The sequence below is a fragment of the Paenarthrobacter sp. NPDC057981 genome, assembly GCF_042886835.1.
GTDB lineage: Bacteria > Actinomycetota > Actinomycetes > Actinomycetales > Micrococcaceae > Arthrobacter.
Map to the genome: position 1 here is coordinate 1 of NZ_JBHVQI010000027.1, position 56,389 is coordinate 56,389.

The window sequence follows — 56,389 nt, forward strand, 5'->3', positions numbered from 1 at the left end:
TCGGCACCCGGCCTGGGTGCCGACGTCGGGCTTGGGGCCTGTCGATTAGCAAATATCGTCCACCGCAAGCGATTTGGCAGGGGGCGTCGGAATGACGGGGATTCGGGGTTGGCCTGACACGCCGCGTTTAGCCTGGCGGGGAGGACTGATCATGAGCGAGCGTGCGCCCCAAACACGCGGAACGTGAGCGAGCGTGCGCCCCAAACACGCGGGACGTGAGCGAGCGTGCGCCCCAAACACGCGGTGATGTGAGAGAGGGTCAGAGGACCTTGCGGATGGTCTCTTCGAAGCTCACTACGTGGTGCATGGCCAGCTTGGCGGCCAGTTCTTCGTCTCCGTCGGCGATGGCTGTCAGGAGTTCTGCATGCTCGGAGATGTGCCCCGAAACAGAGGGCATCTTCTCAAGCATGTGGCACCAGATACGGGTCGCGAGGTTGTCGTAGCGGATGAGGACGTCCTCGAGGTGGGCATTGGCCGAGGCTTTGTAAATGAGCCGGTGCACCTGGATGTCGTAGCGCATGAGTTCGGCCGAGGACGCATCCTGCCCCTCAAGATCTCGAATGGCGGCAGCGACGTCACGCAACTCGGACCGCATGGTTGGGCTGGCCATCCGGGCAGCCTTGCGTGATGCGAGGGGCTCCAGGAGCTCGCGGATCTCGGACACTTCAGCGAGCTGGGTGATGTCCACGCCGGTGGCGAAGGTGCCACGGCGGGGGTAGGAGACGACCAGGTGGTCGCTCTCAAGTCGCTTGATGGCCTCACGGACAGGCGTTCGACCAATGCCGAGTTCGGCAGCGACCTGACCGTCGTTGATGGGGTCGCCGGGCTTGATGTCCAGCATGATGAGCCTGTCGCGGAGGAGCAGGTAGGCGTTATCCGCCAGGGACGTACCCTGCGGGACTGTTTCCAAAGCTTCCAGTGCTGTGCTCATCGCCTTCTCCCAACGCCGTATCCCCCCAGTCTGCACGAGGACTTTCAGCAGATCTGTTGACGACTATGTGATCTCCAACATACCATGGCAACAGTTCTAATATATTAGTTGACTAACAGTCAGCCACTACCCGTACTTCTAAGGAGAACACCATGGTTGCACCGTTGATCCGCCCGCTCGCCCAGGCGGACCCGGAGGTTGATCAGGCGATCGCCCAGGAACTGATCCGCCAGCAGTCCACGCTGGAAATGATCGCCTCAGAGAACTTCGCCCCTACCGCTGTCATGGAGGCCCAGGGCTCGGTGCTGACCAACAAGTACGCCGAGGGCTACCCGGGCAAGCGCTACTACGGCGGCTGCGAACACGTTGATGTGATCGAACAGCTCGCCATTGACCGCCTGAAGTCCCTCTTCGGCGCCGAATACGCCAACGTCCAGCCGCACTCCGGCGCACAGGCCAACGCTGCCGCAATGCACGCCCTGATCACGCCGGGCGACACCATCATGGGCCTCAACCTCGCCCATGGCGGCCACCTGACCCACGGCATGCGGATCAACTTCTCCGGCAAGCTCTACAACGTCGTCCCCTACGGCGTCCGCGAGGACACCCACACGGTGGACATGGCCGAGGTGGAGCGCCTGGCCGTTGAGAACAAGCCGCAGCTGATCGTCGCCGGCTGGTCCGCCTACTCCCGCCAGCTGGACTTCGCCGAGTTCCGCCGCATCGCGGACCTGGTGGGCGCCTACCTCATGGTGGACATGGCCCACTTCGCCGGCCTGGTAGCGACGGGACTGCACCCGAGCCCCGTCCCCCACGCCCACATTGTCACCAGCACCACTCACAAGACCTTGGGCGGCCCACGCGGCGGCGTGATCCTGACCAACGACGCCGACATCGCCAAGAAGGTCAACTCCGCCGTCTTCCCCGGCCAGCAGGGCGGACCGCTGGAACACGTCATCGCGGCCAAGGCCGTAGCCTTCAAGTTTGCCGCGGAGCCCGAGTTCAAAGAGCGCCAGGAGCGCGTCCTTGAAGGTTCCAAGATCATTGCTGACCGCCTCCTCAAGGAAGACGTCGCAGCAGCCGGCATCTCCGTCGTCAGCGGCGGTACCGACGTGCACCTGGTCCTCGTCGACCTCCGCAACTCCGAACTCAACGGTCAGCAAGGTGAAGACGCCCTGCACCACATCGGCATCACCGTGAACCGCAACGCCGTTCCGTTCGACCCCCGCCCGCCGATGGTCTCCTCCGGCCTCCGGGTCGGCACCCCGGCACTGGCCGCCCGCGGTTTCGGCGCCGAAGAGTTCACCGAAGTTGCAGACATCATTGCGACGGCGTTGATCGCCTCGGCGGCCAGCGGCACCCTGGGTGACCAGACCGCCGTCGAACTCCGCAGCCGCGTAACGGCGCTGGCAGAGAAGTTCCCGCTCTACCCCCACCTTTCCACCAGCGGATCCGCATCCGCACTTGAAGCAGAAATGATTGGAGCAGCCCAGTGAGTGTCGACCACCTCCCCGAACACCCTGACTTCCTCTGGCGCAACCCGGAACCGAAAAAGTCGTACGACGCAGTGATCGTCGGCGGTGGCGGGCACGGCCTCGCCACCGCGTACTTCCTGGCGAAGAACCACGGCATGACCAACATCGCCATCCTGGAAAAGGGCTGGCTGGCCGGTGGCAACATGGCCCGCAACACCACCATCATCCGTTCCAACTACCTCTGGGACGAGAGCGCCGCCATCTACGAGCACGCCCTCAAGCTCTGGGAAATCCTTCCCGAGGAACTCGAGTACGACTTCCTGTTCAGCCAGCGCGGTGTCATGAACCTCGCCCACACGCTGGGTGATGTCCGCGAAAGCATGCGGCGCGTCGGTGCCAACCGCCTCAACGGTGTGGACGCCGAATGGCTCGAGCCGGACCAGGTCAAGGAACTCTGCCCCATCCTGAACATCAGCGACAACATCCGCTACCCCGTCATGGGCGCCACGTACCAGCCGCGCGCAGGCATCGCCAAGCACGACCACGTCGCCTGGGCCTTCGCACGCAAGTGCGACGAGCTGGGCGTGGACATCATCCAGAACTGTGAAGTCACCGGCTTCATCAAGGACGGCAACCGCGTCACCGGCGTCAAGACCACCCGCGGCACCATCAACACGGAAAAGGTTGGCCTCGCAGCCGCAGGGCACAGCTCGGTCCTGGCCGAGATGGCCGGTTTCCGCCTCCCGATCCAGTCCCACCCGCTGCAGGCATTGGTCTCCGAACTGCACGAGCCCGTCCACCCGACGGTGGTCATGTCCAACCACGTACACGTGTACGTCTCCCAGGCACACAAGGGCGAACTGGTCATGGGTGCCGGCGTCGACTCCTACAACGGCTACGGCCAGCGCGGTTCCTTCCACGTGATCGAAGAGCAGATGGCAGCAGCCGTGGAGCTCTTCCCGATCTTCGCCCGGGCACACGTGCTCCGTACGTGGGGCGGCATCGTGGACACCACGCTGGACGCTTCCCCGATCGTCGGCGTGACCCCGGTGGAGAACATGTTCGTCAACTGTGGCTGGGGAACCGGTGGCTTCAAGGGAACCCCCGCAGCCGGCCTGACCTTCGCCCACACCATCGCCACGGGAGCACCGCACGAGCTCAACGCCCCGTTCGCACTGGAACGCTTCGAAACCGGTGCCCTCATCGACGAACACGGCGCCGCAGCCGTGGCCCACTAAGACAGGAAGGCAAGGACATGCTCCTCATTTCATGCCCCAACTGCGGGCCACGCGACGAAACCGAATTCCACTACGGCGGACAGGCACACGTCCCCTACCCGGAAAACCCGAACGACCTCACGGACCGCGAGTGGGCTGAATACCTGTTCTACCGCGAGAACACCAAGGGCACCTTCGCCGAGCGCTGGGTCCACAGCACGGGTTGCCGCCAGTGGTTCAACATGCTCCGCGACACCGTGAGCTATGACATCCACTCCATCTACGCGATGGGCTCACCGCGGCCGGACACCACCGGCCAATCAGCACAAGGCCAAGCCGGCGGACCCGGCCTGGCCCCAGGCGCCCCCACCACAACCACCTCCCCGGAAGGAGCCCAGAAGTGAGCAGCCAGAACGCCCGCCTCGCTGCCGGCGGCCGCATCGATCGCAGCATCTCATGGCGCTTCACGGTGGACGGCCAGGAATTCACCGGCCACCCGGGAGACACCATTGCGTCAGCGCTGCTGGCCAACGGCCACATCAACGCCGGAAACTCCCTCTACGAGGACCGCCCCCGCGGCATCATGGCCGCAGGTGTGGAAGAGTCCAACGCCTTGGTCAAGATCGCACCCCGCTTCCCGGGCCACGTTGCCGAGTCGATGCTCCCGGCAAGCGCAGTTTCGCTGGTTGATGGCATGGACATTGAACTCCTGTCCGGCCTGGGCAAGCTGGACCCCAACGAGGACAAGGCAGAGTACGACAAGAAGTACGTCCACACCGATGTCCTGGTGGTGGGCGGTGGCGTCGCCGGCTTGGCAGCAGCACGTGAAGCAGTCCGCACCGGCGCCCGCGTCATCCTGATCGACGACCAGCCCGAACTTGGCGGCTCGCTCCTCTCCGGCTCCACGGCCCCCGGCCTGCAGGAAACCATCGAAGGCAAGCCTGCCCTCGAATGGGTGGCAGACGTCGAGGCCGAACTCGTTTCCGCCGCCGAATGCACGGTCTTGAACCGGACCACAGCCTTCGGCTCCTACGATTCCAACTACGTCATCGCGGCCCAGAACCGCACCGATCACCTGAGCGTCCCGGCAGCCCCGGGCGTCTCGCGCCAGCGGATCTGGCACATCCGTGCTGCACAGGTAGTCCTTGCTCCCGGCGCCCACGAACGTCCATTGGTTTTCGAGAACAACGACCGCCCCGGCATCATGCTCGCCTCGGCTGCGCGCACCTACTTGAACCGCTACGCCGTCGCCGCCGGTTCGCGCGTCGTCATCAGCACCACCAACGACTCCGCTTACGCACTTGCCGCGGACCTGAAGGCAGCAGGCGTACCGGTTGCCGCCGTCGTCGATGCCCGTCCGCAGATCAGCGCGAAGGCCGCAGCCGCCGTCGAAAGCGGTATCCGGGTCCTGATCGGCAGCGCCGTGGCGGACACCAGCGCGGATGGGAACGGTCGCCTGAACGGCGTCACCGTCCGCAGCATCAACGACGACGGCGAACTCACCTCGGGCGTCGAACAGCTGGCTGCCGATCTGCTCGCCGTTTCCGGTGGCTGGAGCCCGGTGGTCCACCTCCACAGCCAGCGCCAAGGCAAGCTGCGCTGGGATGACGAACTCGCTGCGTTCATCCCTTCCACTAAGGTCCGTGACCAGCAGGTTGTGGGCGCAGGCCGCGGAAGCTACGAACTGCAGGATTGCCTGGCAGAAGGCATCTCCGCTGGCGCAGCGGCTTCGATCGCTGCCGGCTTCGAGTCCGCAACCACCCCGTCCGAGCTGCAGGCCCCGGTAGCCGGCGCACCGACCCGCCAGCTCTGGCTGGTTCCCGGCCAGACCGGCGAACCGGGCGAGTGGCACAACCACTTTGTCGACTTCCAGCGAGACCAGTCCGTGGCCGACGTTCTCCGCTCCACCGGAGCGGGCATGCGGTCGGTGGAACACGTCAAGCGGTACACCTCCATCAGCACCGCCAACGACCAAGGCAAGACCTCCGGCGTCAACGCGATCGGCGTCATCGCCGCAGCGCTCAAGCACGGTGGCGCGGACGCTGTTCCGGGCATCGGCGAGATCGGCACCACCGCGTACCGTGCCCCGTTCACCCCGGTCGCCTTCGCGGCTTTGGCCGGCCGCCAGCGCGGCGAGCTCTTCGACCCCGCCCGCGTCACGTCCATCCACCCGTGGCACGTTGCCCAGGGTGCGTTGTTCGAAGATGTTGGGCAGTGGAAGCGTCCCTGGTACTACCCGCAGGACGGCGAGGACATGGACACCGCGGTACTGCGCGAGTGCGCCGCAGTCCGCGACTCCGTGGGCTTCATGGACGCCACCACCCTGGGCAAGATCGAAATCCGTGGCAAGGACTCCGGTGAGTTCCTGAACCGCGTTTACACCAACGCGTTCAAGAAGCTCGCTCCCGGATCGGCCCGCTACGGCGTCATGTGCACGCTCGATGGCATGATCTTCGACGACGGCGTGACCCTTCGCCTGGACGAGGACACCTACTTCATGACCACCACCACCGGTGGCGCAGCCAAGGTCCTGGACTGGCTGGAAGAGTGGCACCAGACGGAGTGGCCGGAACTCGATGTGGTCTTCACCTCCGTGACGGAGCAGTGGAGCACCATCGCCGTCGTCGGTCCCAAGTCCCGGGCAGTCCTCGCGAAGGTCGCGCCGCAGCTGGCCGAAAACGGTGGCCTCGAAGCCGAAAACTTCCCGTTCATGACGTTCCGCGAGACCACCTTGGCCTCCGGAGTGCAGGCCCGCGTCTGCCGGATCTCGTTCTCCGGTGAACTGGCCTACGAAATCAACGTGCCGTCCTGGTACGGCCTCAACACCTGGGAAGCCGTTGCTGCCGCCGGTGCCGAGTTCAACATCACCCCGTACGGTACCGAAACCATGCACGTGCTCCGCGCCGAGAAGGGCTACCCGATCGTCGGCCAGGACACTGACGGCACGGTCACCCCGCAGGACGCCGGCATGGACTGGATTGTTTCCAAGGCCAAGGACTTCATCGGCAAGCGTTCCTACCTCCGCCAGGACGCCAGCCGCGAGGACCGCAAGCACCTGGTGAGCGTCCTTCCGGCGGACCACTCGCTGAGGCTTCCCGAAGGCACCCAGCTCGTGGAGAAGGGCATCGCGGTCAACCCCGCCAACGGCCCCGTTCCCATGGAAGGCTTCGTGACCTCGAGTTACCACAGCGCCGCCCTTGGCCGTTCCTTCGGCCTGGCACTGATCCAAAACGGCCGCAACCGCATCGGCGAGACCCTCCAGGCTTCCCTCGGAGACCAGCTGGTGGACGTGGTTGTTGGCGAAACCGTACTTTTTGATGCTGAAGGGACCCGCAAAGATGGCTGAAACAGCAGCACCCGCAGAAATCGTGAGCAGCCTCCGGGGCGCCCGCCGCAGCCCGGCAGAGCACCTCGCTGACGCTTTCACCTCCGGTTCCGTTCCAGGAACGGTCACCCTCACGGAAATTCCTTACCAGACCATGGTGGGCGTGCGCGTCGACAGGGCGTCCGACGCCGGTGCCCGGGTTGCGTCCGTGACCGGCGGCTTGCCTGCCGGCAGCGGTGAAGTAGTAGTCGCCGGTGCAACCGGCACCATTTGGCTCGGCCCCACCGAGTTCCTGGTAGTGGCTCCCGAAGAGTCCCACGATTCGCTGGGCGGCTCCCTGGTGGGCGACCTGACCACTGCCCTGGGCAGCGACTCCGGCCAGGTGGTGGATCTTTCCGCCAACCGCACCACGTTCGAGCTCTCCGGCAGCCACGCCCGTGCAGTGCTGGAGAAGACGTGTTCCCTGGACCTCCACCCCCGCGTCTTCAAAGCCGGGACCGCCCTTTCCACGGAACTCGCCCACATCCCGGTTGTCCTCTGGAAGACCTCGGACGAGACCTACCGGATTCTTCCCCGGGCCTCGTTTGCCGACTTCCTGGGCCGCTGGATCCTGGACGCCATGCGGGAGTACGCGTCTCCTGAGGTCCCGTAATGGCACTGAGTGTGCTTGACCTGTTTTCCGTGGGCATCGGACCGTCATCGTCACACACAGTGGGCCCGATGCGCGCGGCAAAGCAGTTCACGGATGGTCTTGAATCGTCCGGCCAGCTTCCGGCCACGGTGCGCGTCCAGGCTGAGCTTTTCGGCTCCCTGGGCGCCACCGGCCGGGGCCACGGCTCGGACAAGGCCGTGGTGCTGGGACTGCAGGGGCACTCCCCCGAGACAGTGGACACCCGCACGGCGGATGACCAGGTCGCGGCTGCCGCCCTCGACGCCGAATTGCGGCTGGGTGGCGACCACCGGGTGGACTTCAACTGGGATGAGGACGTCGTCCTCCACCGCCGCAAGTCCCTTCCGGCCCACCCCAACGGCATGACCTTCCGCGCCTTGGACCACACCGGGACGGTACTGCGGGAACGCAGCTACTACTCCATCGGTGGCGGCTTCGTAGTGGATGGAGATGCCTCCGGCGCCGACAAGGTCGTCGCCGACGACACCGTTTTGCCCTACCCCTTCTCCACTGCTGATGAGCTGCTGGCCATCTGCGAACGCGAGGGCAAGTCGATCTCCGACATCATGCTGGCCAACGAACTCGTGTGGCGTTCCGAGGAAGAACTTCGGGAGCGGCTCCTGGGCATCTGGGCCGTCATGCGCGAATGCGTGGACAACGGCTGCTCAGCCGAGGGCATCCTGCCGGGAGGCCTGAAGGTCAGGCGACGGGCGCCGTCGTTGTTCAAGAAGCTGTCCGAAACCGATGCCGACCTGAACGGCGCGAACTCAGCCGACCCGCTCCTCGCCATGGAATGGGTCAACCTGTTCGCCCTTGCCGTGAACGAGGAGAACGCCGCCGGCGGCAGGATCGTCACTGCGCCTACCAACGGGGCAGCGGGCATCGTTCCGGCCGTGCTGCACTACTACACCAAGTTTGTTCCGGGAGCCAACGACGACGGCGTCGTACGGTTCCTGCTGGCGGCGGCCGCCGTCGGAATCCTGTTCAAAATCAACGCTTCCATCTCAGGTGCCGAGGTGGGCTGCCAAGGTGAGGTGGGTTCTGCCTGCTCCATGGCTGCTGCCGGGCTCTGCGAAGTCCTCGGCGGGACGCCGGAACAGGTGGAAAATGCTGCCGAAGTGGGCATCGAGCACAACCTGGGCCTCACCTGCGATCCCGTGGGCGGGCTGGTTCAGATCCCGTGCATCGAACGCAACGCCATCGCCAGCGTCAAGGCCATCAACGCCGCCCGGCTTGCCCTGCACGGCGATGGCAGCCACAAAGTGTCCTTGGACAAGGCGATCAAGACCATGCGCGAAACAGGCGCCGACATGAAATCCAAGTACAAAGAGACCTCCCGTGGAGGCCTCGCCGTCAACGTAGTGGAGTGCTGACCATGACTGCCATTCAAACTGAAACCGCCGTTCCTTCCGGCGGGGACACCACTGTGGAGCACGTCCTGACCCTGGACTGCCCTGAGGGTCCCGGAATCGTGCATGCCGTTTCCGGCTTCCTGCTGGAACACGGCTGCGACATCATCGACAACAAGCAGTTCGGTGACCGCGCCGAAGGCCACTTCTTCATGCGTGTCCATTTCGCCTCGTCAGGGGACGAGTCCACGCTGGAGACCCTGCGTGCCGCGTTCTGCCCGGTCGGCGAGAAGTACGGCATGAACTGGCAGCTTGAACGCCAGGGATCCAAGCGGCGCGTGCTGATCATGGTGTCCAAGTTCGGACACTGCCTGAACGATCTCCTGTTCCGGGCGCGGATCGGTGAGCTTCCCATCGATGTGGTGGGCGTCGTGTCCAACCACACCGACCACCAGGGGTTGGCCGAGTGGCACGGCATCCCCTTCTTCCATGTGCCCGTCACCGCTGCCACGAAGCCCGCCGCAGAGGGACGGCTGCTGGAGATCATCGATGAACTGGACGTTGAGCTGGTTGTGCTGGCCCGCTACATGCAGGTCCTCAGCGATGATCTGGCACGCAAGCTCGATGGCCGCGCCATCAACATCCACCACTCGTTCCTGCCGAGCTTCAAGGGCGCCAAGCCCTACCACCAGGCTTACGCGCGGGGTGTGAAAACCGTGGGTGCCACAGCCCACTATGTCAACGGCGAACTGGATGAGGGTCCCATCATCGCCCAGCAGGTAGTGGAAGTGGACCACACGTTCGGGCCGGACGATCTCGTAGCCGCCGGCCGGGACACCGAATGCAAGGCCCTCAGCAACGCCGTTCGTTGGCACTGCGAAGGGCGGATCATCCTAAATGGGAACAGGACGATCGTGCTGAAGTAGGGCCTTGCTTGCACGCCGAGATGGCATTTGATGACAATCCGAGTGCCTCGCATTGTCATTAAATGCCATCTCGCGGTGGGGGTAAGTGGGGGTTACAGCCGCGCCAACCGCGTAGCGAGATGCAACCCCGCCAGGCGGCCCGTACCCCGCGGGTCACCACCGCAGAGCTCGAAGATCCGTTGCAGCCGGTGATGCATTGACTGCCGTTCCAGATGCAGTTCGCGTGCCGCTTGTGCCGTGTTGCATCCGGTGTCCAGCCAGACGGTCAGCGTCCGCACCAGCTCGGACTTCTTCAGGCGGTCATGGTCGACGACGGCACCCAGCTGCCGCTGTACAAAGGCTTCGCGGGTGGTCGGGTCCAGCGAACCGGCCGCAAGGAGTTCCACGGCGAGGATGTCAGCGTCCACTACACCTGTTCCCGCGACCTCTTCCGTTCCTGAGACCGTGAGTTCGAGCGCCCTGCGGGCTTCGGCCAGGGACCACGCCGCTTCACCGATCCCCCTGGCCAGGGGGCCAACAGCCGTCACAGATCCCACCGGCACGTCCAGCCAGCGCAGGGCCTGCACCAAGGCCTGACGCTGGGAACTTCCGCTGGCAAGGGACACCAGCGCGATCAGTTCAGCATTGTTGGCATAACTGGCGCTATGGGGGACACACTCCCTAAGCAGCGCATCCAGGGCGGGACGCAGATGCCCCGCACCCGTGGACCGGATCACCATGGCTGCCACGTCTCCGCCGACGGTAAACCCCGACGCCGGCCCCAGCTGCTGCAACTGCCACTGCTGGCTTCCCGAGTTGATGGCCCTCATGAGCTCGATGCCCGCCAATTCCTTCAGGCCCGGTGGCATGCGTTGGAGCAGTGCCAACCCGAGAATGTCCACGGACCGTTCGCCGGCCACGCGCGCCAGGGCGCTGTCACCGCCGTCGGGCACGTGCAGGTCGAGCCTGGCCGCAAGCACGCCACGCACTGGCACGTCGACGGAGGTGACGTCGCCGGCGTCGTCGAAGGAACCGGCGGCCCCGAGCGTCAGGCCCGACGGCGACAGCAACCGCGCGCCGGCACCTGTCTTTTCCGCCAGGACAGCCAGCAGCTGGTCGAGGCCGGCGCCGTGGGCCAGTTCAGCGGCCATGGCGTGGCTGGCCTGATCACCACGTTGGAGGTAGTCCACAGATTCGCTCACGAGGAGCGAATTGATTTCCTGCATCACGCCAACGAACGGGACTACCTTGCGCAGTTCGATCACGGGCAGCCCTGCAGCCTCGGCAACCTCCACCATGGCGGCCGGGACTTCGGGCAGTGCCGGGCCGGTTTCGAGCGCCAGCGCGGCTATCCCTCGCCCGGCCAGTTCCCGCACGTAGTCAGATTGTCGTTCTTCTCCCGCGACCGCGAGCGCCTGCCCGCCGCTGAGGAGCAGTTCTCCGCCGCTGAGCAGAGGAGCGATATCAAGCACTTCGCTTGAGTGCACCCACCTGACGGGCCTGTCGAGAGACCCAGGGATCTGGTTGAGGAGGCGCGGATCGGCGCCTTTGACGCTTTCATACTCCAACACGGTCTTCAGGAGGATAGGCATGACACTCCGTATGGTCATTGGCATTTTGTTTAGACACATCGTATCTTGTTGCTGTGATCTGACCCACATACTCTGGAAGAGTCCCTTTCACACACGGAGGCTCTCCCATGCAAGACAACCTCTCCCCCGCGTCTTCCACCCCATCCCCATCGGGCTCAACGCAGTCAGGTCCGGCAACGGCGCCGGGTCATGACAGCGAAGCCTGGCTCCAGCCCATCCCCGAATCCGACCGCACGCGAAAAGTTTCCGGACAGTTCTGGATTTGGGCCGGCGCCAACCTCGCCCCGATCAACTGGGTCCTGGGTGCACTTGGCATCCATCTGGGTCTCGGTTTCGCCGACACGGTGATCGTCCTGGTCCTGGGAAACCTGATCGGCATGCTCCTGTTCGGCTGTTTCGTCCTCCTGGGCCAGAAGACCGGAGCCACCGGCATGGTCCTGGCCCGTGCTGCCTTCGGCCGACGCGGCAACTACCTTCCCGCGGCCATCCAGGCCCTCCTGGTGATCGGCTGGTGCGCCGTCAACACATGGATCATCCTGGACCTGGTGATGGCCCTCTTCGGCACCCTTGGCTGGGTCGACCCTGACGCCAAGAACTATGCCTGGAAAATCGGCGTCGCGACGGCCATCATGGCAGCACAGGTGGCAATTGCCTGGTTCGGTTACAAAGCCATCGCAGCCTTCGAGAAGTGGACGGTTCCGCCCACCATCCTCATCCTCGCCGTCATGTCAGCTGTTGCCTGGTTCGGGATGAAGATCGACTGGGGCTATGCCGGCCCAGCCGGCAACATCCTGGAAGGCTCCGAGAGGATTGCGGCCATGAGCGCCGTCATGACTGCCATCGGTATCGGCTGGGGCATCACCTGGTTTACCTACGCAGCAGACTACTCACGCTTTGTCAGCACCTCCGTTCCCAAGCGCAAGGTCTACCTCGCCTCCGTGCTTGGCCAGTTCATCCCCGTTGTGTGGTTGGGCGTCCTTGGGGCAAGTCTGGCGACCAACAGCGGCGAAATCGATCCCGGCAAGCTGATCGTGCAGAACTTCGGCGTCATGGCGTTGCCCGTTCTGCTCATGGTGCTGCACGGACCCATTGCCACGAACATCCTCAACATCTACACGTTCTCCGTGGCGACGCAGGCTTTGGACATCAAGATCAGCCGCCGCAAGCTCAACCTGTTCGTCGGCGTCTTCTCGCTCATCGCCGTCGTGTTCTTCATCTTCCAGGAGGACTTCGCTGCAGTGCTCGATGCCTGGCTCATTGGGCTGGTGGCGTGGGTAGCCGCCTGGGGCGGGGTCATGCTGGTGCACTACTTCTGGCTGGACCGTCGCTGGCCAGCCAGGGTGGATCGTCTCTTCGACCCCGTCGGCACGCACCGGTTGCCGGTGGTCAACTGGGCAGGAATCGTCTCGCTCCTGGCGGGCATCTTCTCCACCTGGCTGTTCATGTACGGCCTTGTTCCGGCCATGCAAGGACCGATCGCTGTTGCCCTGGGCGGCTGGGACCTCTCCTGGCTCGCCGGCGGACTCACCAGCGCACTTGTGTACGCAGTCCTTGGCCCGCAGGCGCACAAGAAGTATCTTCTGGCCGACTCAAACCACGTATCCGTTACGCAGCCTGCGCCCGCCGCCCCGGCCGTTGAAAGGACCACAGCATGAACCAGCCCGCTTTCGCTGATTCCCTCCACCCCATCACTTGGCCCGGGTACTACCGGGCTGCGGCGTCCTTCACTTTCGATGTCGACGCCGAGTCCTGCACCATCGCCCACGATCCCTCCAGCACCAAGCGCATGTCCCTCATGAGCCACCAGTCGTATGGCCCAAAGATCGCTGTTTCACGCTTGCTGCAGATCCTGGACCGCCAGGACGTCAAGGGAACGTTCTTCATCCCGGGCTTCACGGCGGAAAGCTACCCGGATGTCGTGCGCAGGATCGCCGATGGGGGTCACGAGATCGCCCATCACGGCTACCTCCACGAGCCCATGCAGGGAATCGACGCGGCCACGGAGGCCAGCTACCTGGACCGCGGCCTTGAAGCGTTGGCCAGCGTCGCCGGCGTCCGTCCCGTTGGTTACCGCGCACCGTGGTGGGAGTTGAACTGGCAGTCACCGGCTCTCCTTGCGGACCGTGGCTTCCTTTACGATTCGAGCCTGCTCGACGGCGATGCCCCCTACAGAATGGCCGTCGCCGAAGATGACTCCCGGGATATCGTCGAAATTCCCGTGGACTGGGCCCTGGATGACTGGGAGCAGTACGGCTTCTACCCCGGCGTCACGGGCAGCGGCGTTATTGAAAGCCCTGCCAAGGCCTTGGAAATGTGGACCCTCGAAGCACAAGCCCACCACTCCCAAGGCAACTGCTTTGTCCTTACGAACCACCCGTTCATTTCAGGCAGGCCATCCCGTGCTGTGGCATTGGAGCAACTGATCGAACGGGTCAAGGGTTTGGACGGCATGTGGGTGACAACCCTTGCGGAGATCGCGCAGCACACCAAGGACACAGTGCAGGAGATCCACACGCATGCGCGGATCGATGTCCCCCTCTTCCCCGGGGCAGGAGCAACTTTCCGCCCGGCACGGGTTCAAGTGCCCACCCTCCACTAGCCCCAGCGCCGAGATGGCATTTGATGACAGTCCGGAGGCGCGGGATTGTCATTAAGTGCCATCTCGGCGGGCCGTCAGGGGCCGCCGTACACAGCCTCCACCCAGACGCCGATGATCCACGTACTCGCGGCAGCGCAGGCCAGGGCAAACTCCACCAGCATGCCGATGCCCGTCGCCTTGAGCGCCGCCCCGCTTGAGCGCAGGGCGGCCTTAAAGTTCCGGGTCCGCTGAACCTCACTCAGCAGAAGCCCGACGGCGAAACCCACGAACAGCCCCACCACCGGGATAACGAACATTCCCACTACCCCGAGGACAATCCCGATCAACACCGACCTGTTGGGGATTCCGTGCTGTTTCATCTTGCGCCCGGTCAACACAGCGCTGGCGGCCATCCCCGCCACGACAAACACCATGCCGATGGCGAAGATCACCCAGCCCATCGGCCCGGCACCACCCCAGATAGCCCACGCCAGCAGGCTGGCGCCGATGAGGATGCTGCCCGGCAATACGGGAATGATGGTTCCGACCACGCCCACGGCGATGGCCAGGCCACACAGGATGGTCACGATAAGTTCGGCGTTCATGGCCCCAAGTCTATGAGCCGCTTTTCCGTGGACCCCCAACAAGAACGACGGCGACGCTCCCCAGCACGGGAGGCGTCGCCGTCGTCGGCCTTGCTTTGGTGGCCGCTACTCGGTGACAGCAGCAGCAACAGCCGCGGTGACCGCAGGAGCCACGCGGGCGTCGAGCGGGCTCGGCACGATGTAGTCCGCGGAGAGGTCTTCGGCGGCCAGCTCGGCAATGGCGTTGGCAGCGGCGATCTTCATGGCAGGCGTGATCCGGCGCGCCTTGGCGTCCAGTGCACCGCGGAAGATGCCGGGGAAGGCCAGGACATTGTTGATCTGGTTCGGGAAGTCGCTGCGGCCGGTGGCAACAACGGCTGCGTACTGCTGAGCAACCTCGGGCAGGACTTCCGGGTCCGGGTTGGACAGTGCGAACACGATCGACTGGTCGTTCATGAGCTTCAGGTGCTCTTCGTCCAGCTTGGAGGAGGAAACACCGACGAACACGTCAGCGCCCGTCAGTCCCTCGCCCGGGCCGCCGGTGACGCCGCGGGGGTTGGTGCGCTGGGCCATGCGGGCCTTGACGCTGGTGGGGTCGGCGGCGAGATCGGCACGCTCGGCGTTGACCACACCCTTGGAGTCAAGGAGGATCACGTCCTCGATGCCAACGGCCAGGAGGATCTCGGCGATGGCGATGCCAGCGGCACCGGCACCGGAGACAACTACCTTCAAGCCCTTCAGTTCGCGGTTGGTCACCTTGGCCGCGTTGGTCAGGGCAGCGAGAACCACGACGGCGGTACCGTGCTGGTCATCGTGCATGACCGGGCAGTCGAGGGCTTCGATGAGGCGCTCTTCAAGTTCGAAGCAGCGGGGTGCGGAGATGTCCTCAAGGTTCACTGCGCCGAAGCTCGGGCGGAGGCGGACCAGGGTTTCGATGATCTCGTCAACATCAGTGGTGTTCAGGACCAGCGGAATGGAGTCGAGGTCGCCGAAGGACTTGAACAGGGCGGACTTGCCCTCCATGACCGGCAGCGAGGCGCTCGGGCCGATGTTGCCGAGGCCCAGCACGGCAGTGCCATCGCTGACCACGACAACAAGGCGCTCAGCCCAAGTGTGGGTGCGGGCGAGCTTGGGGTCGGCGTGGATGGCACGGCTCACCTGGGCCACACCCGGGGTGTAGGCGATGGAGAGGTCACGCTTGTTGTTCAGAGGAACGGTGCTGGAAATGGTCAGCTTGCCGCCCTCGTGGGCTGCGAAGATCTCTTCTTCGCTCAGTACCAGGGCGTCGTTGTCAGTTGCAATTGTCTCGATGGACACGTCTTTGTCTCCTCAGGCTAGCCGTGGACCCACGGCATGGTTCGGGCAGGAACAGAACTGCTGTGCGGACCAAGGGTGGCTGGTCCGGCGTTGCTTCTGCAGGTAGGGGGCTGCTAGCCGCTTCGGTAGTTCCAGCCTAGGGAGCGCATAAGGGTACAAGATTCAATACCAACAGAGACGATTCGAGAGTAAAACGTTCAACCACGGCTAATTGTGAGCTACGTCATGTCAGAAACCGTGTTTTTAGCCGCCTGCGGTCTAGACCACCGCGGCATTCTCCGCGCGGTTATTCGCCGGTCATGAGGGAACAGGCCCTCTTCAAGTCCTTCTCTGCTTCAAACAACGACAACCTTCGGCAACGGACTGCCTGTACCAATCCGCTGACCAGGTGCAGCAGAATCCTGGCCTTCACAGTGTCCTTGCCGGTGTCATTGCTCAGGGAGCCCACGACTTCCTGCGACAGGGCATCGACCTCACGCAGGAGCTGGGCCGTGTCGTCGTCCTTCCCAGCCGGGCGGATCAGGCAGTGCTCCACACCCGGTTGCATCACCCGAAGGTGGAAGATTTCCATCATCAAACCTGCCAGCGCGTGGCCTTTGCCCCCGCGCTGATGCACGCCGTCACGCAACTCCCGGAGCTGCTGCCTGTACACGGCAAGCATCAGATGGGCCGTGGAGGGGAAGTAGCGGTACAGGGTTCCCAACGGGACATCGGCACGGGCAGCAACATCGGAAAGACTCAACGTGTCGAACTGCCGCTGGGCAAAGCCCTCAGCCGTTTTCAGGATGCGGGCATAGCGGAGCTGCTGCCGCGGGGTGGTGGGCGCGGCAGCCATACGGGGGAGCCCCGTGGTCAGGTCAAGGGAGTACGGTTCCAGTGAGTTGGTTACGGGCATTTCCGGCGATCTCTTGGCAGGCTGACAAGGAGGCGGCCGGCCGGCGTGAAAGACCCGCGGCTGGCCGATCGCATCAATGATACGGGAGCAACATGACTGTTCCCTGAGAGCCTCCCACGGAGCTCCACGAGCTGCCGGTCCCGGAATTCGAGCCCCGCCCGCATACACTTTCATGCAGGTTCAGACCCACAGGAGGAACGTATGGGGACATTACGACGCCGGATGGCAGCGGCGCTGCTGACCGCCACCGTGGCGGCCATGGCACTTAGCCCAATGTCGGCGTCGGCGGCTCCCAGCAACGGACCCGATCCCGTACTCAACGGTCAGGCGTTCGTGGGCAATCAGCTGACCGCGGACATCGGCCCGTACACGTACTACGGTTGCGGAGGCGGCAAAGGACCCGACTACTCAATCTATTGGACGAGGGACGGCTTCCTCGTAGCCGGCGAAACGGCGCCCAGCTACAAGCTCGAAGGCGACGACACCGGTTCGCGGATGGCAGTACACGTCACGGCAAGCAAGACCGCGTGCGGCGGAGAATCCCTGCACAGCGCCGAGACCCGGCCGGTGGGTGCCGTGAACCGCGCGGCAGGTTTCACCGGCCGCAGCTTCGAACTCCTGACCCGGGCCAATGACGGCTCGCTGCTCCTGTACGGCCGTACTGGAGCTGCGTGGGATGCGCCCCGCACCGTGGGCTACGGCTTCAACATTTTCAATACCGTCTTCTCCCCCGGTGACTTCGACGGAGACGGTAAAAGCGACATGATGGTCCGTGATTCCGCGGGGGGCCTCTACCTCTTCAGCGGGGACGGCGCTGGCGGATGGAAGCCTGCGCGGGCCATCGGCAACGGCTGGAACATTTTTGATGCCATCATCAGCCCGGGCGACTTTAACGGCGACGGCAACAACGACATCCTCGCAAGGGAACCAGGCGGCACGCTCTATCTCTATCCGGGCAACGGCGCCGGAGGCTGGTTGCCGCGGACCGCCGTCGGAACCGGTTGGAACGTGATGAACGCCCTGGTGACGCCCGGCGATTTCAACGGCGACGGCAATGTGGACCTGCTGGCGCGCGACAGCAACGGGTACTTGTTTGTATACACGGGCAACGGCGCCGGCGGGTGGTCTCGGTCCTGGATGATCGGCGTCGGCTGGAACGCGCTCAAATACGTGGGCGCTGCCGGCGATTTCAACGGCGACGGCTTCCCTGATGTCTACGGAGTGGACCAGCAGGGCCGCCTGCTGACGTACTACAGCGACGGGCGGGCCGGTTGGAAGGGCTCCGAGGCCGTAGGCGCGGGCTTCGGCTGGTTCACAGCAATCTTCTAGAAAACTCCGGACGCTGTACCATTAACCCCATAAAAGTCTGGGGAGGACACAATGTATGCTCCATCACGCCTGGGGTCTGGCGTGCGTCGAGCGGTTGCCGCAACAGTGGCTGCGATGGTCGCGGCCGTACTTGCGGGGCCCGCGCCCGCCATGGCCACAATGGATCCGGAACCGCCAGTCATCACCGGCGCACCGTATGTCGGATCCACCCTTACTGTCACGTGGGATCCCTACGCTTATAAAGGGTGCGGAGCCGGAGCTGGCCCCGACACCCGGATCTATTGGACCAGGGACGGCGAAGTAGCTACCGACCACCCCACGTGGCCCAAGTACGTCCTGGGCGAAGAAGACCGCGGAAAGACCATCGCCGCACACCTCGTGGCCGCTTACCCCTGTGAAGACATGGAAGTAGCCAGCGCGGAGACCGCGCCCATCTCCGACTCCAACCGGCCCAACGGCTTTACGGGCCGTGGCGCCTTCGAACTGCTTGCACGCCGATCCGACGGCACCCTCCTCATGTACCCCCGGATCAACAACGCTTGGGAACCGGCGCGAACCGTGGGCGTGGGATGGAACATCTTCCCCACGGTGCTGGCACCGGGCGACTTCGACGGCGACGGCAACAACGATGTCCTGGGCCGCGACTCGGCTGGGGGCCTCTACCTCTACAGCGGCAACGGTGCCGGCGGTTGGAACGGTCCCCGTAAGGTCGGAACGGGATGGAACATCTTCACCTCGCTGCTGGCCCCTGGCGACTTCAACAGCGACGGCACCAACGACATCATGGCCCGCGACGCCAACGGAGTCCTCTACCTCTACCCCGGCGACGGACACGGCGGCTGGCTGCCGCGGACCGTGATCGGCCAAGGCTGGAACACTCTGGATGCGATCATCACCCCGGGCGACTTCGACGGCGACACCAACGTGGACATCATGGGCCGCGACTCTGCCGGCAACCTCAGGCTTTACAGCGGCAACGGCGCGGGGGGCTGGAATGGCATGGCCGTGGTCGGCCAGGGCTGGGGCAGCATGAGCAAGATCGGCAGCGCAGGCGACATCAACAGTGACGGAAAGCCGGACGTCTTTGCCGTTGACGGTGCCGGGCAGTTGCGCGCCTACTACGGCAACGGTTCCGCCGGCTGGGCCGGAAGTGCTGTGGTCGGCTGGGGCTGGGGTGGGTTCACGGACCTGTTCTAGTTTTTAGGCATGTTGAGGGCCCCGTACGGAGACATCCGGACGGGGCCCTTCGCCATAAATGGGCATCCTCTATGCCCGGACTCCTGCAGGCGGTAGTGTCATCCCAATTGATCTCTTTCGGCCATCTCAGTGCCGCCTTAATTCTTGGGGGAATCCTTGGGTCTCAACCCTGTCCTGCACGCGCCCGCGCGCCGCAGTCCTCGACGACTGCTCACACTTCTCACGACTCCGCTGGTTGCCGCAGGCTTGTTGGCCTCGGCGTTGCCGGCTACCGCGGCTACTGAAGCACCAGTGAATTCCGGAGTCAGTTCCGCCCTCGCAGCGAAGGCCGGTCTTGAAACGATTAATGCCATGCCTATCGAAGCAACACCCCGGTCAAAGGGCTTCGACGGCGACGGTACGTTCGACCTATTCGCCCGCGACAACGCGGGCCGCCTGCTTCTCTACCCCACGGACGGACGAGGCAACTGGCAGGCGCCGCGAGTAATCGGCAATGGCTGGCACATCTACAATCTTCTGGTTTCGCCCGGAGATTTCGACGGCGACGGCACAGTCGACGTCATGGGCCGCGATGGTTACGGGCGGCTTTTCCTTTACCAAGGCAATGGTGCCGGCGCTTGGAAGCAGGCCTTCCAGATCGGCCAAGGCTGGCAGGGTTTCGTCAACCTCATAGCTCCCGGCGACCTGAACGGCGATGGTACCAACGACATCCTTGCCCAGGATGCAGCCGGCAACGTGACCCTCTACCCAGGAAACGGGCGGGGCGGTTGGCTCGCACCAAGCAAGGTCTCCTCGGCATGGCAGGGACTTGATGCTGTCGGAGCGGGGCATTTCTATGGCACACCCGAGGCAGTGGTTCTTAGCCGTCCCTTCTGGGGTGATCTGCAAGTCCGCTCTTCTCCGCGCAACGGTCTCTTCTTTGAATACGGTCATCCCAGCGGCTACGACGGCGTCATTGGAAGGGGCTTCGAGACGCTCACTCGTTTCGGGGTTGCCGGTGACTTCAACGGCGACGGTTACAACGACGTTTACGGCATCAGCCCGAACGGCCTGCTGACGATGTACCTCGCCGACCCTTCGGGCTTCAGCAGTCACGGCATCTATGGCTTCAAATGGAAAGGGCAGCCGGTGGTAGGCAACGGCTGGAACGTCATGAACTACGTCTTCTAGGCCTACTCGACGCTCTTGATCTTCACCACGAACACGGCGCCCAGAAGCCCGATGACTGCGGCGGCTACGTACAGCGAGACGTAGCCGCCCCAGTACTGGACGAACACAAAGGCGATCGCCGGGGCGATCACCTGGGGCAACGAATTCGCGATGTTGATGACACCCAGGTCCCGGCCGCGGTCCAAAGCCGTGGGCAGGACCTGGGTGATCAGCGCGAAGTCCACTGCAAGGTAGGCCCCAAAGCCGATGCCAAGTACGGCCGCCCCGGCGAGCCCGCCGATCCACGTCGGAGCGAAGGCAAGAATCAAAGACGCCGCGGCAATGATGACCGACGACGCTATGACCAAGGGCTTCCGCTTTCCTATCCGGTCACTGAGGCGTCCACCCAGGACACTGGTGATGATGACCATGACGGCGTAGAGCCCTGTCAAAACCAGCACGCCGAACTCGGGCTCAATCCCTTGCGTTTCCTTGAGGCGGACAATGTCACTGAGGAAGAAAAGCAGATACAGGGTGATCATGTGGTTGCCCGTGCTGACCAGCAACCGCGTAAGCCAGGCCCATGCAAAGTCCGGGTAGCGCTTCGGCGAAACCCAGAAACCCTTGACGAACTGCCACAGGCTGAACGGCGGCCGCTCCTGCGGCGGGAGGGGCTGGTCATCGCTCTTGAAGAGATAAAGCACGACGCCGGCGAGCAGCGCCGCTGCGCACACCCAGTACCCAGCGGCAAAGTTTCCGGCCACGACGGCGGCGATCACCGCGCCCACGAGGATACCCACTGTTTGGCCCATCGCGGCCAGGCCACCGACAGTTCCGCGCTGCGGCACTGGAACCCTGTCCGGTACGGCTGCGGTGATGGCCGAATACATGGCATTGGCTCCGGCCTGCACCAGGCACCACAGAACAGTCATCACAGCCACGTTGGGCGCACCGGCCAGGGCAACCAGGGCCACGGCGCCGAGGATTGCACCCATGAGCACCCAGGGAACGCGCCGGCCAAAACGGGACGTGGTCCGGTCACTGAAGGCACCGAACAAGGGGTTCGCCACCATGGAGACTGCAGCGCCACAACCGGTGACCAAGGCCAGGATTGCTTCCTTCTGGCCTTCGTCGAAGTGGGCTGCCTGCTGGCCCAGGAGGACCTGGAGGGGGCCAAAGAACGCGGCGTTGATGCCCAGGTTGACCAGTACCACTCCGGTAATCCACAAGGGCCTGACACGGGCAACAGGTTCAGCAAGGGCCGTACCTCCGGCACGGACAACAACAGGATCCGGCACCGGCCCCGGAAGGTCGGACAAGCTCATGGCAGTTTCCCCCTCATTTTGTGTGTGGATTCAGCCTAACGCGGCGCAGTGACAGCTGAACCGCGGTGGCGTCGTTTATCCACATAGCTCGAAATACGCACGGTCCAGGCCGGATGGACGCGTTACTGTGGCCTCAACCCCCTTGGAAGGAGCACTATGAGCGAGCAGATAAATACGGCCGATCTCTACGACGAACGCGGCGAGGAATTGGAGTCTCTGGCACTGCAGTTCCAGAATCTTGGGGCCCACACCCACTTCAGCGGTCCCGCCCGGACTATCCGGTGCCTCGAAGACAATGCGTTGGTGAAATCTGTCCTGGGCACTCCGGGCGAGGGGGCAGTCCTGGTCATTGACGGCCATGGTTCCCTCCGCACTGCCCTCATGGGGGACATGATTGCTGACAGCGCCGTCGAAAACGGCTGGGCCGGGGTGATCATCAATGGCGCCATCCGGGACCGCGAAGCGATTGCCCGGTTGCCCCTGGGTGTCAAAGCCCTTGGAAGCAACCCTCGGAAGAGCGCAAAGACCGGAGCCGGGGAGCTCGACGTCGAACTTGTGATCGATGGTGTCCGCATCCGACCAGGTGCCATGATCTACAGCGACCCGGACGGCATCCTGCTCGAGCGCTGACTCTGCCAGGGCGTCTTGGAGGGTCCAGCAGAAGAAATAATTCCCGCCGGGAATGAACTGGGCCTTAGGATAGTTACTGAAAGCAACTATCCTGCTTAATCCCACTTTTCTGCCATCTCTGGAGAAGATATGTCCAATTCCACGCCCGTTCGGGCCGCTGGTGAAGTCCTGACCCATCGTCAGACACTCACCGTCATGGTGGGACTCATGCTCGGCATGTTCCTGTCCTCGCTGGACCAGACCATCGTGTCGACGTCCATCTACACCATCGCCAACGACCTCGACGGCCTGTCACTTCAGGCGTGGGCCACCACGGCGTACCTCATCACATCTACGGTGAGCACGCCGTTGTACGGCAAGCTCAGCGATATCTTTGGCAGGCGGCCGCTGTACCTCACGGCCATCCTGATCTTCCTGGCCGGCTCGCTGTACGCGGGGTCCGTGCACTCCATGACCGAACTCGCCATTGCACGCGGCATCCAGGGCCTGGGCGCCGGCGGGCTCTTGGCGCTGGCACTGACCATCATCGGTGACATCGTCGCCCTGAAGGACCGGGCCAAGTACCAGGGCTACTTCATGTCGGTGTTTGGCATCTCGTCTGTTCTGGGCCCGGTCATTGGCGGCGCCTTCGCGGGTTCTTCGAACATCCTGGGCTTCGACGGCTGGCGCTGGGTCTTCTTCATCAACCTTCCCATTGGCCTCGCTGCGCTGGTAGTGGTCTTCCTGTACCTGCACCTGCCCGCCAGGCACGTCAAGCAGAAGATTGACTACTGGGGTGCCGCCGCCATCACGCTGGCCATTGTTCCGCTGCTTCTGGTGGCAGAGCAGGGACGCACGTGGGGCTGGGCCTCGGCGGGATCGTGGCTTTGCTACGGCCTTGGCGTCATCGGCATCGTGGCCTTCCTCCTGGCCGAGCGGCGCGCTGGGGACTACGCACTGATCCCGTTGCGCCTCTTCAAGAACTCCACGTTCGGCCTCTCCTCGCTGTTGAACTTCATCATCGGTATCGGCATGTTCGGCGCCATCGCCATGCTGCCCATGTACCTTCAGCTGGTGAAGGGCCTGACGCCCACCGAGGCCGGCCTGATGATGATCACGTTCACTGTGGGCATCCTCTTCGGGTCCATCTCCGCTGGACGCACGATTTCCTCGTCGGGCGTCTACCGGATCTTCCCGATCTTGGGTACTGCGATCCTGGCTGGTGCCGCCACAGTGATGGGCCTGGTTCTGGGAGTCGACACCGGGCTGTGGGTTCCCGGCCTGATCGCCGTGTTCTTCGGCGTCGGACTCGGCTTCTGCATGCAGCCGCTGACCCTCGCCATGCAGGTGTCCGTTCCTCCAAAGGATATGGGCGTTGGCACCTCCACGGCCGCATTCTTCCGCTCCATGGGCGGTGCAGTGGGAACGGCAGTGTTCATCTCCATGCTGTTCAGCACGGCTGCTGACAAGATTGCCGACGGCATGAAGAACGCTGTATCGAGCCCGGACTACCAGGCAGTCATGCGAGACCCTGCTGTGGCCTCGGACCCGGCCAACGCCAAGCTGTTCGACTTCTTCAAGAACGGTGCCAACAACGATTCGTTGAACGACACCAGCTGGTTGCACGCGGCCAACAGCACGCTCACCAGGCCGATCACGGAAGGCTTCGCGCAGGCGATCGATGTAGTGATGCTGACCGCGGCTGGCCTGATGATCATCGCGTTCCTGATCAGCTTCGCGCTGCCGAACAAGAAGCTAACGGATCCCAAGGCTGCTGCCAAGGATTCAGTTCCGGCGCACTAGCCCGGCACAACTTCACGAAACAGGAAACGGCAGGCAGCCCCCGGACTGCCTGCCGTTTCTGTGTGGGCAGCTCTTCCTAGCGCGCGGCCAGAACTATCCGATGCGCCTGCTCTACGTCGCCGCGCAGGTCCCGGTCGGTGACATCGGCGGGTAAGCCGTAGCCGGCAGCCATCATGCTTTGCAGTGTGGGGCTGGCAAACTCGTCAGGATTCCGCCCTTGGAGCCTGAGCGCCCGCGCGGCACAGACCAGTTCGACGGCGGTGACAGTCGCCAATGCCTGCACCGTTGACTGCAGTTGAGCGGCCGCCACACTTGCGAAGCTGGCGTCTTCTTCCGCGCCCAAGGACAACACCACTGTCTGTGTGCTGACCGGTTGCGCATTCGCCCTAATCCGCCCAACAGCGGCAGCAGCAACATACTCCAGCATCATGACGCCGGACTGACCCGAACCATCCTCAGCAAGGAAAGGGTGCAGGCCGGTGTATGACGGGTCGCACAGAAGATCAATCCTGCGCAGATGCGTAGCGCAGGCTGCGGCGATGGCCAGTTGCAAGGAATCAACCCGACGCGCAAGGTTTGTCATCTGAAAAAGCCCGTGGTGGGCCACATCGTTGGAACCATCAGCCAACGAGCCATGGACCAAGGGGTTTTCGTTGCCTGCTGTGACGAGTCGGCGCAGAAGGCTACCCAATGCTTCCAGTTCCTCCTTTTGGGAACCGAAGATCTGGGGCAGGGTCCGCAGGCAATAGGGATCCTGGATGCGTGCCGGCTGTCCGCTTCCCTGGACCAGCCCATGGAAGAGCTTCGCCGCTTCTGCCACAGCCGGGGTGTCCGCGGCAGCAGCAACGGCCGGGCTCAGGGCCTCCACGTTGCCGGACATTGATACGAAGGACAGTGCCGCCACGGAAGCAGCGTTGTCCAGTAGCCTCGATAGTTCTTCGTGGGCCAGAACCGCCTGCGCAATCGTCAAAGCGCTGGAGCTGATGAAGGGAAGGGCGTCGGCAGTCGCCCAGTTCTCCACGAAGCGCCGGGCCTCCCCTCCTCCCAGGGGCTCACGTTCACCGAGCATCGTCAGCGCTGTTCCGGAGAGGGCTTGGAGATCAGCGGTACCGATGCCTCCGAACTCCCGGACTTCGGGAACAACGTCCGCGTTGATCAGCTCGGCAAGCGCTACGGCAATGGCGGGGTTGATGCCGGATGCACCGGCTGCCAGTTGCGAAAGCCTCACCACCAACATCGCCCGAATGGTCCGGCGATCCAGCGGCCTTCCGGCATCCACCGCGTGGCTTCGCAGCAGTTGGAGGCCGTGGGTGTCCCCGCCGTCGGTTGCTGAAAGGGAGACGGAGCGGTTCGCTCCGACTCCCGTTGAGCGACCGTACACCGGGCGCTTCAAGGAAGTAGCAACCGCGGACTCCTGCGATGCTGTCATGCGGTCGATGGCGTCGGCCGTCAGATTGACGGCCGCACCATCGGCGACTGCCACGATGTCGGGCAACGCCAGGCTCTTGCCATCGATTTCGATCATGGGCCGATCCTTTCATCCGTTGTCGAATGGGTGTGCATGGACAGCAGTAGTGGTTGCCAGGCAGAACATGGCAACCACTACTTCGCTTTAGTCCGTTTCCGGCGCGAACCGTACGGGGTTCCAGACCTCCGGTGAAGGCTGGGCAGCAAGCTGCAGGCCCCTTCGAATCCCAGACCGGGCCCCACTTTCACGCGACTCCGGATCTGCACATTCCTTGTCGGCCCTGGAAGCTGCAGTCACAGTCATTTTCCGGCTTCCCGGGCTTCTTGCGCACTTTCCATGGGGATGCGGACGCCGCGTTCGTGGGCGACGTCGATGGCGCGTTCGTAGCCGGCGTCGGCGTGGCGGATCACGCCCATGCCGGGGTCATTGGTCAGGAGTGCGGTCAGTTTCGCCGCGGCCAGTTCGGTCCCGTCGGCCACGGAGACCTGCCCGGTGTGGATGGACCGGCCGATCCCGACCCCGCCGCCGTGGTGGATCGACACCCACGTCGCCCCGGACGAGGCGGCGGTGAGGGCGTTCAGCAGCGGCCAGTCAGCGATCGCGTCCGAACCGTCCTTCATGGACTCGGTCTCCCGGTACGGAGACGCCACCGAACCCGAATCGAGGTGGTCACGGCCGATCACGATCGGGGCCTTGACCTTACCCTCAGCCACGAGCTTGTTGAACAACAGGCCCGCTTGGTGGCGTTCACCGTACCCGAGCCAGCAAATCCGGGCCGGGAGGCCCTCGAACTCGACCCGCTCCGCAGCGGCGTCGAGCCACTTGTGCAGGTGCTTGTTCTCCGGGAACAACTCCTTGATCGCTTCATCAGTCACACGGATGTCTTCCGGATCACCCGACAAGGCGACCCAGCGGAACGGGCCCAGGCCCTCGCAGAACAACGGGCGGATATACGCCGGAACGAAGCCCGGGAACTCAAACGCCCTGGTGTAACCGCCCTTGCGGGCCTCGTCCCGGATCGAGTTGCCGTAATCGAACACCTCAGCACCGGCGTCCTGGAACTCCACCATCGCCTGCACCTGCCTCGCCATCGAAGCCTGGGCCTTCTTCGTGAACCCTTCCGGGTCAGCCGCGGCCTCGGTGTGCCACTCCTGAACCGTGATGCCCTCGGGCAGGTAGGACAGGGGGTCATGAGCGCTGGTCTGGTCCGTGACCACATCAATGGTCAACTCCCCTGCCTTGTGGCGGGCCAGCAGCTCCGGGAACACCTCCGCAGCGTTACCCACATACCCCACCGACCAGCCACGACGCTCAGCCTTGGCCTTATTGACCTTCGCGATCGCCGTGTCCAGATCCGTCTCGACCTCGTCCAGGTACCGCTTCCCGGCACGCCGACGCAGACGGGTCTCATCCACATCCACGATCAAGCACGCACCATCATTCAGCGTCACCGCGAGCGGCTGGGCGCCGCCCATGCCGCCACACCCACCCGTCAACGTCAGCGTCCCCGCCAGCGAACCCTCCTCAGAGCCCTCCGCAGCAGGAGCCGGGTGCCGGCCCTCAGCAGCAAGCTTGCGTCCGACAGCAGCGAACGTCTCATACGTGCCCTGCAGAATCCCCTGCGTGCCGATGTAAATCCACGAACCAGCCGTCATCTGCCCATACATCGTCAGACCCTCAGCCTCCAGACGGCGGAACTCAGGCCACGTCGCCCAGTCCCCCACCAGATTCGAGTTCGCCAACAACACCCGGGGCGCCCACTCATTCGTGCGGAAAACACCCACCGGCTTACCCGACTGGACCAGAAGGGTCTCGTCCTTCTCCATGGACTCCAGCGTCCGGGTAATCGCATCAAACGCAGCCCACGAACGCACCGCACGCCCCGTACCGCCATAAACCACCAAGTCATCAGGACGCTCAGCAACCTCAGGATCAAGATTGTTCATCAACATACGCAACGGCGCTTCAGTCTGCCACGACTTGGCAGAAAGCTCAGTACCCCGGGCAGCCCTGACCGGGCGGGCTCCAGTAGTGAAATCGGCAGTCATTGTCTTACTCCTAAAAATTCCGGCAGAACGGCGGGGATCAGCCCAGGTTCTTGTTCTTGAGCCATTCCTTGGCGATTTCGCCGATGTCCTCGAACTTGGCCACGCGGCCGTTCATCTTGATCAGGTCCTCAGTGGTGAGCGCAGCAGAGACCTTGTCCAGCGTTTCCTTGACCGTGGCCGTGGACTTCTTCTGGTTGATGACCGGGACGATGTTCTCGGACAGGAACAGGTTCTTGTTGTCCTCCAGGGCAACCAGGTTGTTCTCCGCCAGGGCGGGGTCGGTGCTGAAGAGGTCCGCTACCTGGATCTGGCCGGAAAGGAGGGCGTTCAGCGTCAGCGGCCCACCGGCGTCGAGCGCTGAAAATTCCTTGAACTCAAGGTTGTAGACCGACTTCAGGCCAGCCACGCCGTTGAGGCGGGTCTTCCACTCCGGCGGACCACCCAGGACCAGGTCCTTGGCAACGGGCTGGAGGTCCTCGATGGTCTTCAGCTTGTACTGCTCGGCGATGTCCTTCTTGACGGTGAGGACGTCCTTGTCCTGCGCGTCGGAGGCCTCCAGGACTGTCAGGCCCGAGGGGATCTTGGTGGCAAGCTCCTTCTCCACTTCCTCGGAGGAGACGGCCTTCGTGGAGGAGTCGAGGTACTGCAGCAGGGCTCCGCCGTATTCGGGCATGAGGTCGATGGAACCGTCCTTGAGCGCGGGGATGGTGACTTCGCGGCTGCCGATGCTGGGCTTCTCCGTTACAGCAACCCCCTTGGCTTTGAGTGCCTCGGCGTAGATTTTGGCGATCAGCTGGCTTTCCGGGAAGTCAGCAGATCCGACGATGATGCTGTCGCCCGAACCGCCGCCGGCGGCCGCGGTGTTGGAGGAGCTCATGGGGTCGCCTCCGCAACCGCTGAGGGTGATGGCGGCAACTGCCGCGAGGGTGAAACCGGTGAGGTACTTCTTCATGTCAACTCTCCTGGAAGGGGGTGCCGCAGGGCATGCTGTGGCCAGGTGGGGGGTGGGGGAAGTGCAAAACAGGTACTGGCTAGACCGTGACGGGGGTTTTCACGGGTTCGGCTGCTGGAGCCGACTTGATGGTGCGCCGGGTCAGTCCGGGTGAGACCACGCGGCGGGTGATGAAGGCGAGGAGCTGGTCGAAGAACAGTGCCAGCAAAGCCACCAGGATTGCGCCTGCAACCATCTGGCTGTAGTCGTTCTGCGCCTTGCCGTCGATCAGCAGGCGGCCAAGGCCGCCGAGCGAAATGTAAGCGGCGATGGTCGCCGTCGAGATGATCTGCAGCAGTGCACTGCGGATGCCGGACAAAACCAGCGGAAGCGAGCACGGCAGCTGGACATCCGTCAGGATCTTCATAGTGCGGAAGCCCATGCCTTTGGCGGCGTCGACGGCGGCAGCATCCACTGCGCGAACGCCGGCGTAGGTGTTGGTCAGGATGGGCGGAACTGCCAGCAGCACCAACACGATGAGGCTTGGGAGGACGTAGCCCATGCGGGACGGGAACGCCGGCGAGATGAGCAGGACCAGCAGGATCAGCAGGCCGACGCTCGGAAGTGCACGGAGCGCGTTGGCCAGGCCGGCGATCATGAAGACGCCCTTGCCGGTCACACCGATGTAGATGCCAAGCGGTACTGCGATGATGGCGGCGATGGCCAGTGCGATGAGCGAGTAGAGGAGATGCTCGCCGATCAGTGTCGGGATGCCGTCCGCGCCACTCCAGTGCTTTGGATCGAACAAGTAGTTCACGATGCCACCACCTTGGGGGTCCACGGTGTCAGCCACCGGTTGAGAAGGATGATCAGCCCATCCAGGATCATGGCCAGGACAACACAGAGCACGATGCCCGCGATGATCGGCGTGTAGAAGCGGAGCTGGAAGCCCTGCGTGAAAAGCGAACCAAGCTGCGGGATTCCCAACAGCGCCGCTACGGAGACCAGGCTGACGTTGGAGACGGCGGCAACTCGCAGCCCGGCACAGATGACCGGGACGCCGACGGGAAGTTCAACCTTCAGCAGGCTTTGGTAACCGCGGTACCCCATTGCCTTCGCCGCTTGGACCGTGTCCTCGGGGACGGAATCCAGGGCATCGGCTACTACGCGCACCAGCAATGCCACGGTGTAGACCGTCAGGGCGGCAACGATGTTCAGCGGGTCCAGGATTTTTGTACCGAGGACCAGCGGCAACAAGACGAAGAGCGCCAGTGAGGGAACGGTGTAGAGGAGGCCTGCGACACCCACCAACAGCGGGTAGATGCGGCGGCTTCGGTGCGCCCACCAACCGAGGGGCAAGGCAATGAGCAGCCCCAGGATCAGCGGGGTGACGGCCAACAGGACGTGCCAGCCGAGCAGGAAGACAATGTTGTCGGACTGGCGGCCCAGCCACTCGAAGTTCATCGTGCCGTCTCCAAGTGGGGTTCCGCCTCGATGGCCTTGACGACGTCGGTGGCAGTGACCGTACCGATCAGCTCGCCGTGCTCGTTGACCACGACTCCGCGGCGGCTGGGCGAGGACAGCGCCGCATCCAGCAGCTGGCGCATGGTCCCGGATGCCGCGGCAGGGATGCCGCTGAGGTTGAGGTTTTCCTGAGTGACCTCACCGTTCAGAAGCTCCGGCTGGGCCCATCCGAGAGGCTTCTTGCCGCCGTCGACCACCAACACCCAAGCACCCGACGCTTTGGCGCGGGCCTCATCGGCGGAGGCGCCGAGCTGGACCACAGCTTCTTCGCCGATAGTGACGGCTCCGGCGGTCTTGGTGAATCCCAGGGAGCGGTAGCCACGGTCGCGGCCAACAAAATCTGCCACGAACGCGTCGGCGGGTGAGGTGAGCAACTCGGACGGGGAAGCCATCTGCGCGAGCTTGCCGCCCACGCGCATCACGGCCACCTGGTCGCCGAGCTTGAGTGCTTCGTCGATGTCGTGGGTGACCATGATGATGGTCTTGCCGATCTCGCGCTGCAATCGCAGAAACTCTTCCTGAAGCTGTCCGCGGACCACGGGGTCGACGGCGCTGAAAGGCTCGTCCATCAGCATGAACGCAGGATCAGAAGCCAAGGCCCGGGCCACACCAACGCGCTGCTGCTGTCCACCGGAGAGCTGCCACGGGTAGCGCTTGGCGAAGCTGGCAGGAAGACCCACCCGTTCCATCAGCTCAAGGGCCTTGGTGCGCGCCTTTTGGCGGCTTTCGCCGAGCAGGACGGGCATGGTGGATACGTTGTCGATGATGGTCTTGTGCGGGAAGAGCCCGGCGTGCTGGATGACGTAGCCAATCCTGCGGCGAAGCAACGCCGCATCCATGCCCGAGGTGGGCTGGTCATCGAGGTAGATTGTGCCGCTGGTGGGTTCGATGAGGCGGTTGATCATCCTCAACGAGGTGGTCTTACCGCAGCCGGACGGACCAACCAGAATGGTCAGCTTGCCGGTGGGCGCCTCCAGGTTGAGGCCGTCGACGGCGACGGTGCCGTCGGGGTAAGCCTTGGTGACATTTTCAAACTTAATCATTTTGCTTCCATGCTTTCCTGGGGTAGCTCATGGTTTTCGGTGGTCAGGGTGAGGATGTTGTCAGCTTCCTCCACCAGTTGCTGGCCGATTTTGAGGGCCTTCAGCTCATCCACGCGGTAGCTGGGAGCGACAACGCTGAGCGAAGCCACAGCACGTCCCCCCATCACCACCGGTGCCGCAATGGCCGTAACGTCGTCCTCCACACCGCTGCGCACTACGGCAAAGCCACGCTCGGGCTGTTCGCCCTTGAGTACCTGGCCGGAAGCCGTTCCTTCGAGCGGGATACTCCGCCCGACCCAGCTGGAATGCCTGATCGAGTGGGTTCCCTCGACGATCGCGATGTAGATTCCCGTGTCCCCAACCCCGGGAATGCTCAGATAGCAGGATTCGCGCGTTGTTGCCACGAGCCGTTTCATGGCCGGCGTGCACAACGAGACGAGTGATTCCTTGCCGAGCGCAAGTGCACCCAGCTGGATGATGCTGGCTCCGGGACGGAAGTTGCCGCCGTCGTCCCTTGAAACAAAACCGCTGCCTTCAAGGGTCCGGAGGAGCCGAAGGGCCGTGCTGGGCGAGAGGTCAACAACCCGTGCCGCGTCGCTCAGCGCAATGGCTCCCTCGGAGCACACAGCTCCCAAGAGGGCGAGCGCTCGCTCTACCGTCCGGGTCGAAGAATCTGCTGCCATTGCGTGGCCTGCTTTCAAGTGGTCTGGATCACCATGTCTTGCCACTAAGTAAAAAGCACTTTTCACACCATGGCAACAGTTTTCTGCAAATTTCCCGGGATTCCGGGAAATATGTCGCTCGGGATCACCACCGTGTGACGTCGATGTTTCCGGCCCGTTAAATACGGCCAACCAAGCCACAGACCCTTGCCATGTGGTGGCATCTGCTTTTTACTTGGTGGCAGTCGCAAACATCGGAGGAACTCGTGAAAACCGTCAATCAGCTCCTTGACTCGATCAAGGATGTAGGCAGGGATGATGTGCGCGGAGGGTATTCCAGGGCCGTGTATTCAACATCCGAGCTGGACCTCCGGGAATGGTTCAAGGAGCAGGCAGCCCAACGCGGACTGGGCGTTGAGACGGACCGCAACGGCATTATCTGGGCCTGGTGGGGTGAGCCGCAGGACGGCGCCCTGGTCACAGGCAGCCACCTCGATTCCGTCCCTGGCGGAGGTGCCTTTGACGGACCCCTTGGCGTCGCTTCCGCGCTGGCCGCCGTCGACGTCCTCAAAAACCGTGGGCTTCAGCCGGGCCGCTCGTTGGCAGTAACCGTGTTCCCCGAAGAAGAAGGATCCCGTTTCGGCGTCGCTTGCTTGGGATCCCGGCTCCTGACAGGGGCTATCGATGCCAACAAGGCACTGAATCTGCGCGACGCCGAGGGCGAAACGTTTGCCGACGTCGCACGATCCAACGGCCTTGATCCCCGGCATATCGGCGCGGATCCAGAAGCGATGGCCCGCATCGGCGACTTTGTTGAGCTGCACGTCGAGCAAGGCAAGGGCCTGGGGCAGGACGGACCGGCCATCGCCGTCGGAAGTTCCATCCTGGGCCACGGACGCTGGAAGATCAGCGTCAGCGGCCAAGGCAACCACGCAGGCACCACGCTCATGGCCGACCGTGCAGACCCCATGGTTACCGCAGCCCAGATCGTGCTGGCCGTGCGTGAGACTGCAGCCCAACAGCCCGATGCCCGGGCGACAGTCGGCCGCTTGACCCCGGTTCCCGGCGGTACCAACGTGATCGCCTCCCGGGTGGACCTCTGGCTTGACGCCCGCCACCCGGACGACGCCGTGACCGCACGCCTCATCGAAGCCATCTACAGCGCAGCGCAGCAGGTCGCTGCAGCCGAGGGTTGCACCGTGACCCTTACCGAGGAGTCCTATAGCGGGACCGTCCACTTTGACCCAGGGCTCAGCCGCCGTATTGGCGGCCTCCTGCCGGAGGCACCTGTGCTGGCAACAGGGGCCGGACACGACGCCGGAGTGCTGGCAGGATACGTACCCTCCGCCATGCTGTTTGTCCGCAACCCCAGTGGAATCTCGCACTCGCCCGAAGAATACGTTGCCGACGAAGACGCCTCCGCGGGAGCCGTCGCCCTCGCAGACGTTTTGGAGGGTCTCCTGTGACCACGTTCTGGTGTGAAACCGCGATCATCGCTGCCGAAAACGGGGCGCCCAAGGCCGCGTCGGGAGTGCGCCTGGAAACGCAGGACGGCCGGATCACCGGCGTTACGCCCGACATCGCGCCACAACCCGGAGACACGAAGCTGGACGGCATCGCCTTTCCGGCGGCTGCCAACGCCCATTCGCACGCTTTCCACAGAGTCTTGCGCGGCCGAACCCATGAGGGACGCGGAGATTTTTGGGTGTGGCGCGAGCAGATGTACACGAGCGCGTCCGAGCTGACTCCGGAAAGGTACGAGAAGCTTGCAACGGCCGTTTTTGCGGAGATGGTGGTCACCGGCTTCAGCAGCGTGGCAGAGTTCCACTACGTCCACCACCAACCCGGCGGCGCCCCCTATCCCGAAGAGCATGCCATGGAGCTGGCGCTGGCCCGTGCGGCAATGTCCGCCGGCATCCGGCTCACCCTCCTGGACACCCTGTACCTGGCCGGCGGAATAGGGTCACCGCTCAATGCCGGGCAAGCACGGTTCGGGGACGCGGACGCGCATGCCTGGCTTCGCCGACTGGCCTCACTGCGAACCGCCATTGCCGGGCGCTTTCCGGCCGACCGCGTGAGTGTCGGAGCTGCCCTCCACTCGGTTCGGGCCGTCCCTGAAGAGGACCTGAAGGTTGTCGCTGCGCAGTTGCCCACGGACATCCCCCTTCACATCCATCTGAGCGAGCAACCCGCCGAGAACACGGCCTGCCTCGAGGCGTACGGCACCACACCGACCGGCCTGCTTGCCCGCCACGGACTCCTGGGCAGCAGGCTCTCAGCCGTCCACTCCACCCACCTGACCCAGGATGACATCACCGCGCTCGGAGACGCCGCCACCACCGTGGTGATGTGCCCCAGCACCGAAGCCGACCTCGCCGACGGGATCGGCCCGGCCAGGGAACTTTCGGACGCAGGAGCGACCATCGCCCTCGGTACCGATCAGCACGCCGTGATCGACCCCTGGGTCGAAATGCGCACACTTGAGCACGGGGAACGGTTGGGCAGCGGCCAGCGCGGCCGGTTCACGCCGCAGGAATTGCTGCAGGCCGCCACGGAAGGCGCAGCGCAGTCCATGGCCACGCCGGTGGCCGGGTCCGTGCTTGAAGTGGGCAGTGTCTGCGACCTGATGGTCATTGATCCTGCCTCCACCCGCACCGCCGGGTCGCGGCCGCTGCAACTGGCCTTCAGCGCCACAGCCAGCGACGTAACCAAGGTCATCATCGGCGGAGAGCTGCTCGCCACGGGAGGTGTTCACACACGTCTAGGCGAACCGGGAAGGCTGCTGACGGAGGCGTTGAAGGAGCTCTCGTAGCGCTGGATCCGCCGCAGAAAGGCGACCGACGGCGGCCCGAAAGTTGGCATCTGACTCAAGGGCCGCCGTCGTGCTTTGTGTTCAATAAGTGGCTCCAAGTGGCGCTATGGCGCTGCCGAGACGGGCGAAATCGACTCCCAGGGAACGCTCAGCCCACAGCCAGCGCCTTTTGGGTTAAGAAAGTGAATGCATGTCACGTCCATCACTTGACTGGAACTTGGCGGATATGACGTGCCACACTGTGTAGCGCGAGTGCACCGGCGTCCCCGTCGGAACAGCCGACGACGTCACGCATCGCAGCCCCAAACACCTTTCCCAAGGGAGACCCATGTCCAGTCCCAGCACCGAAGCAGGCGCGCCCCACGTTTCCCGGAAGGTGATCGGCCTTGCTGTCGCCGGCGCAGTGGGTGGCTTCCTGTTCGGCTTTGATTCATCCGTGGTCAACGGCGCCGTGGATGCCATGGCGAGCGAATTCGTCATGAGCGAGGCACTCACCGGATTCGCCGTTGCTGTTGCCCTGCTTGGCTGTGCTGCGGGTGCTTACCTGGCCGGCAAAGTTGCCGACCGGTATGGGCGCATTCCCGCAATGAAGATCGGCGCACTGCTCTTTCTGGTAAGCGCCATTGGAACCGGCCTGGCCTTCAGCGTGTGGGACCTCATCTTCTGGCGCCTGGTGGGCGGCCTCGGCATCGGCCTGGCATCCGTGATTGCCCCCGCCTACATCTCGGAAATCTCCCCGCGGCATGTCCGCGGCCGCTTGGCATCACTGCAGCAGCTGGCCATCACCACTGGCATCTTTGCCGCGCTGCTCTCCGACGCGGTCCTGGCCAACTCGGCCGGCGGTGCCGGTGAGACCCTGTGGCTGGGCATTGAAGCATGGCGGTGGATGTTCATCGCCTGCGCAGTTCCCGCCGCCGTCTATGGTTGGATCGCTTTCCGCCTGCCCGAATCGCCGCACTTCCTGGTGCTCAACGGCAAAGAAGACCAGGCCCGCAGCATTTTCACCAGGCTCATCCCGGGCGACGACATCGACCGCCACATCCGAGAAATCCGTGAATCCATCCAGGAGGAAAAGCTCTCCACCAAGAAGGGCTCCCTGCGCGGAAACCGCTTCGGCCTGCTGCCTGTGGTGTGGATTGGCATCATCCTGTCGGTGCTGCAGCAGTTTGTGGGCATCAACGTCATCTTCTATTACTCGACCACCCTGTGGAAGGCTGTCGGTTTCCAGGAAAAGGACTCGCTGACCATCTCCGTTGCCACGTCCGTCACCAACATTCTGGTGACGCTTGTAGCCATCGCACTGGTGGACCGCATTGGCCGCCGCCCCATCCTGCTCGCCGGCTCCATCGGCATGGCAGTATCGCTGGGGGTTATGGCCTTGGCCTTCTCCTCAGCTGAAGGATCAGGGGCGGACATCACTCTTCCCGGCGCGTGGGGACCGATCGCCTTGGTTGCGGCCAACGTGTTCGTGATCAGCTTTGGCGCCTCGTGGGGTCCGCTGGTGTGGGTGCTGTTGGGCGAGATCTTCCCCTCACGCATCCGCGCCCGCGCGCTCGGCCTGGCCGCTGCTGCGCAGTGGATCGCGAACTTTGCCATCACGCTCAGTTTCCCCATCATGGCGGCAGGTTCGCTGCCCCTGACGTATGCCATGTACGCGGCGTTCGCAGCGGCGTCGTTCTTCTTTGTGATGTTCAAGGTTCCCGAAACGAACGGCATGTCCCTGGAGCAGGCCGAAACCCTGTTCGTTCCCAAGGGCGCACCGGTGGCGCCGTTGCCGGTCACTTCGGACGAAGGCAAATAGCAAACAAAGAAGCCCGGCGGATCATCTCCGCCGGGCTTCTTTGTTCTCCTTGCTAAACCAAGTGCGGTTCGTGCGACGACAGGAAACTGCGGCCGCCGAACGCGATGAGGATGGCGATCACCATGGCCACCGCGCCGGCAAAGAACGGCACCTGCGGCCCGAAGTGCTCACCGAGCTGGGCGGCGGCAAAGGGTGCAAGCGCTCCGCCCATCCAACGGACAAAGTTATAACCGGCGGAAGCAACCGGACGCGGCGAGTCTGAGACGCCCATGGCCAGTTCCGTGTACACCGTGTTGTTGATGCCCAGCAGGGCGCCTGCCACGATCACCAGCACGACGACGGCAGGCACCGAGTGCCCCGCGGCCAGTCCCAAACCGATCAAGTCGAGCATGAGGACGGCCAGGGTGCCCGTCAGGACCTTCACCGCGCCAAAGCGCTTCTGCAGTACGGGTGCAACGAAAACCGAGAACACAGCTACGGCAACACCCCAGCCAAAGAAGACTCCACCGATGCCGTAGGCGTCCATGCCGAGGATAAAGGGTGTGAAAGCCAGGATGGTGAAGAAGCCATAGTTATAGAACAGCGCGCTGGCGGCCGTGGTGCGGAGGCCTTTGTGCCCGAGAGCCAGAAGTGGATCCCGGAGACGGGACTTCCTGGCGGGCGCGGGTGTCTTGGGGAGCAACGCCAGCAAGGCAATGAACGCGATGGCCATCAGTACCGCCGTGCCGAAGAAGGGTGCACGCCACTGCCACCCGCCAAGGAGGGCGCCGAGCAGCGGCCCGAGCGATATGCCAAGGCCGAGGGCAGCCTCATAGAGGATGATCGCGGTGCCCGTTCCACCGCTTGCGACACCGACAATCACGGCCAAGGCAGTTGCAACGAACAGGGCGTTTCCGAGGCCCCAGCCTGCGCGGAAGCCCACGAGCTGTTCGACGCTCCCGGAGAGACCGGACAGGGACGCAAAGACCACAATGATCGCCAAGCCGATGAGGAGCGTCTTCTTCCCACCGATCCTGGAAGAAACAAAACCGCTGATCAACATCGCTATGGCCGTCACCAGGAAGTAGCTGGTGAACAGCAACGACACTTCGCTGGTGGACGCCTGGAGGTTCTTCGCAATTGCGGGGAGGATCGGGTCAACCAGCCCGATGCCCATGAAGGCAAATACCGCGGCGAGGGCTGTTGCCCATACGGCTTTCGGTTGCTTGCGGAACGAAGCCTTCTCCGCTTCGAGGGTGTTTTCGACGGATGTTTCGGCGCTTGCTGAAGCGTCAGCCAACTGGCGTGACATTCAATTGCTCCTTGTCGGTGCGTGACTGGGTATTAATTCTGGAACGAGCTGTTGATTTTGCTGATGACGGGAAGCGCCGCAGCCAGTGCGTCCACTTCCTCCTGGGTGAGGCCCTGCAGCAATTCCGCCACCATCGCGTTGCGACGCTGGTTGGCATATTCGACGGCGGCGTTCCCGGCTTTGGTGATGGCCACCTGGACGGCACGGGAGTCGTCGGGGTCGGGCTGGCGGGTCACAAGGCCGGCGCGCTCGAGTTTGATGATCTGCTCGGTAGCGCTGGGGACCTTGATGCCCAGATTTTTGGCGATGTCGCCAACCCGCAGGCCGGCGTCGGAAATCATGGAAAGCAGGCTCAACTGCGCGGCGGTGAGGTCGCCTTCCGGATCGAGACGGCGGAACATATAGACGCCCAGCCGGAGGGCCTCACGGAATTCCTGCGCGAGGTCAATGAGTCTGGGACTGAAGCCATCATTCATATTTAGGTATCCTAATATTTAGGCACCCTAATAGTCAAGCCCTGGTGCACCCAACTAGGGGACAGCAAATGTCGCAATAGGGGTCCGTAGCGACGTTTACTGTCCCCTAGTTGGGTGAGGGGGTTAGAGGGTGAGCTTCATGCCCTCGTGGCTCGCGACAAAACCGAGCCGCTCATAGAATCGGTGCGCCGCGACCCTGGATTTGTCGGTGGTCAGCTGGACCAGCGAGCAGCCGCGCACCCGGGCCTGCCCTATGGCCCACTCGATCATGAGCGCCCCAACACCCTGCCCGCGCAGAGCACCAGACACGCGTACCGCCTCGATCTGCGCGCGCCACGACCCCCGGCGGGACAAGCCGGGGAGGTAGCTGAGCTGGAAAGTCGCCACCACCTCTCCCGCGAGTTCCCCCACCACCAAAAGGTGCACCGGATCGGCGTCGATCGCGTCAAAAGCCCGCTCGTACGGCGCCAGGTCGTCGGCATTTTCGCGAGTGGCACCCAACTGGTCATCCACGAGCAACGCGAGGATGCGCGGCAGGTCGCCCTTCCGGGCGCGACGAAGGGTGAAGGTCCCGGAGTCGACGGCGGCAGTCAGCAAGGTGGGCGAGTCGGCGGGGTCTGTAGTCACCACCCCAGCATGCCAAATTCTTTAGAACTCAGTATTGCTAAGTACCGGTACCTAGTTCTACTATGTAGTGGTAGCTAGCAATACTGAGTAGTGAAGGAGGTGTCCAATGGGCAAGCAAATGACAGAGATGCTCAAAGGCACTTTGGAGGGCATCGTGCTGGCCCTGCTGACCGGAAAGGCAGCGTATGGATACGAAATCACGACGCTGCTCCGGGAACAGGGCTTTACCGAGATCGCCGAAGGCACCGTGTACGCGTTGCTCGTGAGGATCGAACAAAAGGGGCTGGTGGACGTCGAGAAACGGCCGTCCGAAAAGGGCCCGCCCCGGAAGGTGTACACCCTCAACGCCCAAGGCAAAAAAGAACTGAACGAATTCTGGAACACCTGGAGCTTCCTGTCCGAACGGCTGGAACAGCTCCGCAAGGAAGGAAACTGACATGGCAGCAAAATGGATCGAACTGGTCACCGGATCACTCGAGCAGAAGAAGCAATACAAGCAAGCAAAGGCGCGGCTGGATGCCCTGCCCGAGCCGTACCTCACCGTAGCCACCGCCTTTAACCGCTACCTCATGTACTACGGCGGCGTGACAGAAGGCGACACCATGGTGCAGATGTTCACGGACCTGGCCGATCTCTGGGAACGCGCCGCTGTGGACGGCACACCGGTGAGCGCGATCGTCGGAGATAACCCCATCGAATTCGCTGAAACCTTCGCCCAGGCCTACGGCGGCAAGCGCTGGATCGACAAGGAACGCGAGCGCCTCAACAAGGCGATAGACAAAGCGAAGGAAGCAGAATCATGACTGCTGCGGCAATCCAGGTAAAGGGCATCGAAAAGTCCTACAAGGATCTTCATGTACTCAAGGGCGTTGATTTCGAGGTAGCGACAGGCAGCATCTTCGCCCTCCTCGGATCCAACGGAGCGGGGAAAACCACCATGGTGAAGATCCTGTCCACGCTGCTGAAAGCCGACGGCGGTCAGGCCGCCGTCGACGGTTTCGACGTCGGGTCCGAATCGCTTCAGGTGAGGCAGTCCATCAGCCTGACCGGGCAGTTCGCCGCGGTGGATGAGGTCCTCAGCGGAAAGGAAAACCTCATGCTGGTGGCCAAACTGCGCCATCTGAAGAACCCGGCCGGGACCGCGGACGAACTCCTTGCGCAATTCAGCCTCAGCGACGCCGGGGCCCGCAAAGTGGCGACGTACTCCGGCGGCATGAGGCGGCGCCTGGACATCGCCATGAGCCTGATCGGCAACCCGAAGGTGATTTTCCTGGATGAGCCCACCACGGGGCTCGACCCGGAGGCCCGCATTGAGGTGTGGCAGATCGTCAAGAACCTCGCCACCAAGGGCACCACCGTGCTGCTCACCACCCAGTATCTGGACGAGGCCGAGCAGTTGGCGGACCGCATAGCCATCCTTCATGAAGGACGCATCATCGCCAACGGCACCCTCGGCGAACTCAAGCAACTCCTGCCGCCGGCCAAGGTGGAATACGTGGAAAAGCAGCCGAGCCTGGAGGACATCTTCCTGGCACTGGTGGGAACAAACGGCAGCACCGAGTCAGTAAAGGACGCGTCATGAACACCCATTTCTTCGCGGACACCTCGGTCCTGCTGGGCCGCTCCATGCGGCACATCTTCAGGAGCGTGGACACCATCATCACCACAGCGATCACGCCGATTGCCCTGATGCTCCTGTTCGTCTACGTCTTCGGTGGCGCCATCAGGACCGACACCGATAACTACGTCAACTACCTGCTCCCGGGCATCATGCTGATCGCAATTGCATCGGGCATCGCCTACACCGCAGTACGGCTTTTTACGGACATGCAGAGCGGCATCTTTGAGCGGTTCCAGTCCATGCCGATCGCACGCTCCTCGGTGCTGTGGGCGCATGTGCTGACGTCACTGGTTGCCAACGGATTGTCGCTGGTGATCATCGTGGGGGTTGCGCTGCTCATGGGGTTCCGGACCTCCGCGAATGTGCTGGACTGGCTGGCCGTCGCTGGAATCCTGACGTTGTTTACCCTGGCGCTGACGTGGATCGCCATCATCGCCGGCCTTTCGGCGAAGTCGGTGGATGGCGCGGGAGGATTCTCCTACCCGCTGATCTTCCTGCCGTTCATCAGCTCAGCCTTCGTCCCGACGGACACCATGCCGGGACCGGTCCGCTGGTTCGCGGAAAACCAGCCCGTCACCTCGATCGTGAACACCATCCAGAATCTGTTCGCCCAGCAGCCGGCGGGAAGCGACATCTGGGTTGCGCTGGCCTGGTGCCTGGGAATCCTCGTCGTCGCTTATGCCTTTGCGACGGCGGCCTATAAGCGGCAGATCGCGTAGCCGCACATCACCGGCCAGTGAAAGCGGCCGAAGCTCCCTTTCCACAAGGGAGCTTTCGCCATGCAGGGCCGCCTATCCCCCGCCTGAGGTTTCCTTCGCAGTTCGCTTCGCCTTGGTAACGGCCAGCCCGATGACGCTGGCTGCCGCGGCCAGGAAGAAGAACAGCACCAGCAGCGGACTGGACATCCCGGGGAAAAGCGGGGACCCACCGGTCAGGAAGATCGAAGCCAGCAGGCCCACCATGGACACACAGAATGCCAGCGCGAGTACTTTCTGACTGCGGTCCTGGCGAGTCATCGGCGGTCTATTTGAAGTAGCCATCCGGGCATTCTATCGAGCTGATGGAAACCAAGCTGACCGATTGCAGACCGATTCGCCATTTGTCAGACATAAGCTATAGCTTTATCGAACCAGATCTGTAACGGCCGTCACCTTTTTGACGGTTCTTCCGAAGGGTTCTTGAACACTCATGTCTGACCAGACAACAACAGGGCAGCGCACTGCCTCCAGCAGGGACAGCGAGCCCCACCTTTCACGCTCGCTCAGCAACCGCCACATCCAGCTCCTGGCCATCGGCGGCGCCATCGGAACCGGCCTCTTCATGGGCTCCGGCAAGACCATCTCCGTCGCCGGCCCCTCCGTGATCTTCGTGTACATGATCATCGGCTTCATGCTCTTCTTCGTCATGCGCGCCATGGGGCAGCTCCTGCTGTCCAACCTGAATTACAAATCATTCAGCGACTTTGCAGGCGACCTTCTGGGCCCATGGGCCGGCTTCTTCACCGGCTGGACCTATTGGTTCTGCTGGGTGGTCACCGGCGTGGCCGACGTCATCGCGATTGCGGGTTACGCCAACGAGCTCTGGCCGGGCATCCAATTGTGGATCCCGGGCCTGGCCACTATCCTCATCCTGCTCCTGCTGAACCTGCCCACCGTGAAGGCCTTCGGCGAGACGGAATTCTGGTTCGCGCTCATCAAGATCGTGGCCATCGTGGCGCTGATCGTCGTAGGCCTGGTCATGATCTTCACCGGCTTCCAGTCCAACGCGGGTACGGCCGGCTTCACCAACCTGTGGAACCACGGCGGCTTCTTCCCCAAGGAATTCATGGGCTTCGTGGCCGGCTTCCAGATCGCCGTCTTCGCCTTCGTAGGCATCGAACTCGTGGGCACGGCAGCAGCTGAAACCAAGAACCCCGAGCACAACCTCCCCCGCGCCATCAACGCCATTCCCCTGCGCGTCATGCTCTTCTACGTGGGTGCCCTGATCATTCTCATGTCCGTCACGCCGTGGACTGAGTTCAAAGCCGGACACAGCCCCTTCATCGCCATGTTCTCCTTGGCAGGGCTTGGAATCGCAGCTACGGTGGTCAACCTCGTTGTGCTCACCTCGGCCATGTCCTCGGCCAACTCTGGCATCTACTCCACGTCGCGCATGGTGTTCGGCCTCGCAAACGACGGCGACGCACCCAAGGTCTTCGGCCGCCTCTCCAGCCGCAAAGTACCCCAGAACGCACTGTTCCTTTCCTGCGTCCTGTTGCTCGCCGGCGTCGTCCTCCTCTACGCGGGCAAGGACGTCGGTGCTGCATTCGACATGGTGACCACAGTGTCCGCAGTCTGCTTCATGTTCGTCTGGTCGATCATCCTTGCCAGCTACCTCGTCTACCGGAAGCGCCGCCCGGAGCAGCATGCAGCTTCCACCTTCAAGATGCCCGGCGGTGTCCCGATGGTGTGGGTGGTGTTCGCGTTCTTCGCGTTCCTGGTGTGGGCCCTGACCACGCAGCCGGACACCCTCACGGCCCTGCTGGTGACGCCCATCTGGTTCGCGATCCTGGGCATTGCTTACGCAGTGGTCCGTCGCTCACCGCTCCACCAGGCCCGCGTGGCCGAATGGAAGGCGATGGCGGAAGCCGAAACCGCGGCAGCGCGCTAACCCTTAAAGGCGAAAGCCCGACGCCGGGTACCCACCTTGGGTGCCCGGCGTCGGGCTTTAACAGCGAATGGTGAGAGAGGGTCTCCCCCAAACGCGCGGGATGTGAGCGAGGGTCAGAGCTCGGCTTGGCGGTCCTCCACCAGTTTCTGCACGGCGGGGAACAGCGGGTGCGATGCCGTCAGTTCCGTGACGCGTTCGACGACGGCGGCCGCGTCCAGTTCGGACAGCAGCTTGGCGAGCTCCACGGCTTCGTCGTCGGCACCGTCGTCGAAACGCAGGGCAGCGGACATGGCCTCGAGCAATGCCACCGGGGTGACGCCCCGCTCAGCGAGTTCGGCAGCCGGGCCCACAAAACGCTCGTGGCGGCCGAGTTTCCGCAACGGAGCACGTCCCACGCGCACCACCGTGTCCGGCAGGTGCGGGTTGGTGAAGCGCGAGAGGATCTTCTGCACGTAGGCTTCCTGGGCAGCTTCCTCGAACCCGTGCTTGGACACCAGGAGTTCCTTGGTCTCCTCCAGCACCGCCCGGACCTTGGCGGCCACGGCGGCATCGGCCATGGCGTCGGAAATCTTCTCCAGCCCAGCCTGGTACCCAAAGTACGCAGCCGATGCGTGACCTGTGTTCACCGTGAACAGCTTGCGCTCGATGTACGGGCCGAGCTCGTCCACGAACGTGGCACCCGGGATCACCGGTGCGTTGCCCTTGAAAGGCGTGCGGTCGATAACCCACTCGTAGAACGTCTCCACGGTGACATCCAGGCCCTGGCCCGCTGCCTGGTTGGGGACAATGCGGTCCACCGCCGTGTTAGCGAAAACCGCGACGGCGTCCAGGTCACCGGCGGAGTCGTCCCAGGCCGCCCGGATCTCCGTGTGCAGGAGATCCGTAGCGTTGATGGCGTTCTCGCATGCCATCACCTGAAGGGGCGGGAGGTCCGCGGGCCGGGCGGCCAGCCCGCGGGCGATCACTGGTGCCACGAACTTCAGGATGTGCGGCCCCACCGCCGTGGTGACCACATCCGCCGTCGCGATCTCCTCAACGACCGCGTCCTCCTGCGTCGCCGAGTTCAGCGCCCGGAAGCCCGTAACGGTCTTGACCGCGGGATTCTCGCCTACCTCATGGACGTCGTACGAGTCCGCGGACGCGAGCTGGCTGATCAGTGCGTCGGCGACATCCGCGAACACCACCTCATAGCCTGCCTCGTGCAGCAGCAACCCCACGAAGCCGCGTCCAATGTTGCCTGCCCCAAAATGGACTGCCTTCACTATGCGTTGACCTTTCCGAACAGCTCCAGGACCTCATCCACCGTGGTTGCCTGCTCCAACTGGGCAACCTGTGCCTTGTTGGTGAAGATCTTGGCAATGGAAGACAGGATGTGGAGGTGTTCGTTGTTGATGCCGGCCACGCCGACCACGAACTTCACTTGCTTGCCGCCCCAGTCGATGCCCTCCGGGTACCGGACGATGGACACGGCCGAGTGGTTGATGTGCTCCTTCGCGGCGTTCGTGCCGTGCGGGATCGCCAGGAAGCTGCCCATGTACGTGGACACGGATTCTTCGCGCTCGTGCATGGCGTGGACGTAGCTCATGTCCACAGCACCGCGGTCCAGCAGCAGCTGTCCGGCCTCGTCAATCGCGGTGTCGCGGTCGCGGGAAGTTCCGTTCAGGACTACGCTTTCGCGCAGCAGCACGGCTTTACCTTCGACGGCGGCAGCCGGCTCAGCGGTGTGCGCGCCCTGCGCAGGAGCTGCTGGAGTCTCTGCCGGAGTGGTTTCTGCCGCTGCACCCTCGCTGTTGCTGGCCCTCACGAGTTCAACGATCTCGTCGTAGCGCGGGCTGTTCATGAAGTTGTCCACCGAGTAGTGCACGGCGCTGGCGGTACGCGGCTGGGCCCTCTCGGTGAGGTCTTCGTGCGTCACAACGACGTCGTAGCTGTCGCTCAGGTTGGCAATGGCCGAGTTGGTGACCTTCACATCCGGGAACCCTGCGGCCTTGATCTTGTTGCGAAGGACCGAAGCACCCATGGCGCTGGAGCCCATTCCGGCGTCGCAAGCGAACACGATGTTCTGGACCGGACGGGTCAGGACCGTTCCCTCGCCGCGGCCGGCGGCAGCGTCACCGGTGAGAGCCGAGGAGACGGAGCTCTTCTTGCCCTTCATGGCTTCCATGCGGGAGGTAGCTGCCGAGAGGTCATCCTCGCCCTTGTTCTTGGAGGTGCGCAGGATCAGGGAAGCGATCAGGAAGGACACGGTGGTGGCCAGCACGACGGCCAGGATCACCCCAACGTAGCTGTCGCGCGAGGTCTGCGCGATGACGGCGATGATGGAACCCGGAGCTGCCGGGGCAACGAGGCCGGCGTTGGTCAGGGCAAGGGTCGCAATGCCCGTCATGCCACCACCGATGGCAGCGAGGATCAGGATCGGCTTCATCAGGACGTACGGGAAGTAGATCTCGTGGATGCCGCCGAGGAAGTGGATGATGGCAGCACCCGGTGCAGATGCCTTTGCTGCGCCACGGCCGAAGAACATGTACGCGAGCAGGATGCCCAGGCCCGGGCCGGGGTTGGCTTCGAGCAGGAAGAGGATGGACTTGCCCTGCTCAAGGGACTGCTGGACGCCCAGCGGAGTCAGCACACCGTGGTTGATGGCGTTGTTGAGGAAGAGCACCTTGGCGGGCTCAATGAAGATGCTTGTCAGCGGGAGCAATCCGTTGTCCACCAGGAACTGGACTACGTTGCCTGCGCCCTTGCTGAAGCCGGCGACCAGCGGGGAGATTCCGTAGAAGCCCAGGAGGGCCAACGCGGCACCCCAGATACCCGCGGAGAAGTTGTTGACAAGCATCTCGAAGCCCGGCCGGATCTTGCCGTCCCACAGTCGGTCGAGCTGCTTGATGGTCCAGCCGCCAAGGGGACCCATGATCATGGCACCGATGAACATCGGGATGCCGGCGCCAACAATGACGCCCATGGTTCCAATGGCACCCACGACGCCACCTCGGACGTCATAGACCATCTTGCCGCCGGTGTACGCGATCAGCAGCGGCAGGAGGTAGGTAATCATGGGCCCAACAAGGCCCACGTTGGCAACACCTTCGGCGTTGGTACCGAAGCCGCCAAGCTGGGGCACTGGGAGGTAGCCCTTTTCGATGAACAGGGCCGTGATCAGACCCCAGGCGATGAAGGCCCCGATGTTGGGCATGATCATGCCGGAGAGGAATGTACCGAACTTTTGGACACCAACGCGCAGGCTGGTGCGGGGCTTCGCAACGGTCTCTGTTGCCATGTGAATTCCTAACGTGTGTCCCGCGGCGGCGCGGGGTCAGTCGATATAGATCGAGAGAGAGCAGCTAGGAGCTGCTGGAAATGCGGTGAAGCCACTCAAGGAAGAGCTTCAGTTCAGAGCTGGACAGTTGGTCTGAATGCGAGGCCTGCAGTGCCGCATTCAGGGCGATTGCCGCAACAACTACCGAGGACTTACCGGAGTCCTCCGCTGCGGCGCCACGGGCTGTGTCCGTGGAGACGGCGAAAATCATGGAATCCCGGGTCATCGTTGAGAGCTCGAGGTTCCGGTCTTCCACCGGTTCTGCGATCAGCATGAGCGTGACGCCCACGTTGGCCGCCAGGATGCTGCGTGCTGCTTCGCGGGGCGGCACGTTGATCTGACCGGCTATGGCGGCTTTGTTCAGCATCTCTTCCAGGAGCGCTTCGGCATCGGCCACGATTGCCGGGCGGCTTTCCGGCCTGATGTTGCCGAACATCACCAAGTACAGGTGGGGTTGGGTCAGCCCGAACTGGACGTGGTTGTCCCACATCCGCCGGACGTCTTCCAAGGGCTCCCCGGACGGTGCAAAATCCCGCTCCCCTGCCACGTACTCTTCGAAACCGGCTGAGACGACGGCGTCAAACAGTCCTTCTTTGTCACCAAAGTGGTGGTAGAGCGTTGGCGCCGTGACCCCGGCAAGCTTGGTGATCTGGCGCGTCGAGACCGCTGCCCCCTCCGAATTCGCCAGCAATTCGGCCGCTGCGCGAAGCAACCGAATTTTCGGCGGAAGCTGGTCATCGAAACTCATAACCGCTACCCTAGCACCTATAGCATTGCTATATGAAGTAGCTCACAAGGAAATTTTGTAAGCTAAATTTGCAGGCTCCCGGTGCCGTCGCCGGCGGGTCTTGACCGACAAGCAGGAACAGAGGATTCAGTGCAGAATTTCCAAGGAGTTGGGGTTAGCCCTGGCCGCATCATCGGTTCCGTCCGCCAGATGCCCAAGCCGGTGAGTGAGCCGCCGTCGGGCGAACGCCTCGCCGCGGACGTCAGCCCGGAAGCCGCCGTCGCAGGCCTGAAAGCTGCGGCGCAGTCTGTCCACGACGAGCTGAAAGGCCGCGCGGACAGCGCCTCCGGCGACGGCAAAGCAGTCCTTGAGGCCACCGCGCTGATGGCCAAGGACACCATGCTCCTGAAGTCGGCGGGCAAACTCATCAACGCCGGAACCTCTGCCGAGCGCGCCATCTGGGAAGCCGGCGCGTCCGTCTCCGAAATGCTGCACAACCTGGGCGGCTACATGGCCGAGCGCGCCACGGACGTGCTTGACGTGCGCGCGCGCATCGTCGCTGAGCTCCGAGGCGTCCCTGCTCCCGGCATCCCGTCCTCCGACACACCCTTCATCCTGGTGGCCGAAGACCTCGCGCCGGCAGATACTGCCACGCTGGACCCGTCCAAGGTCCTCGCACTGGTCACCTCGGGCGGCGGCCCCCAGTCCCACACCGCCATCATCGCCCGCTCGCTCGGCCTGCCCGCCGTCGTCGCAGCCCATGGCGTGGACGACATCGCGGACGGAACCGAAGTCTATGTGGACGGCGCGGCCGGTTTCGTGGCGGTTGAACCAAGCGAAGAACACCGCTCGGCGGCCACTGCCTGGGCCGAAACCTCCGCAACGCTCGCCGAATTCGACGGAAACGGCACGACGGCGGACGGCCACTTGGTGCCGCTCCTCGCCAACGTCGGAGGTGCCAAGGACGCCGTGGCTGCGGCGGGTCTCGGAGCGCAGGGTGTTGGCCTGTTCCGCACCGAGTTCTGCTTCCTTGAGCGGGATACCGAGCCCTCAGTGGACGAGCAAGCCGCAGCCTACAAAGCGGTGTTTGATGCCTTCCCCGGCAAGAAGGTGGTCCTTCGCACGCTGGATGCAGGCGCCGACAAGCCCCTCCCCTTCCTCACGGATGCCACCGAACCCAACCCCGCCCTGGGCGTTCGCGGCTACCGCACCGACTTCACTACCCCCGGCGTCCTTGAGCGCCAGCTTAAGGCCATCGCCCGGGCCGCGTCGGAGTCGGAAGCCGATGTGTGGGTCATGGCGCCCATGATCTCCACCGCAGCCGAAGCCGGACGTTTCGCTTCGCTGTGCGCCGCCGCCGGAATCCAGACGCCGGGTGTCATGGTGGAAGTTCCCTCCGCTGCACTGACCAGCGCCACCGTCCTGCGTGAGGTGGGTTTCGCCTCCTTGGGTACCAACGACCTCACCCAGTACGCCATGGCCGCCGACCGCCAGCTCGGCCCCCTCGCAGAACTGAACACGCCCTGGCAGCCCGCGGTGCTGCGGCTCGTCCAGCTCACTGTTGAAGGAGCGGCACAGGAAGGCGCTGGCCGCGAAGGCGCCAACAAGCCCGTGGGCGTCTGTGGTGAGGCAGCCGCGGACCCGGCCCTCGCCGTCGTCCTGACCGGTCTTGGTGTCACCACACTGTCCATGACCGCGCGCTCCTTGGCTGCCGTCGGGACAGTGCTGAAGACCGTCACGCTGGAGCAGGCACAGGAACTTGCCCGCCTGGCGTTGTCCGCCCCGAGCGCCAACGAAGCGCGCGAGTGGGTCCGGGCCAAGCTCCCTGTTCTCGAAGAACTCGGCCTCTAACCCGATCTACCACCAGGAGGAACAATGCCAGAACGCACAGCAACCGTAGCCAGCAGCTCGGGCCTGCACGCCCGGCCCGCCGCCCTGTTCGCCGAGGCCGCGGGCGAACAGCCGGTGGACGTCACCATCGCCATGCAGGGCCAGCCCGAAGATGAAGCGATGGACGCCGCCAGCATCCTGTCGCTCATGACCCTTGGCGCCGCCAAGGGCGACGTCGTGGTGTTGCGGGCCGAGGGTGAAGGCGCCGAGGCAGCACTGGATGCCCTGGTGAAGCTGCTGGAAACGGACCTGGACGCGGTCTGACAGCCCGAAGTATCCGTAACAGACGGTAGGAAACTTCTGTCCGGCAGTGTGGTGTCGACATGGCGTGCCGCCACGCAAGGTCATGGCAGTACTTCCTTCGTCATGGGGGAAGGTTCTGCGTCAGGCGCTGGTTTGCCCTGGAAAACCCGGAGCATTGGAGACCAGAATGACCACACTCGCGTCCACCCCCACCGACCCCCTGGACCTCGTCGCAGCCCGCTACGGCGAGGAACCATCCGTCCGGCTTGGAACCCTCAACCCGACGATCGAGCTCCTCTTCCGGCACCGTTCCGTCAGGCAGTTCGAGCCGACCCCCGTGGACGAAGCGACCCTCACGGCCCTTGTTGCGGCGGGCCAATCCGCTGCGACATCGTCCAACCTGCAGACGTGGAGCGTCATCGAGGTCCGCGACCCTGGGCACAAGGACGCCGTGGCCCGGCTCGCCGGGGACCAGGACTTCATCCGTGAGGCCCCGGTGTTCCTGGTGTTCATCGCGGACTGGGCCCGGAACCGGCTCATCGCAGAACATCGCGGCGAGCCGACCGAAGGCGTTGACTTCATCGACAGCACCCTGGTTGGCGTGGTCGATGCTGCCCTTGCCGCCCAAAATACGGTGGTTGCTGCGGAATCGCTGGGCCTCGGCACCGTGTACGTCGGCGCCGTGCGGAACCACTTGGAGGAGTTGTCCGAGCTGCTCGGACTTCCGGCCGGTGCCTTCCCGGTAGTGGGACTGGCGATCGGTTACCCGCACCCTGAGGCTGGCGGCAGCATCAAGCCGCGGCTTCCGCAAAGCGTCGTGCGGCATCGTGAGCGCTACGCCCTCCCCGACAACGAGGCACTGGCGAAGTACGATGCCACACTCCACGCCTACTACCGGGCCCAAGGCGAACCCCGTGGTTGGATCGACGCAGTAGTACAGCGGGTGCGCAGCCGACTGAGCCTGCATGGCCGCGACCGGATCCGTGGCGTACTTGAGCGCCGCGGGCTGCCGTCGCGCTAGGAGCACATGTGCCGCGCTAGGCTTCTGCCATGGCATTGATAGCTCCCAGGGTCACAGCGGGCCTCCCCGCCGACGACGCCCGGAACTTGGCGCGGTCCCTCAACGACAGCGAAGACATCACGGTGTTCGTGGACGGCACGGTCCATCGGCTGCCCGACGCTGCGCGGGACGCCGTCGTCGACCTCTTGGCGAGACTGGGGCGGGGCGAAACTGTGACGGTCAGCAGCGTGGAGGAAATGCTCACCACCTCGCAGGCGGCGGAGCTCGCCGGGATCTCGCACACCTACTTGCGGAACATGACCGACCGCGGCGAGATTCCTGTGGAGTACAGGGGAACGCATCGCCGGATCCGGCAGGCAGCCATCATGTCCTGGCTGGAAACGCAGAAGCGCAAGCAGGCTGAAACCCCTGCCGCGGAGGCCGCAAAAAGCGAGTGAAAGTGTCCGAGTGATAAGGATCAAGCAACGATCCCAGCCAACAGGCGGGCACCCGTAAAGGCCGGGGTTACGCTTGATCGGTGGGCAATTTCAAGGGGTGGCATATCGTGGCTGGTTTGGCCGCGTTGTCCCTTGCCATACCCCTGGGCTCAGCAATGGGATTGAACTTTGTGGCGACGTTCATGTTTGCGTGCACAATGTTCGTCGCGGTGACCATGTGGACCGAATCGAAAATCGCACGACGCCGGGAGGCCGCCGATGCGGCGGCCGCACCCGACGCTTCACATCCGGCAGCGGACCCTACCGAATCGGACGACGCCACCCGGGAGTAATCGCCCCCGCGCCGGATGCGGTTCAATAGCGGTATGCCTTCAAGAATCCCGCACATGGTTTGGTCCGCATGACCGCACTGCTGTCTGCCGACGTCGAGGTCCTGGGCCTGACCGGACGCATCCTGTGGACGAAGGGCACGCCGTCGCCAGGCACTGCGCCGGAAGCGACACCGGCCTACGTCCTCATCCACGGCATTGGCGTCTCGCACCGGTACCTGGCACGGTTGCACGCCGTGCTCGCTGCGAGCGCACCCACCTACTCCCTGGACCTGCCCGGTTTCGCCGGGACGCCGCGGCCGGACCGGCAACTCCAAGTGGAGGACTACGGCGCGTTCATTGCCGAAGCCTTGGCAACGCGCGGGATCGACTCATACATCCTGGTGGGCCATTCCATGGGGGTGCAGTTCGCCATCGAGGCGGCCCTGCACCGTCCGGAGAGTGCACGCCAGGTGGTGTTGATGGGTCCTGTTGTGGACTCCCGACACAAGAACGTCATGCGCCAGTCGATTGCCCTGACCCTGGACGGGATACTCCGAGAGAGCCCCTCATCCAACTGGATCGTGTTCACGGACTACCTTCGCTGCGGGGCGCGCTGGTACTTCACCGAGCTGCCCGTGATGATGAAGTACCCCACGGAGAAACGCCTGTCCCGGATACAGGCCCCGGTGCTGGTGCTCCGCGGTAGCCGCGACCATGTGGCCGGACCAGAGTGGTCGCTCCGGCTTTCGCGGGCAGTGGCGCAGGGACGCCTGGTGGAGATTCCCGGGGTAGGGCACGTAGCCCAGCACATGCGGCCCAAGGCCGTGGCGGATGCCATCCGCAGCTTCGTCACCGCCACAACGCAGCACCGCTGAGGACTGACGCACGACGACGGTACTCACCCGGCTGCCCCTTGTTGGGCGCCGCCGGATCAGGCTAGGCTGGCGGGGCAAGCGGATTAGTAAGTTTGCTTACGAAAGGATGCATCATGACCAGCTATGACCCGGAAGACGATCCCCGGACGTTCGGCGTGAGTGGCGCTACCGGCCCCATCGACACCACGGCCGAGGCGGACAGCATCCACGAAGATCCCGATATGCGCCAGGACGAGGACGACGATCCCGCCGCCTCAGCCAACCCTGATCCCTTGGACGGAAACGTCACAGGACTCGAGCCCGGCGGAGGGGTACCCCCGGGCGAAACGCCTCCTGCCGAAGGAAGCATGAGCAGCGACCAGGGGCACGAGGAGTAGTACCCGGCTACGGGAGGCTCAGTATCTCCCCGAGGTCGTACTCCGCAGGCTCCTCCAGCTGCGAATACGTGCAGCTTTCCGGGGTCCGGTCCGGCCGCCACCGACGGAATTGCGTCGTGTGGCGGAACCGGTCGCCCTCCATGTAGTCGTACGCCACCTCGATGACCAGCTCAGGGCGGAGGGGAACAAAGGAGAAGTCCTTGCCTGCGCTCCACCGGCTCTGGGCGCCGGGCATCCTGGACCCACCGGCTTCCTGGTTGGCCCACTCACCCCAGGGGTGGTCGGCAAACTCCACTTGATACGGCTCGAGTTCAGCCACCAAGGCCTCCCGCTTTGCCATGGGGAACGACGCCACGACGCCGACGTGATGCAGCCGCCCCGAGTCGTCGTAGAGCCCCAGGAGCATCGATCCCACAACTTTCGCGGTCTTGTGCCACCGGAAGCCGGCCACGACACAGTCGGCTGTCCGCTCATGCTTGGTCTTGAACATCACCCGCTTGTTCGGCTGGTAGGTGCCGTCGAGCGGTTTGGACAGCACGCCGTCGAGTCCTGCTCCTTCAAGCTGCACGAACCATTCCCTGGCCCGCTCCAGGTCCGTCACCGCCGGCGTGACGTACACCGGCGGCTCAGCGTTGGCGAGGGCTTTCTCCAAGGCCGCGCGCCGCTCGGCGAAGGGCTTCCCCGTGAGATCCTTATCGCCGAGGGCAAGAAGGTCGAACGCCACCAAGGACGCCGGCGTCTTCTCCGCAAGCATCCGCACCCGGCTGTCCGCGGGATGGATTCGCTGCTGCAACACCTCGAACTCCAGCCTGTTGCCCTGGATCAGGATGATCTCGCCGTCCACCACGCACTTGTCCGGAAGGTTCTTCTTCAGCGCCTCCACCAGCTCCGGGAAGTAGCGGGTCATGGGCTTTTCGTTGCGGCTGCCCAGGATGATCTCGTCCCCGTCCTTGAAGACGATGGTCCGGAACCCATCCCACTTGGGCTCATAATGCCCAACATCGGGGATGTTCGGGACAGACTTGGCGAGCATGGGCGAAACGGGCGGCATCACAGGCAGGTCCATAGCTCATGTCTACCGGCCAGTAGGCGCCCAAGGCTAGTGTCTGCGGACTTTGGATCGCCCCGGCGCCAGCCCCGAAGCCTAAACGGTAGCGCCCTCCCAGCGCGGCGGACGTACCGCCCGTTACATTAATGTGACTTTACTTTCCGGCTACTGTACGGTCGTAGGGCGACCCGAATCTCCGCTGGGCCGCTTCTGGATTGACGCCGGGCTCTGCCGCAATCCAGGATCCGCCAGACCCGCGGCAGAGACGGGGGACCCACAGTTTCCCGGGCTTGTTTTCTCCACAAGCCCTTGGGGTGAAGCCGCAAACGCGCGGCCGGACGGCCTCGTCCGAACCCGACAGCTAACCTCGCAGGCGTTGAGAGGCACAACCATGTCCCCAACCATGGATAACTCGCGCCGCGCGCAACTCGAACGCGAGCGCACCAAGCCAACCGGACGCCGTCGGGCCCAACCCAGCGGACAGGTCACCGGTACAGAAAGTACGACGCCGGAACCCGCCACTGCGGCGATTCCCACCACTGCGTCACCCACGACAGAGGCACCCGCGGCAGTCGCTCCCACCACGCGCGCCGCCGCGCGTGCCGCTGAGCGGGAACGCGCAGCCCGCGCAGTGATTGAGCCAGCCGAAACCCCGGCAGCGAAATCCGTGCTCCCGGAACCGGCGACCGCGGCCATCCCGGTGGTCGAGGCCGCCCAGGCCGCAGCCCCGGCGTCAACTACGCCCGGCCCTCCAACGTCCGCGATCCCCATCGTCCAGCGGGCAGACCCTGCCCAGCCCGCGGACATTGCCCGGTCCGTGGATACGGTCCAGTCCGTGCGCCCCCAGCAGGCTGCACCGGTCAAGCAGGATGTTCCAGAACCGGCCACCGCGGCCATTCCCGTGGTCGCCGCTGCTGCAGCCAAGACCCCTGCCCCCCTTACTGCTGCAAGCCTTGGTGCGACGTCGGCATTCGGCCGCGAACCCCAGGCTGTCCTGCGGAAAGCCGCGTCAGTGAAGCACATGAGCCAGCGCATGGCAGTTGTTGCCGGCGCGCTGGGACTCGCGCTGACCGCAGGGTCCGTGGGCCAGGCCCTGCATCTGCCCTTCTTCGGCCAGGAAGCACCCACAAACCAAGCCGGCGGCAGCAACGCCGACCGCCAATCGGGCTCGGCCTTACCGGCGCCACGGACGTCCTACACCACAGCTTCCGCACCGTCGTCATCGGGTTCAGCCTCGTCCGAAGCCGGCCAGCCGGCAACGGTCCCGGAGGCACCCGCGGCGGTTTCGCCGTCGTCGGTCCCTTCACCGCACGTTTCCTTGGCCGCGCCGGTCTGGGTACCATCGGCGGCTGCCCCGGCTGCTGCACCGCCCGTGGCCTCGACGCCCGCGCCCGGAACGACTCCGGCCCAGCCCGCGCCGGCCCCCAGCGACGTGCCGTCGGACACGGTCACCACGCCTCCGGCCACGCCAACGCCAACCACCACGCCCACTCCCACCACAACTCCTACGCCGACGCCCACGCCGACGGAGACCTCCAAGCCGCGGCCCACTGGCAACCCGAACACGCCGAAGCCGCAAGCATCCACCTTGGAATCACTCCTTGGTGCCGCCAGGGATGTGCTGCAGTGAGCATCCGCTTGCCCCGCACCACAGTCCACACCGGATGGCACGGCCGGTACTGCAGCAGCAGCCGAACGTCCACGTTCCGACGCCGAAGGGGCCGCTGGAGTTGCCAGCGCTTAAGGCGTTCCTAGCCAACACTGAGGCAGGCACCCACGCCGGGTGCCTGCCTCATGTGGTTATTGGCCCCTGATTCAAAGGACCCTCAGATCCTTGGCCTGCCTGCCCAGCGCCGCGCTTTGAGGGCAGCATGCAGCTCGAGCCTAATGGCACCATTGAGCGGATCAGCACCGATGAGCTGGCGGATCCGGCCCAGCCTGTTGTAGATGCTGCTGCGGTGAAGGTGAAGTTTGGCCGCGACATCCTGGACGGCGCCGTCGTTGTCGTAGAGGAGTTCGAGGACCGGCAGGAGCTCTCCGTTCTTGTCCTGATCCTCAAGGGTCCGGAAATGCACCGAGCCGGTATCGTCCCAGCCACCGGGGGCCAGCAAGCGGTCGAACAACTGGTACACCCCGACCGCCCGGCTGTCCACCAACTCCCCCAGCTGCAGGTCCACCGCAGCGGCCTGGGCGGCAACCTTGGATTGCCGGTACGCCCCCGCGAGCTGCCTGATGACTTGGAACGGTTCGCTGATCCCCAGGATGACACGCTCCACCGTCCGGCCGGCACGTTTGGCGAGCTCCAGCTGGTAGTGGACCAAGACCTGGGCATGATCGGCCCGTCCGCCCGATTCCCGGAACAGGACCACGGAATGGGTTTCGGTACCCGCGCTGAACAGGGCAGCGTTGACACCGATGGTCGACTGCAGCGCGGCAGAGCGGTGCGTCAGGGTTGCGGCAATGGGGTCGACGTCGGACCGGGCACCGTCCGCGTCCAGGATGGTCACCAATTGCCATGGACCGCGGCCCTGGATCTCCTTCCAGCCCGCTACGGCGGCGACAGCGTTCGACTCTCCGCCGCACGCCGAAAGGAACTCCTGCTCACGCCTGCGCCGGAACTCGGACTCGGCCGTATTGGAGTCAAGGAGCAAGCCCGCCAACAGGTCCAGCTCGTCACGCACGCCGGGCAACTGGGCGAGGATCGCCGTCGCGCTTTGCTCTTCAAGGTCCTGCTGGACCCATAAGTACCCCACACGGAAACCGCGGACCAGGAGCGGCACGCAGACGCGGCCCAGCATCCCCAGCTCGTCGTTGGCCGGGACCACCACGGGACGCACCGCGGTGGCGATGCCGTGTGAGAGCTGCCAGGCGCTGACATCCCCTGGAACGCGCTTGCTTAGGAGGAAATTCACGCGGACGCGGTCGGCGTGGGATTGGTTGG

The 56,389-nt window shown here is 63.9% G+C and carries 52 protein-coding genes and 1 riboswitch (1 of these 53 cut by a window edge); of the genes, 30 read left to right on the forward strand and 22 right to left on the reverse strand.

The genetic code is table 11. The annotated features are described in order from the left end of the window. Nucleotides 1-259: 259 nt before the first annotated feature. The gene (locus tag ACFVSI_RS18685; protein WP_387826940.1) at nucleotides 260-931 is read right to left on the reverse strand and encodes a GntR family transcriptional regulator; all 672 of its coding nucleotides are present in this window, start codon (nucleotides 929-931) and stop codon (nucleotides 260-262) included. Between the two features lie 152 nt (nucleotides 932-1,083). Here ACFVSI_RS18685 and glyA point away from each other — a divergent pair, with 152 nt between their 5' ends. The 7 genes from glyA to purU are packed head-to-tail and all read left to right on the forward strand — an operon-like array spanning nucleotide 1,084 to nucleotide 9,893. Continuing rightward, nucleotides 1,084-2,427: a serine hydroxymethyltransferase gene (gene glyA, locus ACFVSI_RS18690; protein WP_387826943.1), complete on the forward strand. Its 1,344-nt coding sequence runs from the start codon at nucleotides 1,084-1,086 to the stop codon at nucleotides 2,425-2,427. After that, nucleotides 2,424-3,644, forward strand: a complete 1,221-nt coding sequence (locus ACFVSI_RS18695) for a sarcosine oxidase subunit beta family protein (protein WP_387826946.1) — start codon at nucleotides 2,424-2,426, stop codon at nucleotides 3,642-3,644. Before glyA ends, ACFVSI_RS18695 begins: the two co-directional genes overlap by 4 nt. 17 nt (nucleotides 3,645-3,661) lie before the next feature. Beyond that, nucleotides 3,662-4,027, forward strand: a complete 366-nt coding sequence (locus tag ACFVSI_RS18700; protein ID WP_387826948.1) for a sarcosine oxidase subunit delta — start codon at nucleotides 3,662-3,664, stop codon at nucleotides 4,025-4,027. Next, nucleotides 4,024-6,969 (forward strand): 2Fe-2S iron-sulfur cluster-binding protein, encoded by a 2,946-nt coding sequence (locus ACFVSI_RS18705; RefSeq protein ID WP_387826950.1) that lies wholly within the window; start codon nucleotides 4,024-4,026, stop codon nucleotides 6,967-6,969. Before ACFVSI_RS18700 ends, ACFVSI_RS18705 begins: the two co-directional genes overlap by 4 nt. Continuing rightward, nucleotides 6,962-7,600, forward strand: coding sequence for a sarcosine oxidase subunit gamma (locus ACFVSI_RS18710; protein ID WP_387826952.1), 639 nt, complete (start codon nucleotides 6,962-6,964; stop codon nucleotides 7,598-7,600). Before ACFVSI_RS18705 ends, ACFVSI_RS18710 begins: the two co-directional genes overlap by 8 nt. Continuing rightward, a complete protein-coding gene (locus tag ACFVSI_RS18715; protein WP_144662192.1) occupies nucleotides 7,600-8,991 on the forward strand; it encodes an L-serine ammonia-lyase in 1,392 nt (463 codons plus the stop codon). Before ACFVSI_RS18710 ends, ACFVSI_RS18715 begins: the two co-directional genes overlap by 1 nt. Nucleotides 8,992-8,993: 2 nt before the next feature. After that, nucleotides 8,994-9,893 (forward strand): formyltetrahydrofolate deformylase, encoded by a 900-nt coding sequence (gene purU, locus ACFVSI_RS18720; RefSeq protein WP_387826955.1) that lies wholly within the window; start codon nucleotides 8,994-8,996, stop codon nucleotides 9,891-9,893. Nucleotides 9,894-9,985: 92 nt separating this feature from the next. On the opposite strand, the gene ACFVSI_RS18725 is transcribed toward purU, so the two are convergent. Further along, the gene (locus ACFVSI_RS18725) at nucleotides 9,986-11,464 is read right to left on the reverse strand and encodes a PucR family transcriptional regulator ligand-binding domain-containing protein (protein ID WP_387826958.1); all 1,479 of its coding nucleotides are present in this window, start codon (nucleotides 11,462-11,464) and stop codon (nucleotides 9,986-9,988) included. A 107-nt stretch (nucleotides 11,465-11,571) separates the two neighbouring features. Between ACFVSI_RS18725 and ACFVSI_RS18730 the strand changes: the two genes are divergently transcribed. Both ACFVSI_RS18730 and ACFVSI_RS18735 read left to right on the forward strand, forming a co-directional pair. Next, the gene (locus tag ACFVSI_RS18730; RefSeq protein WP_387826961.1) at nucleotides 11,572-13,119 is read left to right on the forward strand and encodes a purine-cytosine permease family protein; all 1,548 of its coding nucleotides are present in this window, start codon (nucleotides 11,572-11,574) and stop codon (nucleotides 13,117-13,119) included. Then, complete coding sequence (locus ACFVSI_RS18735) at nucleotides 13,116-14,063, forward strand: polysaccharide deacetylase (protein ID WP_387826964.1); 948 nt, start codon at nucleotides 13,116-13,118, stop codon at nucleotides 14,061-14,063. The genes ACFVSI_RS18730 and ACFVSI_RS18735 overlap by 4 nt, the downstream gene beginning before the upstream one ends. A gap of 74 nt (nucleotides 14,064-14,137) precedes the next feature. Here ACFVSI_RS18735 and ACFVSI_RS18740 read toward each other — a convergent pair whose 3' ends face one another. The 3 genes from ACFVSI_RS18740 to ACFVSI_RS18750 all read right to left on the reverse strand — a co-directional run bounded on the left by ACFVSI_RS18740 (nucleotide 14,138) and on the right by ACFVSI_RS18750 (nucleotide 16,838). Continuing rightward, nucleotides 14,138-14,647 carry a DUF456 domain-containing protein gene (locus ACFVSI_RS18740; RefSeq protein ID WP_387826967.1) on the reverse strand — a complete coding sequence of 170 codons (510 nt, stop codon included), beginning with the start codon at nucleotides 14,645-14,647 and terminating at the stop codon, nucleotides 14,138-14,140. 105 nt (nucleotides 14,648-14,752) lie between these two features. Continuing rightward, entirely contained in the window at nucleotides 14,753-15,943 is a 1,191-nt protein-coding gene (locus ACFVSI_RS18745) for an NADP-dependent malic enzyme (RefSeq protein WP_387826969.1), read from the reverse strand. A gap of 286 nt (nucleotides 15,944-16,229) precedes the next feature. Then, nucleotides 16,230-16,838: a TetR/AcrR family transcriptional regulator gene (locus tag ACFVSI_RS18750; protein WP_144662178.1), complete on the reverse strand. Its 609-nt coding sequence runs from the start codon at nucleotides 16,836-16,838 to the stop codon at nucleotides 16,230-16,232. A gap of 201 nt (nucleotides 16,839-17,039) precedes the next feature. Between ACFVSI_RS18750 and ACFVSI_RS18755 the strand changes: the two genes are divergently transcribed. From ACFVSI_RS18755 to ACFVSI_RS18765, 3 genes are all read left to right on the forward strand, one after another. Further along, nucleotides 17,040-18,167: an FG-GAP repeat domain-containing protein gene (locus ACFVSI_RS18755; protein ID WP_387826971.1), complete on the forward strand. Its 1,128-nt coding sequence runs from the start codon at nucleotides 17,040-17,042 to the stop codon at nucleotides 18,165-18,167. 114 nt (nucleotides 18,168-18,281) lie between these two features. Further along, nucleotides 18,282-19,364: an FG-GAP repeat domain-containing protein gene (locus ACFVSI_RS18760; RefSeq protein WP_387826974.1), complete on the forward strand. Its 1,083-nt coding sequence runs from the start codon at nucleotides 18,282-18,284 to the stop codon at nucleotides 19,362-19,364. 156 nt (nucleotides 19,365-19,520) lie between these two features. Next, a complete protein-coding gene (locus tag ACFVSI_RS18765; RefSeq protein WP_387826977.1) occupies nucleotides 19,521-20,534 on the forward strand; it encodes an FG-GAP repeat domain-containing protein in 1,014 nt (337 codons plus the stop codon). 2 nt (nucleotides 20,535-20,536) lie between these two features. Here ACFVSI_RS18765 and ACFVSI_RS18770 read toward each other — a convergent pair whose 3' ends face one another. Continuing rightward, on the reverse strand, nucleotides 20,537-21,838 hold the full coding sequence (locus tag ACFVSI_RS18770; protein WP_387826980.1) for an MFS transporter: 1,302 nt from the start codon (nucleotides 21,836-21,838) through the stop codon (nucleotides 20,537-20,539). 156 nt (nucleotides 21,839-21,994) lie between these two features. Between ACFVSI_RS18770 and rraA the strand changes: the two genes are divergently transcribed. Together rraA and ACFVSI_RS18780 are read left to right on the forward strand one after the other, a co-directional pair. Further along, nucleotides 21,995-22,468: a ribonuclease E activity regulator RraA gene (gene rraA, locus ACFVSI_RS18775; protein WP_387826983.1), complete on the forward strand. Its 474-nt coding sequence runs from the start codon at nucleotides 21,995-21,997 to the stop codon at nucleotides 22,466-22,468. A gap of 129 nt (nucleotides 22,469-22,597) precedes the next feature. Beyond that, nucleotides 22,598-24,250, forward strand: a complete 1,653-nt coding sequence (locus ACFVSI_RS18780) for an MDR family MFS transporter (RefSeq protein ID WP_387826986.1) — start codon at nucleotides 22,598-22,600, stop codon at nucleotides 24,248-24,250. Between the two features lie 76 nt (nucleotides 24,251-24,326). On the opposite strand, the gene ACFVSI_RS18785 is transcribed toward ACFVSI_RS18780, so the two are convergent. The 7 genes from ACFVSI_RS18785 to ACFVSI_RS18815 form a co-directional block, all read right to left on the reverse strand. Continuing rightward, nucleotides 24,327-25,775, reverse strand: a complete 1,449-nt coding sequence (locus ACFVSI_RS18785) for an aromatic amino acid lyase (RefSeq protein ID WP_387826989.1) — start codon at nucleotides 25,773-25,775, stop codon at nucleotides 24,327-24,329. A gap of 242 nt (nucleotides 25,776-26,017) precedes the next feature. Next, on the reverse strand, nucleotides 26,018-27,766 hold the full coding sequence (locus ACFVSI_RS18790; protein ID WP_387826991.1) for a urocanate hydratase: 1,749 nt from the start codon (nucleotides 27,764-27,766) through the stop codon (nucleotides 26,018-26,020). A 37-nt stretch (nucleotides 27,767-27,803) separates the two neighbouring features. Next, complete coding sequence (locus tag ACFVSI_RS18795; protein ID WP_387826994.1) at nucleotides 27,804-28,718, reverse strand: ABC transporter substrate-binding protein; 915 nt, start codon at nucleotides 28,716-28,718, stop codon at nucleotides 27,804-27,806. Nucleotides 28,719-28,797: 79 nt separating this feature from the next. After that, the gene (locus ACFVSI_RS18800; RefSeq protein ID WP_387826997.1) at nucleotides 28,798-29,550 is read right to left on the reverse strand and encodes an ABC transporter permease; all 753 of its coding nucleotides are present in this window, start codon (nucleotides 29,548-29,550) and stop codon (nucleotides 28,798-28,800) included. Beyond that, on the reverse strand, nucleotides 29,511-30,161 hold the full coding sequence (locus ACFVSI_RS18805) for an ABC transporter permease (protein WP_281451598.1): 651 nt from the start codon (nucleotides 30,159-30,161) through the stop codon (nucleotides 29,511-29,513). The genes ACFVSI_RS18800 and ACFVSI_RS18805 overlap by 40 nt, the downstream gene beginning before the upstream one ends. Continuing rightward, the gene (locus tag ACFVSI_RS18810; RefSeq protein WP_387827001.1) at nucleotides 30,158-31,264 is read right to left on the reverse strand and encodes an ATP-binding cassette domain-containing protein; all 1,107 of its coding nucleotides are present in this window, start codon (nucleotides 31,262-31,264) and stop codon (nucleotides 30,158-30,160) included. The genes ACFVSI_RS18805 and ACFVSI_RS18810 overlap by 4 nt, the downstream gene beginning before the upstream one ends. Further along, nucleotides 31,261-31,947 (reverse strand): IclR family transcriptional regulator, encoded by a 687-nt coding sequence (locus ACFVSI_RS18815; RefSeq protein WP_387827003.1) that lies wholly within the window; start codon nucleotides 31,945-31,947, stop codon nucleotides 31,261-31,263. The genes ACFVSI_RS18810 and ACFVSI_RS18815 overlap by 4 nt, the downstream gene beginning before the upstream one ends. Nucleotides 31,948-32,192: 245 nt before the next feature. On the opposite strand from ACFVSI_RS18815, the gene ACFVSI_RS18820 reads away from it, so the two are divergent. From ACFVSI_RS18820 to ACFVSI_RS18830, 3 genes are all read left to right on the forward strand, one after another. Next, nucleotides 32,193-33,392 (forward strand): allantoate amidohydrolase, encoded by a 1,200-nt coding sequence (locus tag ACFVSI_RS18820; protein ID WP_387827006.1) that lies wholly within the window; start codon nucleotides 32,193-32,195, stop codon nucleotides 33,390-33,392. Continuing rightward, a complete protein-coding gene (locus ACFVSI_RS18825; RefSeq protein WP_387827009.1) occupies nucleotides 33,389-34,738 on the forward strand; it encodes a formimidoylglutamate deiminase in 1,350 nt (449 codons plus the stop codon). The genes ACFVSI_RS18820 and ACFVSI_RS18825 overlap by 4 nt, the downstream gene beginning before the upstream one ends. A gap of 328 nt (nucleotides 34,739-35,066) precedes the next feature. Beyond that, entirely contained in the window at nucleotides 35,067-36,539 is a 1,473-nt protein-coding gene (locus tag ACFVSI_RS18830) for a sugar porter family MFS transporter (protein ID WP_387827012.1), read from the forward strand. Between the two features lie 52 nt (nucleotides 36,540-36,591). Here ACFVSI_RS18830 and ACFVSI_RS18835 read toward each other — a convergent pair whose 3' ends face one another. From ACFVSI_RS18835 to ACFVSI_RS18845, 3 genes are all read right to left on the reverse strand, one after another. Next, nucleotides 36,592-37,830 (reverse strand): MFS transporter, encoded by a 1,239-nt coding sequence (locus tag ACFVSI_RS18835; protein WP_387827015.1) that lies wholly within the window; start codon nucleotides 37,828-37,830, stop codon nucleotides 36,592-36,594. A 32-nt stretch (nucleotides 37,831-37,862) separates the two neighbouring features. Next, complete coding sequence (locus tag ACFVSI_RS18840) at nucleotides 37,863-38,306, reverse strand: MarR family winged helix-turn-helix transcriptional regulator (protein ID WP_387827017.1); 444 nt, start codon at nucleotides 38,304-38,306, stop codon at nucleotides 37,863-37,865. 123 nt (nucleotides 38,307-38,429) lie between these two features. Then, a complete protein-coding gene (locus ACFVSI_RS18845) occupies nucleotides 38,430-38,933 on the reverse strand; it encodes a GNAT family N-acetyltransferase (RefSeq protein WP_387827020.1) in 504 nt (167 codons plus the stop codon). Nucleotides 38,934-39,039: 106 nt separating this feature from the next. On the opposite strand from ACFVSI_RS18845, the gene ACFVSI_RS18850 reads away from it, so the two are divergent. Genes ACFVSI_RS18850 through ACFVSI_RS18865 form a run of 4 tightly spaced genes read left to right on the forward strand, consistent with a single transcriptional unit; the run spans nucleotide 39,040 to nucleotide 41,273 of the window. Continuing rightward, on the forward strand, nucleotides 39,040-39,369 hold the full coding sequence (locus ACFVSI_RS18850; RefSeq protein ID WP_144662159.1) for a PadR family transcriptional regulator: 330 nt from the start codon (nucleotides 39,040-39,042) through the stop codon (nucleotides 39,367-39,369). A 1-nt stretch (nucleotide 39,370) separates the two neighbouring features. Beyond that, nucleotides 39,371-39,736 (forward strand): DUF1048 domain-containing protein, encoded by a 366-nt coding sequence (locus ACFVSI_RS18855; RefSeq protein ID WP_387827024.1) that lies wholly within the window; start codon nucleotides 39,371-39,373, stop codon nucleotides 39,734-39,736. Further along, a complete protein-coding gene (locus tag ACFVSI_RS18860) occupies nucleotides 39,733-40,515 on the forward strand; it encodes an ABC transporter ATP-binding protein (protein WP_387827027.1) in 783 nt (260 codons plus the stop codon). Before ACFVSI_RS18855 ends, ACFVSI_RS18860 begins: the two co-directional genes overlap by 4 nt. Beyond that, a complete protein-coding gene (locus ACFVSI_RS18865; protein WP_387827030.1) occupies nucleotides 40,512-41,273 on the forward strand; it encodes an ABC transporter permease in 762 nt (253 codons plus the stop codon). Before ACFVSI_RS18860 ends, ACFVSI_RS18865 begins: the two co-directional genes overlap by 4 nt. Before the next feature lie 72 nt (nucleotides 41,274-41,345). On the opposite strand, the gene ACFVSI_RS18870 is transcribed toward ACFVSI_RS18865, so the two are convergent. After that, nucleotides 41,346-41,594, reverse strand: a complete 249-nt coding sequence (locus ACFVSI_RS18870; RefSeq protein WP_387827033.1) for a hypothetical protein — start codon at nucleotides 41,592-41,594, stop codon at nucleotides 41,346-41,348. A 148-nt stretch (nucleotides 41,595-41,742) separates the two neighbouring features. On the opposite strand from ACFVSI_RS18870, the gene cycA reads away from it, so the two are divergent. Beyond that, nucleotides 41,743-43,203 (forward strand): D-serine/D-alanine/glycine transporter, encoded by a 1,461-nt coding sequence (gene cycA / locus ACFVSI_RS18875; protein ID WP_387827036.1) that lies wholly within the window; start codon nucleotides 41,743-41,745, stop codon nucleotides 43,201-43,203. Nucleotides 43,204-43,316: 113 nt separating this feature from the next. Here the strand turns inward: cycA and ACFVSI_RS18880 are convergent, their stop codons facing one another. The 3 genes from ACFVSI_RS18880 to ACFVSI_RS18890 form a co-directional block, all read right to left on the reverse strand. After that, a complete protein-coding gene (locus tag ACFVSI_RS18880) occupies nucleotides 43,317-44,465 on the reverse strand; it encodes a mannitol-1-phosphate 5-dehydrogenase (protein WP_387827039.1) in 1,149 nt (382 codons plus the stop codon). Then, entirely contained in the window at nucleotides 44,465-46,480 is a 2,016-nt protein-coding gene (locus ACFVSI_RS18885; protein ID WP_387827042.1) for a PTS mannitol transporter subunit IICBA, read from the reverse strand. The genes ACFVSI_RS18880 and ACFVSI_RS18885 overlap by 1 nt, the downstream gene beginning before the upstream one ends. Before the next feature lie 64 nt (nucleotides 46,481-46,544). Then, entirely contained in the window at nucleotides 46,545-47,267 is a 723-nt protein-coding gene (locus ACFVSI_RS18890; protein ID WP_387827045.1) for a TetR/AcrR family transcriptional regulator, read from the reverse strand. 129 nt (nucleotides 47,268-47,396) lie between these two features. Between ACFVSI_RS18890 and ptsP the strand changes: the two genes are divergently transcribed. From ptsP to ACFVSI_RS18925, 7 genes are all read left to right on the forward strand, one after another. Then, complete coding sequence (gene ptsP / locus ACFVSI_RS18895; RefSeq protein WP_387827048.1) at nucleotides 47,397-49,097, forward strand: phosphoenolpyruvate--protein phosphotransferase; 1,701 nt, start codon at nucleotides 47,397-47,399, stop codon at nucleotides 49,095-49,097. 24 nt (nucleotides 49,098-49,121) lie between these two features. Then, nucleotides 49,122-49,400 carry an HPr family phosphocarrier protein gene (locus tag ACFVSI_RS18900; protein WP_387827051.1) on the forward strand — a complete coding sequence of 93 codons (279 nt, stop codon included), beginning with the start codon at nucleotides 49,122-49,124 and terminating at the stop codon, nucleotides 49,398-49,400. A gap of 166 nt (nucleotides 49,401-49,566) precedes the next feature. Next, nucleotides 49,567-50,400 (forward strand): NADPH-dependent oxidoreductase, encoded by an 834-nt coding sequence (locus ACFVSI_RS18905; RefSeq protein ID WP_387827054.1) that lies wholly within the window; start codon nucleotides 49,567-49,569, stop codon nucleotides 50,398-50,400. A 29-nt stretch (nucleotides 50,401-50,429) separates the two neighbouring features. Then, a complete protein-coding gene (locus ACFVSI_RS18910; protein ID WP_387827057.1) occupies nucleotides 50,430-50,837 on the forward strand; it encodes a helix-turn-helix domain-containing protein in 408 nt (135 codons plus the stop codon). 80 nt (nucleotides 50,838-50,917) lie between these two features. Next, nucleotides 50,918-51,169: a hypothetical protein gene (locus tag ACFVSI_RS18915; protein WP_387827060.1), complete on the forward strand. Its 252-nt coding sequence runs from the start codon at nucleotides 50,918-50,920 to the stop codon at nucleotides 51,167-51,169. A 68-nt stretch (nucleotides 51,170-51,237) separates the two neighbouring features. Then, nucleotides 51,238-52,023: an alpha/beta fold hydrolase gene (locus ACFVSI_RS18920; RefSeq protein WP_387827063.1), complete on the forward strand. Its 786-nt coding sequence runs from the start codon at nucleotides 51,238-51,240 to the stop codon at nucleotides 52,021-52,023. 113 nt (nucleotides 52,024-52,136) lie between these two features. After that, a complete protein-coding gene (locus tag ACFVSI_RS18925; protein WP_274262055.1) occupies nucleotides 52,137-52,400 on the forward strand; it encodes a DUF6480 family protein in 264 nt (87 codons plus the stop codon). A 7-nt stretch (nucleotides 52,401-52,407) separates the two neighbouring features. On the opposite strand, the gene ACFVSI_RS18930 is transcribed toward ACFVSI_RS18925, so the two are convergent. Beyond that, nucleotides 52,408-53,466, reverse strand: coding sequence for an ATP-dependent DNA ligase (locus ACFVSI_RS18930; protein WP_387827066.1), 1,059 nt, complete (start codon nucleotides 53,464-53,466; stop codon nucleotides 52,408-52,410). A 218-nt stretch (nucleotides 53,467-53,684) separates the two neighbouring features. After that, a riboswitch (cyclic di-AMP (ydaO/yuaA leader) is annotated at nucleotides 53,685-53,836 on the forward strand. Between the two features lie 3 nt (nucleotides 53,837-53,839). Between ACFVSI_RS18930 and ACFVSI_RS18935 the strand changes: the two genes are divergently transcribed. Beyond that, nucleotides 53,840-55,078: a hypothetical protein gene (locus tag ACFVSI_RS18935; protein WP_387827068.1), complete on the forward strand. Its 1,239-nt coding sequence runs from the start codon at nucleotides 53,840-53,842 to the stop codon at nucleotides 55,076-55,078. A 196-nt stretch (nucleotides 55,079-55,274) separates the two neighbouring features. On the opposite strand, the gene ACFVSI_RS18940 is transcribed toward ACFVSI_RS18935, so the two are convergent. Then, nucleotides 55,275-56,389 carry the 3' portion of a PucR family transcriptional regulator gene (locus tag ACFVSI_RS18940; RefSeq protein WP_387827070.1) on the reverse strand. It continues 100 nt past the right edge of the window, so only the last 1,115 of its 1,215 coding nucleotides appear in the window; its start codon lies beyond the right edge, outside the window — the gene reads right to left on this strand; the stop codon is at nucleotides 55,275-55,277.

Excerpts from the sequence above, each read along its gene's own strand:
- ACFVSI_RS18760 (WP_387826974.1), top strand. The coding sequence starts at position 18,282 with ATGGTCGCGGCCGTACTTGCGGGGCCCGCGCCCGCCATGGCCACAATG.
- ACFVSI_RS18700 (WP_387826948.1), top strand. The coding sequence starts at position 3,662 with ATGCTCCTCATTTCATGCCCCAACTGCGGGCCACGCGACGAAACCGAA.
- ACFVSI_RS18805 (WP_281451598.1), bottom strand. The coding sequence starts at position 30,161 with ATGAACTTCGAGTGGCTGGGCCGCCAGTCCGACAACATTGTCTTCCTG.
- ACFVSI_RS18795 (WP_387826994.1), bottom strand. The coding sequence starts at position 28,718 with ATGAAGAAGTACCTCACCGGTTTCACCCTCGCGGCAGTTGCCGCCATC.
- ACFVSI_RS18810 (WP_387827001.1), bottom strand. The coding sequence starts at position 31,264 with ATGATTAAGTTTGAAAATGTCACCAAGGCTTACCCCGACGGCACCGTC.
- ACFVSI_RS18710 (WP_387826952.1), top strand. The coding sequence starts at position 6,962 with ATGGCTGAAACAGCAGCACCCGCAGAAATCGTGAGCAGCCTCCGGGGC.
- ACFVSI_RS18855 (WP_387827024.1), top strand. The coding sequence starts at position 39,371 with ATGGCAGCAAAATGGATCGAACTGGTCACCGGATCACTCGAGCAGAAG.
- ACFVSI_RS18860 (WP_387827027.1), top strand. The coding sequence starts at position 39,733 with ATGACTGCTGCGGCAATCCAGGTAAAGGGCATCGAAAAGTCCTACAAG.
- ACFVSI_RS18930 (WP_387827066.1), bottom strand. The coding sequence starts at position 53,466 with ATGGACCTGCCTGTGATGCCGCCCGTTTCGCCCATGCTCGCCAAGTCT.
- glyA (WP_387826943.1), top strand. The coding sequence starts at position 1,084 with ATGGTTGCACCGTTGATCCGCCCGCTCGCCCAGGCGGACCCGGAGGTT.
- ACFVSI_RS18740 (WP_387826967.1), bottom strand. The coding sequence starts at position 14,647 with ATGAACGCCGAACTTATCGTGACCATCCTGTGTGGCCTGGCCATCGCC.
- ACFVSI_RS18935 (WP_387827068.1), top strand. The coding sequence starts at position 53,840 with ATGTCCCCAACCATGGATAACTCGCGCCGCGCGCAACTCGAACGCGAG.
- cycA (WP_387827036.1), top strand. The coding sequence starts at position 41,743 with ATGTCTGACCAGACAACAACAGGGCAGCGCACTGCCTCCAGCAGGGAC.
- ACFVSI_RS18920 (WP_387827063.1), top strand. The coding sequence starts at position 51,238 with ATGACCGCACTGCTGTCTGCCGACGTCGAGGTCCTGGGCCTGACCGGA.
- ACFVSI_RS18785 (WP_387826989.1), bottom strand. The coding sequence starts at position 25,775 with ATGATCGAAATCGATGGCAAGAGCCTGGCGTTGCCCGACATCGTGGCA.
- ACFVSI_RS18890 (WP_387827045.1), bottom strand. The coding sequence starts at position 47,267 with ATGAGTTTCGATGACCAGCTTCCGCCGAAAATTCGGTTGCTTCGCGCA.
- ACFVSI_RS18730 (WP_387826961.1), top strand. The coding sequence starts at position 11,572 with ATGCAAGACAACCTCTCCCCCGCGTCTTCCACCCCATCCCCATCGGGC.
- ACFVSI_RS18900 (WP_387827051.1), top strand. The coding sequence starts at position 49,122 with ATGCCAGAACGCACAGCAACCGTAGCCAGCAGCTCGGGCCTGCACGCC.
- ACFVSI_RS18830 (WP_387827012.1), top strand. The coding sequence starts at position 35,067 with ATGTCCAGTCCCAGCACCGAAGCAGGCGCGCCCCACGTTTCCCGGAAG.
- ACFVSI_RS18885 (WP_387827042.1), bottom strand. The coding sequence starts at position 46,480 with ATGGCAACAGAGACCGTTGCGAAGCCCCGCACCAGCCTGCGCGTTGGT.
- ACFVSI_RS18735 (WP_387826964.1), top strand. The coding sequence starts at position 13,116 with ATGAACCAGCCCGCTTTCGCTGATTCCCTCCACCCCATCACTTGGCCC.
- ACFVSI_RS18835 (WP_387827015.1), bottom strand. The coding sequence starts at position 37,830 with ATGTCACGCCAGTTGGCTGACGCTTCAGCAAGCGCCGAAACATCCGTC.
- ACFVSI_RS18715 (WP_144662192.1), top strand. The coding sequence starts at position 7,600 with ATGGCACTGAGTGTGCTTGACCTGTTTTCCGTGGGCATCGGACCGTCA.
- ACFVSI_RS18750 (WP_144662178.1), bottom strand. The coding sequence starts at position 16,838 with ATGCCCGTAACCAACTCACTGGAACCGTACTCCCTTGACCTGACCACG.
- ACFVSI_RS18910 (WP_387827057.1), top strand. The coding sequence starts at position 50,430 with ATGGCATTGATAGCTCCCAGGGTCACAGCGGGCCTCCCCGCCGACGAC.
- ACFVSI_RS18865 (WP_387827030.1), top strand. The coding sequence starts at position 40,512 with ATGAACACCCATTTCTTCGCGGACACCTCGGTCCTGCTGGGCCGCTCC.
- ACFVSI_RS18815 (WP_387827003.1), bottom strand. The coding sequence starts at position 31,947 with ATGGCAGCAGATTCTTCGACCCGGACGGTAGAGCGAGCGCTCGCCCTC.
- ACFVSI_RS18770 (WP_387826980.1), bottom strand. The coding sequence starts at position 21,838 with ATGAGCTTGTCCGACCTTCCGGGGCCGGTGCCGGATCCTGTTGTTGTC.
- ACFVSI_RS18850 (WP_144662159.1), top strand. The coding sequence starts at position 39,040 with ATGGGCAAGCAAATGACAGAGATGCTCAAAGGCACTTTGGAGGGCATC.
- rraA (WP_387826983.1), top strand. The coding sequence starts at position 21,995 with ATGAGCGAGCAGATAAATACGGCCGATCTCTACGACGAACGCGGCGAG.
- purU (WP_387826955.1), top strand. The coding sequence starts at position 8,994 with ATGACTGCCATTCAAACTGAAACCGCCGTTCCTTCCGGCGGGGACACC.
- ACFVSI_RS18870 (WP_387827033.1), bottom strand. The coding sequence starts at position 41,594 with ATGGCTACTTCAAATAGACCGCCGATGACTCGCCAGGACCGCAGTCAG.
- ACFVSI_RS18790 (WP_387826991.1), bottom strand. The coding sequence starts at position 27,766 with ATGACTGCCGATTTCACTACTGGAGCCCGCCCGGTCAGGGCTGCCCGG.
- ACFVSI_RS18840 (WP_387827017.1), bottom strand. The coding sequence starts at position 38,306 with ATGAATGATGGCTTCAGTCCCAGACTCATTGACCTCGCGCAGGAATTC.
- ACFVSI_RS18905 (WP_387827054.1), top strand. The coding sequence starts at position 49,567 with ATGACCACACTCGCGTCCACCCCCACCGACCCCCTGGACCTCGTCGCA.
- ACFVSI_RS18780 (WP_387826986.1), top strand. The coding sequence starts at position 22,598 with ATGTCCAATTCCACGCCCGTTCGGGCCGCTGGTGAAGTCCTGACCCAT.
- ACFVSI_RS18725 (WP_387826958.1), bottom strand. The coding sequence starts at position 11,464 with ATGCCTATCCTCCTGAAGACCGTGTTGGAGTATGAAAGCGTCAAAGGC.
- ACFVSI_RS18925 (WP_274262055.1), top strand. The coding sequence starts at position 52,137 with ATGACCAGCTATGACCCGGAAGACGATCCCCGGACGTTCGGCGTGAGT.
- ACFVSI_RS18755 (WP_387826971.1), top strand. The coding sequence starts at position 17,040 with ATGGGGACATTACGACGCCGGATGGCAGCGGCGCTGCTGACCGCCACC.
- ACFVSI_RS18685 (WP_387826940.1), bottom strand. The coding sequence starts at position 931 with ATGAGCACAGCACTGGAAGCTTTGGAAACAGTCCCGCAGGGTACGTCC.